55 protein-coding genes and 1 pseudogene (2 of these 56 cut by a window edge) are annotated in these 56,856 nt (G+C 67.3%); 42 read left to right on the top strand and 14 right to left on the bottom strand.

Features of this window, described 5'->3' with window-relative positions; genetic code table 11:
- The 10 genes from AWC25_RS11940 to AWC25_RS11895 form a co-directional block, all read left to right on the top strand.
- Positions 1-969, top strand: partial view of a CaiB/BaiF CoA transferase family protein gene (locus tag AWC25_RS11940; protein WP_085166828.1) — the 3' portion only. 201 nt of this gene lie to the left of the window's left edge; 969 of the gene's 1,170 nt are visible here — the last part of the coding sequence; its start codon lies beyond the left edge, outside the window; its stop codon occupies positions 967-969.
- 164 nt (positions 970-1,133) lie between these two features.
- Positions 1,134-1,703: a hypothetical protein gene (locus tag AWC25_RS11935; RefSeq protein WP_085166827.1), complete on the top strand. Its 570-nt coding sequence runs from the start codon at positions 1,134-1,136 to the stop codon at positions 1,701-1,703.
- On the top strand, positions 1,703-2,407 hold the full coding sequence (locus AWC25_RS11930; RefSeq protein ID WP_085166826.1) for an NIPSNAP family protein: 705 nt from the start codon (positions 1,703-1,705) through the stop codon (positions 2,405-2,407). The genes AWC25_RS11935 and AWC25_RS11930 overlap by 1 nt, the downstream gene beginning before the upstream one ends.
- Positions 2,408-2,463: 56 nt before the next feature.
- Complete coding sequence (locus AWC25_RS11925; protein WP_085166843.1) at positions 2,464-3,639, top strand: cytochrome P450; 1,176 nt, start codon at positions 2,464-2,466, stop codon at positions 3,637-3,639.
- 1 nt (position 3,640) lies between these two features.
- Positions 3,641-4,609, top strand: a complete 969-nt coding sequence (locus AWC25_RS11920; RefSeq protein ID WP_069401685.1) for a zinc-binding dehydrogenase — start codon at positions 3,641-3,643, stop codon at positions 4,607-4,609.
- The gene (locus AWC25_RS11915) at positions 4,606-5,352 is read left to right on the top strand and encodes an HpcH/HpaI aldolase family protein (RefSeq protein ID WP_085166825.1); all 747 of its coding nucleotides are present in this window, start codon (positions 4,606-4,608) and stop codon (positions 5,350-5,352) included. The genes AWC25_RS11920 and AWC25_RS11915 overlap by 4 nt, the downstream gene beginning before the upstream one ends.
- 114 nt (positions 5,353-5,466) lie before the next feature.
- Positions 5,467-6,195, top strand: coding sequence for an SDR family NAD(P)-dependent oxidoreductase (locus tag AWC25_RS11910; protein ID WP_069401683.1), 729 nt, complete (start codon positions 5,467-5,469; stop codon positions 6,193-6,195).
- Between the two features lie 52 nt (positions 6,196-6,247).
- Positions 6,248-7,165 carry an alpha/beta hydrolase gene (locus tag AWC25_RS11905; RefSeq protein ID WP_085166824.1) on the top strand — a complete coding sequence of 306 codons (918 nt, stop codon included), beginning with the start codon at positions 6,248-6,250 and terminating at the stop codon, positions 7,163-7,165.
- A 47-nt stretch (positions 7,166-7,212) separates the two neighbouring features.
- Positions 7,213-7,713 carry an acyl-CoA thioesterase gene (locus tag AWC25_RS11900; protein WP_085166823.1) on the top strand — a complete coding sequence of 167 codons (501 nt, stop codon included), beginning with the start codon at positions 7,213-7,215 and terminating at the stop codon, positions 7,711-7,713.
- Positions 7,714-7,756: 43 nt separating this feature from the next.
- On the top strand, positions 7,757-8,197 hold the full coding sequence (locus tag AWC25_RS11895; protein ID WP_069401680.1) for an SRPBCC family protein: 441 nt from the start codon (positions 7,757-7,759) through the stop codon (positions 8,195-8,197).
- 7 nt (positions 8,198-8,204) lie between these two features.
- Here AWC25_RS11895 and AWC25_RS11890 read toward each other — a convergent pair whose 3' ends face one another.
- Positions 8,205-8,900, bottom strand: a complete 696-nt coding sequence (locus AWC25_RS11890; protein WP_069401679.1) for a GntR family transcriptional regulator — start codon at positions 8,898-8,900, stop codon at positions 8,205-8,207.
- A 170-nt stretch (positions 8,901-9,070) separates the two neighbouring features.
- Here AWC25_RS11890 and fadD5 point away from each other — a divergent pair, with 170 nt between their 5' ends.
- The 14 genes from fadD5 to AWC25_RS11820 all read left to right on the top strand — a co-directional run bounded on the left by fadD5 (position 9,071) and on the right by AWC25_RS11820 (position 24,769).
- Positions 9,071-10,729 (top strand): fatty-acid--CoA ligase FadD5, encoded by a 1,659-nt coding sequence (fadD5, locus tag AWC25_RS11885; protein ID WP_069401678.1) that lies wholly within the window; start codon positions 9,071-9,073, stop codon positions 10,727-10,729.
- Positions 10,730-10,974: 245 nt separating this feature from the next.
- Complete coding sequence (locus tag AWC25_RS11880) at positions 10,975-11,790, top strand: MlaE family ABC transporter permease (RefSeq protein ID WP_069401707.1); 816 nt, start codon at positions 10,975-10,977, stop codon at positions 11,788-11,790.
- A gap of 1 nt (position 11,791) precedes the next feature.
- A complete protein-coding gene (locus tag AWC25_RS11875) occupies positions 11,792-12,661 on the top strand; it encodes an MlaE family ABC transporter permease (RefSeq protein ID WP_069401677.1) in 870 nt (289 codons plus the stop codon).
- 4 nt (positions 12,662-12,665) lie between these two features.
- On the top strand, positions 12,666-13,967 hold the full coding sequence (locus tag AWC25_RS11870) for an MCE family protein (protein ID WP_085166822.1): 1,302 nt from the start codon (positions 12,666-12,668) through the stop codon (positions 13,965-13,967).
- A complete protein-coding gene (locus tag AWC25_RS11865; protein WP_069401675.1) occupies positions 13,964-15,004 on the top strand; it encodes a virulence factor Mce family protein in 1,041 nt (346 codons plus the stop codon). Before AWC25_RS11870 ends, AWC25_RS11865 begins: the two co-directional genes overlap by 4 nt.
- Positions 15,001-16,590: a virulence factor Mce family protein gene (locus AWC25_RS11860; RefSeq protein WP_069401674.1), complete on the top strand. Its 1,590-nt coding sequence runs from the start codon at positions 15,001-15,003 to the stop codon at positions 16,588-16,590. Before AWC25_RS11865 ends, AWC25_RS11860 begins: the two co-directional genes overlap by 4 nt.
- Positions 16,587-18,200 (top strand): virulence factor Mce family protein, encoded by a 1,614-nt coding sequence (locus AWC25_RS11855; protein ID WP_069401673.1) that lies wholly within the window; start codon positions 16,587-16,589, stop codon positions 18,198-18,200. Before AWC25_RS11860 ends, AWC25_RS11855 begins: the two co-directional genes overlap by 4 nt.
- A 116-nt stretch (positions 18,201-18,316) precedes the next feature.
- Positions 18,317-19,480 (top strand): virulence factor Mce family protein, encoded by a 1,164-nt coding sequence (locus tag AWC25_RS11850; RefSeq protein ID WP_069401672.1) that lies wholly within the window; start codon positions 18,317-18,319, stop codon positions 19,478-19,480.
- Complete coding sequence (locus tag AWC25_RS11845) at positions 19,474-21,024, top strand: MlaD family protein (protein WP_069401671.1); 1,551 nt, start codon at positions 19,474-19,476, stop codon at positions 21,022-21,024. Before AWC25_RS11850 ends, AWC25_RS11845 begins: the two co-directional genes overlap by 7 nt.
- Complete coding sequence (locus AWC25_RS11840) at positions 20,994-21,812, top strand: Mce protein (protein WP_069401670.1); 819 nt, start codon at positions 20,994-20,996, stop codon at positions 21,810-21,812. The genes AWC25_RS11845 and AWC25_RS11840 overlap by 31 nt, the downstream gene beginning before the upstream one ends.
- Entirely contained in the window at positions 21,809-22,771 is a 963-nt protein-coding gene (locus AWC25_RS11835) for an RDD family protein (protein ID WP_069401669.1), read from the top strand. Before AWC25_RS11840 ends, AWC25_RS11835 begins: the two co-directional genes overlap by 4 nt.
- On the top strand, positions 22,768-23,325 hold the full coding sequence (locus AWC25_RS11830) for a mammalian cell entry protein (protein ID WP_069401668.1): 558 nt from the start codon (positions 22,768-22,770) through the stop codon (positions 23,323-23,325). Before AWC25_RS11835 ends, AWC25_RS11830 begins: the two co-directional genes overlap by 4 nt.
- Positions 23,292-24,041 carry a mammalian cell entry protein gene (locus AWC25_RS11825; protein WP_069401667.1) on the top strand — a complete coding sequence of 250 codons (750 nt, stop codon included), beginning with the start codon at positions 23,292-23,294 and terminating at the stop codon, positions 24,039-24,041. Before AWC25_RS11830 ends, AWC25_RS11825 begins: the two co-directional genes overlap by 34 nt.
- A 29-nt stretch (positions 24,042-24,070) precedes the next feature.
- The gene (locus tag AWC25_RS11820) at positions 24,071-24,769 is read left to right on the top strand and encodes a YoaK family protein (protein ID WP_069401666.1); all 699 of its coding nucleotides are present in this window, start codon (positions 24,071-24,073) and stop codon (positions 24,767-24,769) included.
- On the opposite strand, the gene AWC25_RS11815 is transcribed toward AWC25_RS11820, so the two are convergent.
- The 4 genes from AWC25_RS11815 to AWC25_RS11800 all read right to left on the bottom strand — a co-directional run bounded on the left by AWC25_RS11815 (position 24,766) and on the right by AWC25_RS11800 (position 29,013).
- Positions 24,766-25,848, bottom strand: coding sequence for a phosphodiester glycosidase family protein (locus AWC25_RS11815; RefSeq protein ID WP_069401665.1), 1,083 nt, complete (start codon positions 25,846-25,848; stop codon positions 24,766-24,768). The two genes, AWC25_RS11820 and AWC25_RS11815, sit on opposite strands and share 4 nt — an antisense overlap.
- Before the next feature lie 105 nt (positions 25,849-25,953).
- Complete coding sequence (locus tag AWC25_RS11810; RefSeq protein WP_069401664.1) at positions 25,954-27,372, bottom strand: YhgE/Pip domain-containing protein; 1,419 nt, start codon at positions 27,370-27,372, stop codon at positions 25,954-25,956.
- A gap of 35 nt (positions 27,373-27,407) precedes the next feature.
- Entirely contained in the window at positions 27,408-28,127 is a 720-nt protein-coding gene (locus tag AWC25_RS11805) for a pirin family protein (RefSeq protein ID WP_069401706.1), read from the bottom strand.
- A gap of 19 nt (positions 28,128-28,146) precedes the next feature.
- A complete protein-coding gene (locus AWC25_RS11800; RefSeq protein WP_085166821.1) occupies positions 28,147-29,013 on the bottom strand; it encodes a MarR family transcriptional regulator in 867 nt (288 codons plus the stop codon).
- 62 nt (positions 29,014-29,075) lie between these two features.
- On the opposite strand from AWC25_RS11800, the gene AWC25_RS11795 reads away from it, so the two are divergent.
- Positions 29,076-30,224 (top strand): NAD(P)H-dependent amine dehydrogenase family protein, encoded by a 1,149-nt coding sequence (locus AWC25_RS11795; protein ID WP_142278795.1) that lies wholly within the window; start codon positions 29,076-29,078, stop codon positions 30,222-30,224.
- On the opposite strand, the gene AWC25_RS11790 is transcribed toward AWC25_RS11795, so the two are convergent.
- Positions 30,210-31,160 carry a DMT family transporter gene (locus tag AWC25_RS11790; protein WP_085166842.1) on the bottom strand — a complete coding sequence of 317 codons (951 nt, stop codon included), beginning with the start codon at positions 31,158-31,160 and terminating at the stop codon, positions 30,210-30,212. The two genes, AWC25_RS11795 and AWC25_RS11790, sit on opposite strands and share 15 nt — an antisense overlap.
- Positions 31,161-31,333: 173 nt before the next feature.
- On the opposite strand from AWC25_RS11790, the gene AWC25_RS11785 reads away from it, so the two are divergent.
- On the top strand, positions 31,334-32,185 hold the full coding sequence (locus tag AWC25_RS11785; protein ID WP_085166820.1) for a LysR family transcriptional regulator: 852 nt from the start codon (positions 31,334-31,336) through the stop codon (positions 32,183-32,185).
- 16 nt (positions 32,186-32,201) lie between these two features.
- Here AWC25_RS11785 and AWC25_RS11780 read toward each other — a convergent pair whose 3' ends face one another.
- Both AWC25_RS11780 and AWC25_RS11775 read right to left on the bottom strand, forming a co-directional pair.
- Positions 32,202-33,611, bottom strand: a complete 1,410-nt coding sequence (locus AWC25_RS11780; protein WP_085166819.1) for an alpha/beta hydrolase domain-containing protein — start codon at positions 33,609-33,611, stop codon at positions 32,202-32,204.
- A gap of 33 nt (positions 33,612-33,644) precedes the next feature.
- Positions 33,645-34,764, bottom strand: a pseudogene (locus AWC25_RS11775) (sigma-70 family RNA polymerase sigma factor).
- Between AWC25_RS11775 and AWC25_RS11770 the strand changes: the two are divergent.
- The 4 genes from AWC25_RS11770 (at position 34,757) to AWC25_RS11755 (ending at position 39,130) form a co-directional block, all read left to right on the top strand.
- Positions 34,757-35,551, top strand: a complete 795-nt coding sequence (locus AWC25_RS11770; protein WP_244899502.1) for an alpha/beta hydrolase — start codon at positions 34,757-34,759, stop codon at positions 35,549-35,551. The pseudogene AWC25_RS11775 and the gene AWC25_RS11770 overlap by 8 nt on opposite strands.
- A gap of 170 nt (positions 35,552-35,721) precedes the next feature.
- Positions 35,722-36,471: a DUF2786 domain-containing protein gene (locus AWC25_RS11765; protein WP_085166817.1), complete on the top strand. Its 750-nt coding sequence runs from the start codon at positions 35,722-35,724 to the stop codon at positions 36,469-36,471.
- Positions 36,438-36,965 (top strand): TIGR04338 family metallohydrolase, encoded by a 528-nt coding sequence (locus tag AWC25_RS11760; RefSeq protein ID WP_372513407.1) that lies wholly within the window; start codon positions 36,438-36,440, stop codon positions 36,963-36,965. The genes AWC25_RS11765 and AWC25_RS11760 overlap by 34 nt, the downstream gene beginning before the upstream one ends.
- A complete protein-coding gene (locus AWC25_RS11755; protein ID WP_211281041.1) occupies positions 36,962-39,130 on the top strand; it encodes a glycoside hydrolase family 3 protein in 2,169 nt (722 codons plus the stop codon). The genes AWC25_RS11760 and AWC25_RS11755 overlap by 4 nt, the downstream gene beginning before the upstream one ends.
- Before the next feature lie 47 nt (positions 39,131-39,177).
- Here the strand turns inward: AWC25_RS11755 and mymT are convergent, their stop codons facing one another.
- A complete protein-coding gene (gene mymT / locus AWC25_RS11750) occupies positions 39,178-39,324 on the bottom strand; it encodes a copper-binding metallothionein MymT (protein ID WP_044512704.1) in 147 nt (48 codons plus the stop codon).
- A 202-nt stretch (positions 39,325-39,526) separates the two neighbouring features.
- On the opposite strand from mymT, the gene AWC25_RS11745 reads away from it, so the two are divergent.
- Both AWC25_RS11745 and AWC25_RS11740 read left to right on the top strand, forming a co-directional pair.
- Entirely contained in the window at positions 39,527-40,186 is a 660-nt protein-coding gene (locus tag AWC25_RS11745; RefSeq protein ID WP_069401654.1) for an O-methyltransferase, read from the top strand.
- Positions 40,187-40,299: 113 nt separating this feature from the next.
- Positions 40,300-40,740 carry an SPW repeat protein gene (locus AWC25_RS11740; RefSeq protein WP_069401653.1) on the top strand — a complete coding sequence of 147 codons (441 nt, stop codon included), beginning with the start codon at positions 40,300-40,302 and terminating at the stop codon, positions 40,738-40,740.
- 92 nt (positions 40,741-40,832) lie between these two features.
- Here AWC25_RS11740 and ilvD read toward each other — a convergent pair whose 3' ends face one another.
- A complete protein-coding gene (gene ilvD, locus AWC25_RS11735; protein WP_085166815.1) occupies positions 40,833-42,545 on the bottom strand; it encodes a dihydroxy-acid dehydratase in 1,713 nt (570 codons plus the stop codon).
- Between the two features lie 124 nt (positions 42,546-42,669).
- Here ilvD and ricR point away from each other — a divergent pair, with 124 nt between their 5' ends.
- From ricR to AWC25_RS11720, 3 genes are all read left to right on the top strand, one after another.
- The gene (gene ricR, locus AWC25_RS11730) at positions 42,670-42,960 is read left to right on the top strand and encodes a copper-sensing transcriptional repressor RicR (RefSeq protein WP_085166840.1); all 291 of its coding nucleotides are present in this window, start codon (positions 42,670-42,672) and stop codon (positions 42,958-42,960) included.
- Positions 42,961-43,093: 133 nt separating this feature from the next.
- Positions 43,094-44,335 carry an MFS transporter gene (locus AWC25_RS11725; protein ID WP_085166839.1) on the top strand — a complete coding sequence of 414 codons (1,242 nt, stop codon included), beginning with the start codon at positions 43,094-43,096 and terminating at the stop codon, positions 44,333-44,335.
- A 117-nt stretch (positions 44,336-44,452) separates the two neighbouring features.
- Positions 44,453-45,490 (top strand): L,D-transpeptidase, encoded by a 1,038-nt coding sequence (locus tag AWC25_RS11720; RefSeq protein ID WP_069401651.1) that lies wholly within the window; start codon positions 44,453-44,455, stop codon positions 45,488-45,490.
- Between the two features lie 7 nt (positions 45,491-45,497).
- On the opposite strand, the gene AWC25_RS11715 is transcribed toward AWC25_RS11720, so the two are convergent.
- Positions 45,498-46,601 (bottom strand): carbon-nitrogen hydrolase family protein, encoded by a 1,104-nt coding sequence (locus AWC25_RS11715; protein WP_069401650.1) that lies wholly within the window; start codon positions 46,599-46,601, stop codon positions 45,498-45,500.
- 513 nt (positions 46,602-47,114) lie between these two features.
- Here AWC25_RS11715 and AWC25_RS11710 point away from each other — a divergent pair.
- The 5 genes from AWC25_RS11710 (at position 47,115) to AWC25_RS11690 (ending at position 52,773) form a co-directional block, all read left to right on the top strand.
- The gene (locus tag AWC25_RS11710; protein WP_084229461.1) at positions 47,115-47,405 is read left to right on the top strand and encodes a DUF485 domain-containing protein; all 291 of its coding nucleotides are present in this window, start codon (positions 47,115-47,117) and stop codon (positions 47,403-47,405) included.
- Positions 47,402-49,036 carry a solute symporter family protein gene (locus AWC25_RS11705; RefSeq protein ID WP_085166814.1) on the top strand — a complete coding sequence of 545 codons (1,635 nt, stop codon included), beginning with the start codon at positions 47,402-47,404 and terminating at the stop codon, positions 49,034-49,036. Before AWC25_RS11710 ends, AWC25_RS11705 begins: the two co-directional genes overlap by 4 nt.
- Positions 49,037-49,054: 18 nt before the next feature.
- Positions 49,055-49,840, top strand: coding sequence for a TrmB family transcriptional regulator (locus AWC25_RS11700; protein ID WP_085166813.1), 786 nt, complete (start codon positions 49,055-49,057; stop codon positions 49,838-49,840).
- 82 nt (positions 49,841-49,922) lie between these two features.
- Positions 49,923-50,528 (top strand): TetR/AcrR family transcriptional regulator, encoded by a 606-nt coding sequence (locus AWC25_RS11695; protein ID WP_085166812.1) that lies wholly within the window; start codon positions 49,923-49,925, stop codon positions 50,526-50,528.
- Positions 50,518-52,773: a molybdopterin-dependent oxidoreductase gene (locus AWC25_RS11690; protein ID WP_085166811.1), complete on the top strand. Its 2,256-nt coding sequence runs from the start codon at positions 50,518-50,520 to the stop codon at positions 52,771-52,773. The genes AWC25_RS11695 and AWC25_RS11690 overlap by 11 nt, the downstream gene beginning before the upstream one ends.
- Here the strand turns inward: AWC25_RS11690 and AWC25_RS11685 are convergent.
- Positions 52,757-54,742, bottom strand: coding sequence for a M13 family metallopeptidase (locus tag AWC25_RS11685; protein WP_069399880.1), 1,986 nt, complete (start codon positions 54,740-54,742; stop codon positions 52,757-52,759). The genes AWC25_RS11690 and AWC25_RS11685 overlap by 17 nt on opposite strands.
- Before the next feature lie 99 nt (positions 54,743-54,841).
- Here AWC25_RS11685 and AWC25_RS11680 point away from each other — a divergent pair, with 99 nt between their 5' ends.
- Both AWC25_RS11680 and AWC25_RS11675 read left to right on the top strand, forming a co-directional pair.
- On the top strand, positions 54,842-55,534 hold the full coding sequence (locus AWC25_RS11680; protein ID WP_069399881.1) for a hypothetical protein: 693 nt from the start codon (positions 54,842-54,844) through the stop codon (positions 55,532-55,534).
- Entirely contained in the window at positions 55,531-56,220 is a 690-nt protein-coding gene (locus AWC25_RS11675) for a hypothetical protein (protein ID WP_069399882.1), read from the top strand. The genes AWC25_RS11680 and AWC25_RS11675 overlap by 4 nt, the downstream gene beginning before the upstream one ends.
- Before the next feature lie 12 nt (positions 56,221-56,232).
- On the opposite strand, the gene AWC25_RS11670 is transcribed toward AWC25_RS11675, so the two are convergent.
- Together AWC25_RS11670 and AWC25_RS11665 are read right to left on the bottom strand one after the other, a co-directional pair.
- Positions 56,233-56,748, bottom strand: coding sequence for a hypothetical protein (locus tag AWC25_RS11670; protein ID WP_069399883.1), 516 nt, complete (start codon positions 56,746-56,748; stop codon positions 56,233-56,235).
- A protein-coding gene (locus tag AWC25_RS11665) for an MMPL family transporter (protein WP_069399884.1) crosses the window boundary here: on the bottom strand, positions 56,745-56,856 show its 3' end. 2,915 nt of this gene lie beyond the right edge of the window; only the last 112 of its 3,027 coding nucleotides appear in the window; its start codon lies off the right edge, out of view — the gene reads right to left on this strand; it ends in the stop codon at positions 56,745-56,747. The genes AWC25_RS11670 and AWC25_RS11665 overlap by 4 nt, the downstream gene beginning before the upstream one ends.

The following is a 56,856-nucleotide window of genomic DNA, read 5'->3' as shown; positions in this document are numbered from 1 at the left end:
AAGCGCAGCATCGTGCTGGACCTCACCAGCGACGAGGGCCGAGGCATCGCTTTCGAATTGCTGGCCGAGGCAGACGTTTTCGTGACCAACGTCCGTCCCGGCGCCTTGCACCGTCTCGGCCTGGACTACGAATCGCTATCCGCGCACCACCCCCGCCTGGTCTACGGCCTGATCACCGGGTACGGGGAGACCGGTCCCGACGCCGAGCGCGCCGCCTACGACGTCGCCGCATTCTGGTCGCGGGCCGGGCTGGCACACCTGCTCACCCGGCCCGGCCAGACGCCGCCGTTCCAGCGTGGCGGCATGGGCGATCACTCGGCCGGAATGACGCTGGCCGCGGCGATCTGCGCGGCGCTGCTCGCCCGCGAACGCACCGGAACGGGGCAGCTGGTCACCACCTCCCTGTACCGCCAGGGCGCCTACACGGTGAGCTTCGACCTGAACACCTATCTGCTGACCGGTCAACCCATCGCAGTCGGAGAGCGCGAAACGATGGGCAATCCGTGCATGAACAACTACGCGGCGGGCGACGGTCGGCGGTTCTGGATCGTCGGCCTGGAAGGCGACCGGCACTGGCCGCCGCTGTGCCGTGTGGTCAACCGGCCCGACTGGATCGACGATCCGAGATTCAGCGACGCGCAGGCCCGGTTCGCCAACGGTCCCGAGCTGATCGCCGAGTTGGACGCGATCTTTGCGACCCGCGCCCTGGACGAATGGGCCGAGACGTTCGCGACGGAACCGGATTTCTTCTGGTCACCGATTAATTCGCTAGAAGACGTGGTGGCCGACGAGCAGTTTCACGCCGCTGGCGGCATCGTCGACGTGCCCGACGGCGAAGCCGGTGTCGCCATGGTCGCGACCCCGGCGGACTTCCACGGCACGCCGTGGGCACCCCGCGCCGTGGCCCCGCAGTTGGGCCAGCACACCGAGGAAATCCTGGCTGAACTCAAGGCCCGACGCGACTGCTGACTGCTCCGCAGAACCTTTACAAAATCCGACCGAAGTGTCACGCTGTGCGGTGAGCCGCGTCACCGGGTGTGAGGCGGCGCCAGCCCTTTTCAGAGCCCATGACAAGCGCTGCAGCTGCCTTGGAGCCCACGCACTCCTCGGTGTGGCGGTGAGGAACGGATTCGATGGTCACTCCGACGTTCGACATCAGCCCGAGCAGGCACGCCGGTGCCGTGCCGGCCAGCCGAGGTGAATGCCTGCGCTACCGCCTGGACGTGGTCGCGGCGAGCGCCGTCGACGTCGTGCACGCGGCCGGCGGATGGCTCTACGACCGGAGCATGGCGGGCTGGGAGGTGACCGTGCTGTTGCCCGGCAGCTGCGATACTCGGCCGCTGCGCATCCTCGGCCTCCGGGTGGCCGATTCCGTTTCCGACGACGAGGTGACCGAGTCCCCGAGCCAGACCCTGGCCGTCAGCGCCGAGGCGTTCGCCGCGGATCCACGGGTACGTGACCGAGTGTTCGCCTCGCTGGACGACCGCCTGACCGAGGTCGCCCTGTGGGGCCAGGGGTGGCCATTGGGTGTCAACCGCAGCATGACACGGGCCCAGCACGTGCTCAGCGCGGCGGCACAACGATTCAAGAGCTACGCCCTGGCCGCGGCCGGGATCCCTTGCGCCCTGGTCGAACCCACCGAGACGCTGCTGTGCGAAGCGAGTAGCGCGGGTCCCGGGTCAGATCCGGTCCGGCTGGACTGATGAAGAAGTACTATCGCCACACCCTGCTCTACCTGCACGAGACGATTTCGCTGGGCTGCGGATCCGGCGACCGATTCACTGAGGTCTTCGCCGATACCTATCGACCGATGATGGATCAGCTCGGGGCGCGGCTGTTTGCGATCTGGGAAACCACGCCGTACAACGGGCACTGGCCGCAGGTGACGATCATCTGGGAGATCGACGGGTTCGCCGACTACGCGCGGATCGGCGCGGCCCAGTCCCGAGGCGGAAGTCACGAGTCCGCGGCGGGCAACTGGTCGGCCTATCTGACCGAGATTGGCGCCTCCGGTGAGGGACGGATCATGTATCCCGGCCCCAGCAACAAGACCCTGACACAGCTGCGCGAGGCCAATTTCACTGCGCCACTGGTGATTCAAGAGATCATGCAGACCAAGCCGGGCCGCCAAGACGACTACATCCGCGAGCTGGAGCGCCTCTACGTACCGTGGTCGGAGCGCACCGGCAAACGCTGGCTGGGCTCGTTCACCACCACGTTTCGCTACAACGAGGTCATCCACTACTGGGCGTTGGACGGCGGCTGGGAGTGCTTCGCCAACCACTACCCGTCGTGGCAGGAAAGCCCGCCGGCCGAGATCGTCACCTGGATGAGCGTGGCGCCGGCCCTGCGCGACGGCTGGGAAGATTCGATCCTGCAAGCCCTACCGCCCTCACCCCTGCAGTGACCGCACCGACATCGGCGGACCCGGCCTTCGCCTACGATCCGTTCGACGCGGACGTGATGGCAAACCCGTTGCCGTACTACCGAATTCTGCGCGACCGGTATCCCGTCTACTACATGCCGCAATGGGACACCTTCGCGCTGTCCCGGTTCGAGGACATCTGGCAGGTGCTCGAGCTCAACGACGGAACCTTCGTGGCGTCGGAGGGAACGCTGCCCTCCGCGGCGGTGCTGGCCAAGCACAACAGCGGGCCGGTAGAGGATCCGCCGTTGCACCCCTTGCCCTTTCACGCGGTGTTCGACACCGACCTGTACAGCGAGATCCGGCGAGCGCACTCGGCGCCGCTGCGGCCCCGCTCGGTCGCCGGGTTGGCGGCCCGGATCCGGGAGTTGGCCAACGAGCGTCTCGACGAGTTGCTACCGCAAGGGTCGTTCGACCTGACCCAGGACTACGGCCGCATCGTGGCGGCCTCAATGGTCTGCGACTTATTGGGCATCGCAACCGAACTCGCGCCGCAGGTGCTGGCCGCCGTCAATGCCGGGAGCCTGACCGCGCCCGGTGAGGGCGTCGACACCGCGCAGGCCCGTCCCAATTACCTGGAATACCTGATCCCGGTGGTACGGCGGCGCCGAGCCGACCAGTCCGGGCGCCCGTTGCCGGTGGTGGACGGTCTGCTCGGGTACCGACTGCCCGACGGCAGCGCCCTGTCCGACGTGGAAGCCGCAACGCAAATGCTGTGCATCTTCATCGGCGGCACCGAAACCGTGCCGAAGATCGTCTCCCACGGGCTGTGGGAGCTCAGTCTGCGGCCCGAGCAGTGCGCCGCCGTGCGCGCCGACCCCGCCGCCACCGTGCCGGTGGCCAGGGAGGAGATGCTGCGGTACTGCGCGCCCGCGCAATGGTTCGCCCGAACTGCGCGGCGGCCCTTCACCATCCACGGCCAGACCATCCACCACGGCCAACGGGTGATCACCCTGCTGGCCTCGGCCAACCGCGACGAGCGGGAGTACGTAAACCCCGACGAGTTCGTCTGGAATCGGCCCATCACCCGCTCACTGGTCTTCGGCCGCGGCCAGCATTTCTGCATCGGCTTTCATTTGGCTCGACTGGAAGTGACTGTGCTGGTGCAGGAATGGCTCAGACGAGTCTCCGATTTCGCGATCAACGGCCGGGCTGCCACCCGGCCGCCGTCCAGTTTCCAGTGGGGATGGAACAGCATCCCGGTGGAGGTCTGAGGTGTGGTCCTACCGGATCGTCGCGCCGTATCAGTTCGAGAGGACCGCCATCGCCGAGAAGACCGCCGAGCAGCTCACCGACGGTCAGGTCCTGCTGCGGTTCTTGGCCGCCGGGGTGTGCGGCAGCGATCTGCCGGCCTTTCGCGGCGCCAAGGGCAGGCTGCCTGGTGATGACGGCGTCAGCGCGGCGGAGAAGGACGGGTTCCCGATTCACGAGGTGGCCGGCGAGGTGATCGCCAGCCGGCATCCCGACCACCGGCCCGGCGATCGCGTGGTGGGCTGGGCCTCCGGTTTCGACGGCCTGATGGAGCGGGTGATCAGCCATGGCGACGGCCTGGCGCCCTACGATCCGGCGCTGTTGCCCGCGCAGGCGGTCGGGCTGCAGCCGCTGGCATGCGTGCTCTACGCGTGTGAGCAACTGCCCGACCTGGCCGGCCGGCACGTCGCGGTCATCGGTCAGGGCTCGATCGGTCTGCTGTTCTCCTATCTCGCCAAGGCGGCCGGCGCCCGCCGCGTCACCGGCGTGGATCCTGTCGACCGGCGAAGTCTGGCAACAACTTTCGGCGTCGACGACATGGTACGGGCCACCAGCGACCGGTGGGTCGATCAGCTTTCGCCCAGCGACCGCGCCGATGTCGTGATCGAGGCCGTCGGACATCAAGTCGCCACGCTGGGTCATGCTATTGCGGCCGCCGCTCCCGGCGGCACCGTGTTCTACTTCGGGGTCGCCGACGACGAGGCGTATCCGGTTAACATGCGTCTCATGCTGCGCAACAACCTGACGCTGAAATCCGGTGTGACGCTTGACCGGCGACGGATGCTCGAGGACGCCGGCAAGTTCGCCGCCGACCATCCCGAGTTGCTCGGCCGCTACCTCACGCACACCTTCGGCGTTCACGACGTCCAGGGCGCCTTCGAGCTGGCCTGCCGGCCGGTCGCCGAGCGGGTGAAGATCGCGATCGCGTCGTGAGCGCGTTCGGCGCGGTGCGCAGCGCGACCACCCCGATCTGGGGTGGTTGGATCACCGGGCCGACGCTGATCGGGCCGCAGGAATTCGCGCGTGCCGGGTACGATTACGTGGGCTTCGATGCCCAGCACGGCTACCTCGACGACGCCGACATCGCCGGCTTGCTGCGCTGTCTCGAGCACGTCCGAATCACCACCGTGGTGCGCCTACCCAACGCCGACGCGGCCCCGATCGGCCGGGTGCTTGACGCCGGCGCCGACGCCGTCCTCATCGCGATGATCGAGTCGGCCGAGCAGGCCGCGGCGGCCGTGGCCGCCACCCGTTACCCGCCGCGCGGCGTCCGCAGTTTCGGTCCCCTGCGCGCCGCCCTCGGCCCGGACCCGGCCGCGCACGAAGCCAGGGTGAGTGTGTTCGCGATGATCGAGACCGCGGCGGCCGTCGACCGGCTCGCCGAGATCTGCGCGGTCGGCGGTCTGACCGGAATCTACGTCGGGCCCGCCGATCTGGCGATCTCGATGGGCCACCCGCCCGTCGGGACCGCCCGCCACCCCGACGTGCTGAACGCGATCGTGCGCATCCATCGGGTCGCCGCACAGGCCGGCCTGGTCACCGGCATACATGCCAATGACGGTGAAACCGGGCACGCTATGGCGCAGCTGGGCTTCCAGATGATCACCCTGGCCGCCGAGTCGCAGGCGCTGCGCCGCGGCGCGATCGAGCACCTACGCGAGGCAACCGGCCAATGAGCGACGACAACCCGATTCGCGAATTGATCGCCGGCTACGCGCTCGCCCTTGACCGTGGCACATCGAGGACTGCGTGCGTGACGGCCCGTCCGATGGCCCCGAGGTGGCATCGTCATGAGCCGGCGCATCGCACTCGTCACCGGCGCCGCGGGCGGCCAAGGCTGGGCCATCGCCAGACGCCTTCGCGCCGAGGGCTATTCGGTGACCGTCGGTGACGTCCGAGCCGACAAGGTGGCGGCCAAGGTCGGCGAGCTGGGCGACAGCGAGCTGCTCGCGGTAGAACTCGACGTGACCAGTCCCGGGCAATGGCAGATCGCCGTCGAGAAAACCGTGAACCGATTCGGTGGGCTGAGCGTGCTGATCAACAACGCCGGCGTCTTGCACCGCGCCACGCTGGCCGACGAGACGCCGGAGGATTTCGAAAGCGCTTGGCGGGTCAATTGTCTGGGAGCGTTCCTGGGTATGCGCGCCGCGCTCGCCGCACTGCGAGTGGCCGAGAATCCCGCCATCGTCAACATCTGCAGCACCGGGGCGATCCGTCCCTTCCCCACGCACTGTGCCTACGGCTCCTCGAAGTGGGCGCTGCGCGGGCTGACCCAAACGGCGGCGGCCGAGCTCGGCCCGTCCGGGATCCGGGTCAACGCGGTGTTCCCAGGGCCGATCGCGACCTCGATGCTCGACGCGGCCACACAGCAGCGCCTGACCGCGACGGCGATGTTCGGGCGACTCGGGCGGCCAACCGAAATCGCGGATGCGGTCGCATTCTTGGTGTCCGACGCGGCCTCGTTCATCACCGGGTCGGAACTGGTTGTCGACGGTGGGCAATGCCTGCAGATTCGATGAAACCGGACTTGGCGGTCGGCATCGTCGGAGCCGGGCCGGGCGGGCCGGTCCGATGAGCGAACTCGACGGCGCCGACCGTCTCGATCCGGCGCTGCGCGCCATCGCGACCACCCGCACCGCGTTCACCCGGGAAGCCATCGCGGCGCTGCGCGGGCCGTTCGACCAGCGCCGCCGCCACGCCGCCGGTCGGCTGCCCGGCGTGGCGATCGGCAACGACGACCTTGGCGGGGTGCCGGTCCGCAGCTATCGGGGCGGGCCATCGCCGGCGCCGGTGGTGATCTATTGCCACGCAGGCGGATTCGCGTTGGGCAACCTCGACACCGACCACCGCCAGTGCGCCGAACTTGCGCGCCGCGGCCGCTGCACCGTGATATCGGTCGACTACCGACTGGCGCCCGAGCATCCGTATCCGGCCGCGCTGGACGACGCGATCGCGGTGCTGAGGTGGGTGGCCGACCATGCCGGCGCGCTCGACGTCGATGCGACGCGGCTGGCCGTGGCGGGCAGCAGCGCGGGCGCCACGCTGGCCGCGTGCCTGGCACAGCGCGCCACCGACGGATCGGTGCCGCCCGTGATGTTCCAGCTGCTGCACCAACCGGTGCTCGACGATCGCGCCACCGCCTCGAAGGCCGAATTTCGCACCAGCCCGGCCTTCGACGGTGAGGCCGCCGAACTGATGTGGCACCACTATTTGGGCGATACGCCCGCGACCCCGGCCGCCGTGCCGGCGCGCCGCAGCGAATTAAGCGGCCTGCCAACCGCTTTCATCACCTGCGCGGAGATCGACCCGTTCCGCGACGAAGCCGTCAACTATGCGCTGCGGCTGCTGCACGCCGGGGTCGCCACCGAACTGCACGTCTTTGCCCGCACCTGTCACGGCTTCGATTCGCTGCTACCGGAGTGGTCGACCACCGAGCAACTGTTCACGATGCAGGGCCGCGCCCTGACGAGCGCCTTCTACGGTCACTAGGCCGTGGCGCCCCGTGGCGGCCCGGCGAGCCGTGCTGGAATACCAGCATGGCTTCCGGCCCGTCGATCCCGCCCGCGCCCGACCAGCTCACCAGCGGCGACTTCCCGGTGCTGTGGCCGGTCGGCACTCGGTGGGCCGACAACGACATGTTCGGCCACCTCAACAACGCGGTGTACTACCAGCTGTTCGACACCGCCATCAACGCCTGGATCACGCTGGGCACGGGGCTCGACCCGACCACGATGCCCGCGCTGGGGGTGGTCGCCGAGTCGGGCTGCCGCTACTTCACCGAACTGCAGTTTCCGCAGCGACTCGAGATCGGTCTGGCCGTGACGCGGCTGGGCCGCAGCAGCGTCACCTATCGCCTCGGTGTGTTCGCGGCCCCGGCGGACTCCGGCGTCGGCGCGGCACGGCCGGTCACCGCGCTGGGGCACTGGGTGCACGTCTACGTCGACCGGAGCAGCCGCAAATCGGTACCGATCCCGGTCCCCATCCGGTCGGTGCTGGCGACGGCCACCGTCGACGAGTCGGCCGAACGCCCCAGTTAGCGCCCCGCGCTGCGGGTTTCGCGTCCCCCGTTATGCTTCGCGCATGCCCGTTTTGAGTAAGACCGTCGAGGTCGACGCCGACGCCGGCGCGGTCATGGCGATCGTCGCGGATTTCGAGCGGTACCCGGAGTGGAGTGACGGCGTCACGGGCTGCTGGGTGCTTGCTCGGTACGACGACGGCCGCCCCAGCCAGCTGCGCCTGGACGCCGCCTACCAAGGATTCGAGGGCGTCTACATCCAGGCCGTCTACTACCCGGGGCCGAACCAGATTCAGACGGTGATGCAGCAAGGCGAGCTCTTCAAGAAGCAGGAGCAGCTGTTCAGCGTCGTCGAACTCGGCGCCGCGAGCCTGCTGACCGTCGACATCGACGTCGAGCCGTCGATGCCCGTACCCGCACCGCTGGTCAAACAGATGCTCAACAACGTCCTGGACCACTTGGCCGACAACCTCAAACAACGCGCCGAGCAGCTGGCCGCGAGCTGAGGCCCGGTCAGCCGAAAATCCCGGCGCCGTCCAGCATTTCGGTCAGCCGCCGGGCCGCGTCGGTGAACTGCCAGACCGTGTGCTCGATCACCGCCGGCGTGTCCCGCCGGCGCAGCGCGCCGATCAGCTGTCGGTGGTTGTCGACCGCGGCCACGCCCCACTGCGGATCGCCGGCGTACACCAGCACCGGCATGTACCGCGCGGCGTTCAGCAGGAACCAGGCCAGCTTGATCCGTCCGCTGGCCTGATTGAAGACCCGGTGGAAGGAGAACTCGAGGCCCGCGATCGTCTCCGGGTCGCCGGAGCCGACGGCCGCCGCCAGCGACTCGTTGATCCGTTCCAGCTCGTCGATCTCGGCCTCGGTGATGTGGTCGGTGGCCGCCTCGGCGAGTTCTCGCGCGATGGTCGCCTGCAGCCAGAAAATGTCCTCGATGTCTTGCCGGGTCAATGGCAGCACCACGTGGCCGCGGTGCGGCTCCAGCTGCACCATGCCCTCGCCGCGCAGCTTGAGCAGCGCCTCCCGCACCGGCGTCACGCTGACCCCGAGCTCGGCCGCGGTCTCGTCGAGCCGGATGAAGGTGCCCGGCCGCAACCTCCCCGACATGATCGCCGCCCGCAGGTGGCCCGCGACCTCGTCGGACAGCTGCGCCCGGCGCAGCTGTCGCCGGCGTCCCGGCGGTCGCGTAGGTAGCGGTACGTTCACGTGGGTGGCCAGGGCTTTCGCAAGAGTGGGCGGGGCGGTTTCAGGGCGTTTTCAGGTTTTTCCGGGTCTTGTCATCAGGGCGGCAAAGCCATAGTGTGACCCACACAACACGATGTTTTATCAAATATCAAGCTGTCGCAAGCGGTGCGCGAGTGAAGGGAAGGTATTAGTTGACCGCGCAACTTGCTAGCCACGAGACTCACGCAGCACAGGCGTCACAGCCCACCGGGCAGCCGTATCTGGCCCGCCGGCAGAACTGGGTCAACCAGCTCGAGCGGCACGCGCTGATGCAGCCGCAGGGCGTGGCGCTGCGATTCACGGGACGCACGTTGGCGTGGGCCGACCTGCAGCGCCGGGTCAGTGCGCTGGCCGGTGCCCTGAGCAGACGAGGGGTCGGCTTCGGAGACCGGGTGATGGTCCTGATGCTCAACCGCCCCGAGTTCGTCGAGGCCGTGCTTGCGACCAACATGCTCGGCGCCATCGCGGTGCCGCTGAACTTCCGGCTCACCCCGTCCGAGATCGGCTTCCTGGTCGAAGACTGCGAAGCACGGGTCGTGGTCACCGAGGAGGTGCTGGCCCCGGTAGCCACCGCGGTCCGCGAGATCCAGCCGCTGCTCGAGACGATCGTCGTCGCCGGCGGCGCCACCGACGACCACGTCGTGGGCTATGAAGACTTGATCGACGAGCCCGGCGGCGCGGGTGAGCCCGCGGACGTGCCGAACGACTCGCCGGCCCTGATCATGTACACCTCCGGCACCACCGGGCGCCCCAAGGGTGCGGTGCTGACCCACACCAACCTGACCGGGCAGACGATGACCGGGCTGTACACCAACGGCGCGGACATCAACAACGACGTCGGTTTCATCGGCGTCCCGCTGTTCCACATCGCCGGCGTCGGAAACCTGCTGGGCGGTCTGCTACTCGGCCTGCCCACGGTGATCTATCCCCTGGGCGCATTCGAACCCGGGCAGCTGCTGGACGTGCTGGCGGCCGAAAAGGTCACCGGGATCTTTTTGGTGCCCGCCCAATGGCAGGCCGTCTGCGCCGAGCAGCGAGCCCGGCCCCGGGACCTGAAGTTGCGCATCATGTCCTGGGGCGCCGCGCCTGCGCCGGATGCGTTGCTGCGGGAGATGTCGGCGACCTTTCCAGGAACCCAGATTTTGGCGGCATTCGGGCAGACCGAGATGTCGCCGGTGACCTGCATGCTGCTCGGCGAGGACGCGATCCGGAAGAGGGGCTCGGTCGGTAAGGTGATCCCGACGGTCTCTGCCCGCGTGGTCGACGAAAACATGAACGACGTGCCGATCGGTGAGGTCGGCGAAATCGTCTATCGCGCACCGACTTTGATGGCCGGCTATTGGAACAACCCGGAGGCCACCGCGGCGGCGTTCGCCGGCGGCTGGTTCCATTCGGGCGATCTCGTTCGCATGGACGAGGACGGCTACGTCTGGGTTGTGGACCGCAAGAAGGACATGATCATCTCCGGCGGCGAGAACATCTACTGCGCGGAAGTGGAGAACGTGCTCGCCAGCCATCCCGGCATTGTCGAAGTCGCGGTCATCGGTCGCGCGCACGAAAAGTGGGGCGAAGTCCCGATCGCGGTCGCCGCCGTCAGCACCGACGGACTGCGCCTGGACGACCTGTCCGAGTTCCTCAACGAACGCCTCGCGCGATACAAGCACCCCAAGGCGCTCGAGGTCGTCGACGCGTTGCCCCGCAACCCCGCCGGCAAGGTCCTCAAAACCGAGCTGCGGATTCGCTACGGTAACGCGAGCGGATCTCAAAGCGCGGGTACTGCAAGGGATTTCACGACGGGAGAGGGGAGCTGATCGATACTGTAACGTTTGCCCGTTGTTGACGAAGGGTTAATTGTGCGGATGCGGTTCACACCTGCTTGGCCATCGGGTACATTCCTGTGGTCTCCGTTACTACTTGCCAGTAGGGAGTCGGAGGTCACACAGGTGAATCGGGGGCAAGGCGGGGCTTTTCCCGGCCGCCTGACGGCGAGGGGGCGAGGCGTGCGACACGATCCGCGCAGTCGCATGGCGCGCGGCTCCGGCGTGAGGGGGCAGTGGTGACGTCGACCTCGACGAACTCGCGTGGGCCCTACCTCGTCGGCTATCTGCGCGATCAACTGGAGTCGCCGCTGACATTGATCGGCGGCTTTTTCCGGATGTGTGTGCTCACCGGCAAGGCGTTGTTCCGTCGACCCTTCCAGTGGCGCGAATTCATCTTGCAGTGCTGGTTCATCATGCGGGTGGCGTTCCTACCGACCGTCTTCGTCTCCATCCCACTGACGGTGCTGCTGATCTTCACCCTCAACGTGTTGCTGGCCCAGTTCGGTGCCGCCGACCTGTCCGGGGCGGGCGCGGCAATCGGTGCCGTCACCCAGCTCGGCCCGCTGACCACGGTGCTGGTGGTCGCCGGCGCCGGATCGACGGCGATCTGCGCCGACCTCGGCGCGCGCACCATCCGTGAGGAGATCGACGCGATGGAGGTGCTCGGCATCGACCCCATCCACCGGCTGGTGGTGCCCCGGGTGATCGCCGCGACCTTGGTCGCCACTTTGCTCAACGGTCTGGTCATCACGGTCGGGCTGGTCGGCGGCTACCTATTCGGTGTGTATCTGCAGAACGTGTCGGGCGGCGCCTACCTGGCGACCCTGACCACCATCACCGGCCTGCCGGAGGTGGTCATCGCGACCGTCAAGGCCGCGACCTTCGGCCTGATCGCCGGCCTGGTCGGCTGCTTCCGCGGCCTGACCGTGCGCGGCGGTTCCAAGGGCCTGGGCACCGCCGTCAACGAAACCGTCGTGCTCTGCGTCGTCGCGCTGTACGCGGTGAACGTGGTGCTGACCACCATCGGCGTGCGATTCGGGACGGGACGCTGACATGTCGACTGCCGCAGTGTTGCGTGCCCGCTTCCCCCGGGCCGCCGAGAACCTCAACCGCTACGGCGGTGCCGCCGGCCGGGGACTCGACGACCTCGGCCAGATGGCCTGGTTCGGGCTGCTGTGCATCGGGCAGGTGCCGCACGCGCTGCGCAACTACCGCAAGGAGACGCTGCGGCTGATCGCGCAGATCGGCATGGGCACCGGCGCCATGGCCGTCGTCGGCGGCACCGTCGCAATCGTCGGCTTCGTGACGCTGTCCGGCAGTTCGCTGGTCGCGATCCAGGGCTTCGCGTCCCTGGGCAACATCGGCGTCGAGGCGTTCACCGGCTTCTTCGCCGCTCTGATCAACGTGCGCATCGCCGCTCCCGTCGTCACCGGCATCGCAATGGCCGCGACGGTCGGGGCGGGCGCCACCGCCGAACTCGGTGCCATGCGCATCAGCGAGGAGATCGACGCGCTGGAAGTCATGGGCATCAAGTCCATCTCGTTCCTGGCGACCACCCGGTTCATGGCGGGCCTGGTCGTCATCATCCCAATCTACGCGCTGGCCATGATCATGTGCTTCCTGTCGCCGCAGATCACCACGACCGTCCTGTACGGCCAGTCCAACGGCACCTACGACCATTACTTCCGAACGTTCCTGCGCCCCGACGACGTGTTCTGGTCGTTCGTGGAGGCCATCCTGATCACGGCGGTAGTGATGATCACCCACTGCTTCTACGGGTACAACGCGGGCGGCGGACCCGTCGGCGTCGGCGAGGCGGTGGGACGGTCGATGCGCTTCTCGCTGGTTTCGGTGCAGGTGGTCGTGTTGTCCGCCGCGTTGGCGCTCTACGGCGTCAACCCCAACTTCGCTTTGACGGTGTAGCGCCATGGCCAGACCCGGAAAAGTCAACGCCTCGCGGACCCCGCCCTACAAGTTGGCGGGCATCGGCATGCTGGTCATCGCCGCGATCGCCTTCGTGCTGATCTACGGACAGTTCCGTGGTGACTTCACCCCCAAGACCAAGCTGACCATGCTGGCCGCGCGGGCCGGCCTGGTCATGGACCCGGGTTCCAAGGTCACCTACAACGGGGTCGAGATCGGCCGGGTGGATACCATCACCGAGATCGTGCGGGACGGCAAGCCGGCCGCCAAGTTCACCCTGGACGTCTACCCGCGTTACCTCGCGCTGATCCCGGCCAACGTCAACGCCGACATCAAGGCCACCACCGTGTTCGGTGGCAAGTACGTGTCGCTGACGACACCGCAGAACCCGTCGCAGCAGAAGCTGTCCGCGCACTCGGTGATCGACGCGCGGTCGGTGACGACGGAGATCAACACGCTGTTCCAGACCATCACCTCGATTTCGGAGAAGGTGGATCCGGTCAAGCTGAACTTGACGCTGAGCGCGGCCGCGCAATCGCTGGCCGGCCTGGGTGACAAGTTCGGCCAGTCGATCGTCAACGGCAACGCCGTCCTCGACGACGTCAACCCGCAGATGCCGCAGATCCGCCACGACATCCAGCAGCTGGCCGGGCTCGGCGACACCTACGCCAACGCCTCGCCTGACCTGTTCGACTTCCTCAACCACGCCGTCGTCACCTCCCGCACCATCAATCAGCAGCAAAAGGACCTGGACTCCGCGCTGTTGGCGGCGGCCGGGTTCGGCAACACCGGCGCGGAGATCTTCGAGAAGGGCGGGCCATACCTGGCCCGCGGCGCGGCCGACCTGGTGCCGTCGGCGCAGTTGCTGGACACCTACAGCCCGGCCATCTACTGCACGCTGCGCAACTACCACGACATCGAGCCCAAGGCGGCCTCGTTCCTGGCCGGCAACGGTTACTCGCTGAACGCCCACACCGAGGCGCTGTCCGGTCTGGGACTGCTGGCCAACCCCGTCTCGGCGGTCGCCACCATCGCCAGCCTGGTCGGCGGGCTGGCCGGGGTGGTCGGCGGCGCGCCCAACCCTTACATCTACCCGGAGAACCTGCCGCGCGTGAACGCCCGCGGTGGCCCGGGCGGTGCGCCAGGTTGCTGGCAGCACATCACGCGTGACCTGTGGCCCGCACCCGAGTTGGTGATGGACACCGGCAACAGCATTGCGCCGTATAACCACCTCGACACCGGTTCGCCCTACGCCATCGAGTACGTCTGGGGCCGTCAGGTAGGGGATAACACGATCAACCCATGAAAATCACCGGCACGCTCATTCGACTCAGCATCTTCTCGCTGGTGCTGTTGCTGTTCACTGCGATGATCGTCGTGGTGTTCGGTCAGATGCGGTTCGACCGCACCTACGCGTACACGGCCGAGTTCAGCAACATCAGTGGGTTACGTCAGGGCCAGTTTGTCCGCGCCTCCGGTGTGGAGATCGGCAAGGTCGATTCGGTGCAGCTGGTCGACGGCGGCAAGCGGGCCCGGGTGAAGTTCAACGTCGACCGCTCGGTCCCGCTGTACCAGTCGACGACGGCGCAGATCCGCTACCTCGACCTGATCGGAAACCGGTACCTCGAGCTCAAGCGCGGCGAGGGTGAAGGCGCCGACAAGATCCTGGCCCCCGGCGGTTTCATCCCGCTGTCGCGCACCTCGCCGGCGCTCGACCTCGACGCATTGATCGGCGGGTTCAAGCCGCTGTTCCGGGCGTTGGACCCGGAGAAGGTCAACACCATCGCCACCGCGCTGGTCACCGTGTTCCAGGGGCAGGGCGGGACCATCAACGACATCCTTGACAACACCGCGCAGCTGACCTCCCAGATCGGGGAGCGCGACCAGGCGATCGGCGAGGTGATCAAGAACCTGAACATCGTGCTGGACACCACCGTCCGGCATCGCCAGCAGTTCGACCAGACCGTCAACAACCTCGAGGTGCTGATCACCGGGCTCAAGGACCACAAGGACCAGCTGGCCGGTGGGACCGCGCACATCAGTAACGCCGCCGGGACCGTGGCCGATCTGCTGGCCGAGGACCGCGCACTGCTGCACAAGACGATCAACTATTTGGACGGGATTCAGCAGCCGCTGATCGATCAGCAGGACCAACTGCAGGACTACCTGAAGAAGGTGCCGACCGCGCTGAACATGATCGGGCGGGCCATCGGGTCCTACGGAGACTTCGTCAACTTCTACGCCTGCGACATCACGCTGAAGATCAACGGTCTGCAGGGCGGTGGCCCGGTGCGCACGGTCCGGCTCTTCCAGCAGCCGACGGGTAGGTGCACCCCGCAATGAGAACGCTGGAACCTCCGAACCGACTCCGGCTCGGCCTGATGGGCATCGTGGTCACGCTGCTGGTGATCGGCGTCGGGCAAAGCTTCACCAGTGTCCCGATCCTGATGGCACGGCCGGCCTACTACGGGCAGTTCACCGACTCCGGCGGCATCAATACCGGCGACAAGGTGCGCATCGCCGGTATGGACGTGGGCAAGGTCGAGGGCCTCAAGATCGACGGCGACCACGTCGTGATGAAGTTCTCGATCGGCACCAACACGATCGGCACCGAGAGCCGGCTGGCCATCCGCACCGACACCATTCTCGGTAAGAAGGTTATGGAGATCGAGGCGCGGGGTTCCCAACCGCTGCGCCCCGGGGCCACCTTGCCGATCGGCCAGAGCACGACGCCCTACCAGATCTACGACGCCTTCTTCGACGTCACCAAGGCTGCGTCGGGCTGGGACATCGACACGGTCAAAGAGTCGCTGCACGTGCTGTCGCAGACCATCGACCAGACCTACCCGCACCTGAGCGCCGCCCTGGACGGCGTCGCGAAGTTCTCCGACACGGTCGGCAAGCGGGACGCGGAGGTCAAGCATCTGCTCGCCCAGGCCAACCAGGTGGCCAGCATCCTCGGCGACCGCAGCGAGCAGGTGGACCGGCTGCTGGTCAACGCCAAGACGCTGCTGGCGGCCTTCAACGAGCGCGGTCAAGCGATCAACGCGCTGCTGAGCAACGTGGCCGCGTTCTCCGAACAGGTCAAGGGCCTGATCAACGACAACCCGAACCTGAACCACGTGCTGGAGCAGCTGCGCACGATCAGTCAGATCCTGGTCGACCGCCGACAGGACGTGGCCGACGGTCTGACCGAGGTCGGCCGGTTCCTGCCGTCCCTGAACGAGGCCATCGCGTCGGGACCGTTCTTCAAGGTGGTGCTGCACAACCTGGCGCTGTACCAAATCATCCAGCCCTGGGTGGACGCGGCGTTCAAGAAGCGCGGCATCGATCCGGAGAACTTCTGGCGCAGCGCCGGCCTGCCGGAATACCGCTGGCCCGACCCGAACGGCACCCGATTCCCCAACGGCGCGCCGCCGCCGGCACCGCCGGTACTGGAGGGCACGCCCGACCATCCCGGGCCGGCCATCCCGCCGGGCTCGCCGTGCTCGTACACGCCGGCGAACCCTGGCGGCAACATCACCGTCGGCGACGAGGGTCTGCCGCGGCCGTGGAACCCGCTGCCATGCGCGGGTGCCACCGTCGGACCATTCGGCGGGCCCGGATTCCCGGCGCCCATCGACGTCGCGACGTCGCCGCCGAACCCCGACGGACTGCCGCCCACGCCGGGCATGCCGATCGCCGGGCGTCCGGGCGACCCGCCGCCGAACGTTCCCGGAACCCCGGTGCCGTTGCCGGCGCAGGCACCGCCGGGTGCGCGCACCGAGAACCTGGCCCCGGCCGGACCCACGCCGCCGCCGTCGACGTTCGCGCCGGGCTTGCCGCCGGGTCCGCCGGCCCCGCCCGGGCCGGGGAACCAGTTGCCGGCGCCGTTCATCAACCCGGGCGGATCGGGTGGTAGTGGTGTCACGGGAGGTAGCCAGAATTGAGCACCATCTTTGACATCCGCAACGTGCGGCTCCCCAAGTTCTCCCGGACGACGGCGATTGTCGGATCGCTGATCGTGGTGGTGGCCCTGGTGGTCGGCTATGTCGGCTACCGGCTGTTCGAGAAGCTGACGAACAACACCGTGATCGCCTATTTCCCCGCCGCCAACGCCCTCTACAAGGGGGACAAGGTTCAGATCATGGGTCTGCGGGTCGGATCGATCGACAGCATCGAGCCGGTCGGCGACAAGATGAAGGTGACGTTCCATTACGAGAACAAATACAAGGTGCCGGCCAACGCGTCGGCGGTGATTCTCAACCCGACGCTGGTGGCGTCGCGCGCAATTCAGCTGGAACCGCCCTACAAGGGCGGGCCGGTGCTCGGCGACAACGCGGTGATCCCCGAAGAGCGCACCCAGGTGCCGGTGGAATGGGACGAGCTGCGCAATAGCATCACCAACATCATCTCCAAGCTCGGCCCGACCAAGGAGCAGCCGACGGGCCCGTTCGGTGAGGTCATCACGTCCTTCGCTGACGGCCTGGCCGGGAAGAGCAAGCAGATCAACACCGCGCTGAACAGCCTGTCGTCGGCGTTGACCGCGCTCAACGAGGGCCGCGGCGACTTCTTCGCGGTGGTGCGCAGCCTGGCGTTGTTCGTCAACGCGCTGCACCAAGACGACGCGCAGTTCGTCGCGCTCAATCAGAACCTGGCCGACGTCACCGGCCGGCTCGCCTCGTCCGACGGCGACCTGTCGAACGCCCTGCAGCAGTTCGACAGCCTGCTGACGACCGTGCGTCCGTGGCTGGACAAGAACCACGAGGTGCTGGCCACCGACGTGAACAACCTGGCCACGGCCACCAACACGCTGCTGCAGCCCGACTCGCTGAACGGGTTGGAAACCGCGCTGCACGTCTTGCCGACCGCGGCGTCGAACATCAACCAGATCTATCACCCGACGCACGGGTCGGTGGTGGCCATTCCGGCGATCACGAACTTCGCCAACCCCATGCAGTTCATCTGCAGCTCGATCCAGGCGGGCAGCCGGCTCGGGTATCAGGAGTCGGCGGAGCTGTGCGCGCAGTACCTCGCGCCGATCCTCGATGCGATCAAGTTCAACTACCTGCCGTTCGGCCTGAACCTGTTCAGCACGGCCGAGACGCTGCCCAAACACATCGCCTACTCCGAGCCGCGGCTGCAGCCGCCGAACGGTTATAAGGACACGACGGTCCCGGGCATCTGGGTGCCGGACACCCCGTTGTCGCACCGCAACACCCAGCACGGCTGGATCGTGGCGCCCGGTATGCAGGGCCAGCAGGTGGGGCCGATCACCGCGGGCCTGATGACGCCGGACTCGCTGGCCGAGCTGATGGGCGGTCCCAACATCGAGCCCGTCCAATCGAACCTGCAGACCCCGCCGGGTCCGCCGAACGCGTACGACGAGAACCCGATCCTGCCGCCCATCGGGTTGCGGGCCCCGACGCCGGTCCAACCGCCGGCACCGGGACCGGGGGTGCTCCCCGGTCCGGTCGCTCCGACACCCGCGCCGGTTGCGGCCCCGGCGCCCAACGCCGGGGGACCGCCGGCGCCGGTTGATGCGGGGCTGGGGCAGTGAGGCGCGCGATGAGCGGCGTAGCCGCGAGGAGCAAGCCGAACCGACAGGTACAGCGGCGCGCGATGAGCGGCGTAGCCGCGAGGAGCAAGCCGAACCGACAGGTACAGCGGCGCGCGATGAGCGGCGTGACGCGCTTCCTCCGGCATCGGGCCTGGCAGGGGTTGGTGCTGCTGGTGATCGCCATGGTGCTCAGCTCCTGTGGGTGGCGAGGCATCTCCAACGTGGCGATCCCCGGCGGTCCGGGCAGCGGACCGGATTCCATGACGATCTACGTCCAGGTGCCCGACACCCTGGCCATCAACGGCAACAGCAAGGTGATGGTCGCCGACGTCTTCGTCGGCTCGATCAAGGCCATCAACCTGAAAAACTGGGTGGCGACCCTGACGCTGGGTGTGAAGAAGAGCGTCAAGTTACCGAAGAACGCCATCGCCCGGATCGGCCAGACGTCGCTGCTGGGTTCGCAGCACGTGGAACTCGCCGCACCGCCGAACCCGTCGCAGGATTTGCTGCGGAACGGCGACACCATTCCGCTGAAGAATGCGACGTCGTACCCCACCACCGAGCAGACGTTGGCCAGCCTGTCGTTGATCCTGCGCGGCGGCGGCATCCCCAACCTGGAGGTGCTGCAGAACGAGGTCTACAACATCTTCAACGGCCGCGGCGAGCAGATCCGGTCCTTCCTCGGCAAGCTAGACACCTTCACCACCCAGCTCAACCAGCAGCGCGACGACATCACGCACGCGATCGACTCCACCAACCGGCTGCTGACCTATGTGGGTGGCCGGGCCGACGTCCTGGACCGGGTGCTGACCGACATCCCGCCGCTGATCAAGCACTTCGCCGACACCAAGAACCTGCTGATCAACGCCGCCGATTCGGTGGGCCGGCTCAGCCAGGCCGCCGACCAGTATCTGTCGGAGGCGCGGGCGCCGCTGCACACCGATCTGCAGGCATTGCAATGCCCGTTGAAGGAGCTCGGCCGGGCCTCGCCGTACCTGATCGGCGCGCTGAAGCTGATCCTGACGCAGCCGTTCGACATCGACACCGTGCCGAAGATGTTCCGCGGGGACTACGTCAACATCTCGCTGACGCTGGACGTGACCTACAGCGCCGTCGACAACGCGTTCCTGACGGGCACCGGATTGTCGGGCGCGCTGCGGGCTCTTGAGCAGTCGTTCGGCCGCGACCCGGAGACGATGATCCCCGACGTCCGCTACACGTCGAACCCCAATGACGCGCCCGGCGGGCCGCTGGTGGAAAGGGGGGACCGGAATTGCTGACTCCGTTCATCCGACGCCAGCTGTGGCTGTTCCTGGTCCTGACGGTGGTCTCGCTGCTGGTGCTGGGCGTCTACTACCTGCAGGTGCCCAGCCTGATGGGGATCGGCCGGTACACGCTCAAGGCCGATCTGCCGGCCTCGGGCGGGCTGTATCCGACCGCCAACGTGACCTATCGGGGCATCACAATCGGTAAGGTCACCGCCGTCGAGCCGACCACGCACGGCGCCGAGGCGACGATGAGTATCGACAGCCAGTACAAGATCCCGGTCGACGCGGTCGCCAACGTGCACTCGGTGTCGGCCGTCGGTGAACAGTATCTCGACCTCGTCTCGACGGGGAACCCCGGCAAGTACCTCGCCGACGGGCAGACCATCACCAAGGGCACGGTGCCCGCGGAGATCGGGCCGGCACTCGACACCGCGAACCGCGGGCTGGCGGTGTTGCCCAAGGACAAGATCGCCACGCTGCTCGACGAGACCGCCGAGTCCGTGGGTGGGTTGGGGCCCGCGCTGCAGCGCCTGGTCGACTCCACTCAGGCGATCGTCGGTGATTTCCGCACCAACATCACCAACGTCAACGACATCATCCAGAACTCCGGCCCGGTCCTGGACAGCCAGGTCAATTCGAGCAGCAACATCGAACGCTGGGCCCGCAACCTGAACACGCTGGCGGCGCAGGCCGCGGCGCGGGACCAAAACGTCCGGAGCATCCTGTCCCAGGCGGCGCCGACCGCCGACCAGGTCAGCGCGGTGTTCAGCGACGTGCGCGAATCGCTGCCGCAGACATTGGCGAACCTCGAGGTGGTGTTCGACCTGCTCAAGCGGTACCACAGCGGCCTCGAGCAGGTGCTGGTGTTCCTGCCGCAGGGAGCCTCGATCGCGCAGACGGTGGCCGCGCCGTTCCCCAACCAGGCCGCCCTGGACTTGGCGCTGTCGATCAACCAGCCGCCGCCGTGTCTGACCGGCTTCATCCCCGCTCCGGAGTGGCGGTCGCCGGCCGACACCAGCCTGCAGCCGTTGCCGACGGGAACGTACTGCAAGATCCCGATGGATACGCCGGCCAACAGCGTGCGTGGTTCGCGGAACATCCCGTGCGCCGATGTCCCGGGCAAGCGGGCGGCGACACCGCGCGAGTGCCGCGACCCCAGGCCTTACGTGCCCGCCGGGACGAACCCGTGGTACGGCGACCCGAACCAGATCCTGACCTGCCCCGCACCGTCTGCGCGCTGTGATCAGTCGGTGCGTCCCGGGATGGTAATCCCGGCGCCGTCGATCAACAGCGGCATGAACCCGGCTCCGTCGGACCGCGTGGCGGGGACACCGCCGCCGACCAGCGACCCGTTGACCCGGCCGGGCTCGGGTAGCGTGCAGTGCAACGGGCAGCAGCCCAACCCGTGTGTCTACACCCCCGCCGGGCCTCCCTCGGCGGTATACAGTCCCCAGAGCGGTGAACTGGTAGGGCCCGACGGGGTCAAATACTCCGTCGAAAACTCGACCAAAACAGGAGACGACGGATGGAAGGAGATGCTGGCGCCCGCCGGCTGAACCCCCCACCGATGTCGATGCTTAGTCGTCTGCGTCGGAGACGGCCGAAGATCCGCGAGGAATCGGAGAACGTCGCCGACGAAACCAACTCCCCGGTGACGTCCGAGGATTCGCCGGAATCGGTCGATACCGCGTCCGCCGAAGACGCCGCCGGGGCCGCCGATGAAACCGCCGACGCGCAGCCCGCACCGCTCGACGACGCAGCCGAGCCCGACGCGGATGTTGAGACCGAAATCGCGGCCCTCGCCGACGAAGCGACCCCGGCCGACGACGACGCAACCGGGCGCCGCCCGTCGCGGCTGTCCCGCGGCTGGCTGGCCGGCATCGCCGCGGTCCTGGTCCTGCTTGCCGCCGCCGTCGGCACGGGTGGCTACTTCGCGTTGCGCTACCACCACCAAACCCAGGAGATCGCCCGCAACAACGCCGCGGCGCTCAGGGCCGCGATCGACTGCGTTGCTGCCACCCAGGCGCCCGACACCAACGCGATGATCGCGGCCGAACAGAAGATCATCGACTGCGGCACCGACGCGTTCCGCGCCCAGGCGCTGCTGTACACCGGCATGCTGGTGCAGGCATACAAGGAGTCGAACGTCCACGTTCAGGTGTCGGACGTGCGGGCGGCGGTCGAGCGCACCAACAGCGACGGCTCGGTCGACGTGCTGGTGGCGATGCGTGTCAAGGTGGCCAGCGATCAATCGCAGAACGAAACGGGCTACCGGCTCCGGGTGAAGATGGCGCTCGACGAAGGCCAGTACCGGATCGCCAAGCTCGACCAGGTGACGAAGTGACGGTGGTGGTCGAGGAAACTTCGATCACGGCCAACCAAGTGTCATCACCGAATGCCTTGGCGCCCTGGCATATTCGTCTGTGCGCCTGCGCTGTCGACGTGCTGCCGGCCGTTGCCGTGGCCACCACGATGGCCTTGGTGTCGTTTACGGTGCCGGCCGGCGGCGTGTGGTGGTGGGTGTCCATCTGCGTGTTGGGCCTGTCCGTCCTGGTGCTGTTGGTCAACCGCTTGCTGTTGCCGCCGACCGTCGGCTGGAGCCTGGGCCGCGCCCTGTGCGGCATCGCGGTGACTCGGCGCGACGGCGGCGGCGTCGGCGCCTGGAGTCTGCTGCTGCGCGACCTGGCCCACCTGCTCGATACCCTATCGGTGATGGGATGGCTTTGGCCGCTATGGGATTCGAGCCGCCGCACCTTCGCCGACATGCTATTGCGTACCGAGGTACGGTCCTCCGCAGCCCCACGGCCCGACATCCGGCGGTGGACGACCATCGCGGTGCTCGGCGCCGCTGCGCTGTGCCTGGCCGGCGTCGTCATGAGCTACGCGGTGGTGTACTCCCGCGACCGGGCGACCGATCAGACCAGGGCGCAGATCGGGATTCAGGGACCCAAGATCGTCGCGCAGATGCTGACCTACGACCCGAAGACGTTGCGCGACGACTTCACCCGGGCGCAGTCGCTGGCCACCGACAAGTACCGCGGGCAGCTCAAGGCGCAGCAGGACATCGTGGAAAAGGGCAACCCGGTTATCAATGAATACTGGGTGACCGACAGCTCGATCGAAGCGGCGTCGCCGGACCGGGCGACGATGCTGTTGTTCATGCAGGGGCGCCGGGGCGCGGCGCCCGACGAACGCTACATCACCGCGACCGTGCGGGTGAACTTCGCCAAGGACGACGGCCGCTGGCGCGTCGACGATCTCGCGGTGCTGACCAAACCGAAACCGCCGGGGAACGGAAAATGAGTCCCCGCCGCAAGTTCGCGCCCGGTGAACGGTCGCTGCTGGTCGCGACCGAGCCGGAGACGCCGCAGCGGCGGTGGGGTCTGCCGGTGGCGGGCGCCGCCGCGGGGGTGCTGATGGTCGTGGCGATCACGCTGACCACCCTGATGTTGGTCTCTCACGAACTGCGGGTCCGAGACGCTTCGAAGAATCGCGAAGTGCTCAACTACGTGACGGGTTTCATGACGCAATTCACCTCCATCGACCCCTACCACGCCAACGACTACGTGATGCGGGTAATGGACCAGGCGACAGGCGAATTCGCCAAGGAGTACCACGACAAGGCCAACGAGATCCTGCTGCAAGTCGCCCGGGCGGAACCGGCCAAAGGCACCATTCTCGGTGCGGCCGTGGAGCGGTGGAATGACGACGGCAGCGCGATCGTGATGGTGGCGACCGAAGTGACGTCCAAGTCGCCCGACCAGAAACAGGTCGTCGAGAACACCAACCGTTGGACGGCAACTGCGACGCGGGAAGGGAATCAGTGGAAGATAAGCAGCCTGCAGCAGGTGATCTGACCATCGACAAATCGGCGGAGCGTAGCGACGTCGCCACCGATGCCGCTGCGCAGGGCGAAACCACCTCGGCGGCAACCGAAATCGACACCGAAATCGACACTGAAGCCGATTCTGACGCGGCCGAACACCCGGGCACCGACGGCGAAACCGCGGAGGAATCCGCGGCGAAGACCGAAAAGAACGGCCGTCGGCGGCGGTTGCTGGGCGGGAAGTGGGCGGCAGTGGCCGTCGTGGTGGCCGCGGTGCTGTTCGTCGGCTCGGCCGCGTTCGCGGGTGCGACCATGCAGCCCTACCTGTCTGACCGCGCCGCCGCGGCGACCAAGCTGAAAGTGGCGCGCACGGCCGCCAACGCGATCACCACGCTGTGGACCTATACGCCGGAGAACATGGACAGCCTCGCCGACCGGGCGGCGAACTACCTCAGCGGCGATTTCGAGGCGCAGTACCGCAAATTCGTCGACGCCATCGTCGCCCCCAACAAGCAGGCCAAGATCACCAACACCACCCAGGTCACCGGCGCCGCGGTCGAGTCGCTGGACGATCAGAACGCGATCGTGATCGTCTACACCAACACCACCTCCACCAGCCCCCTGACCAAGAACATCCCGGCGCTGAAGTATCTGTCGTATCGGTTGTTCATGAAGCGCGTGCACGGGCGCTGGCTGGTGACCCGGATGACCACAGTCACCTCGCTGGATCTGACACCGCATCCGTAGTCGGGGCGGCGCCGAAATATACTGCCCCGGTGGCTACGTCGCCGGTGTCGGAACGGTTGACGGTTGCGGCGTTGCTGTTGTTGACTTTCGCCACCGGTCTGGCCGATTCGATCAGCATCTTGGTCCTCGGCCACGTGTTCGTCGCGAACATGACGGGCAACGTGATCTTTCTCGGCTTCTGGCTGGCCCCACGCACCAACATCGACCTGACGGCGGTCTCGGTGGCGCTACCCACCTTCGTCGTCACCACCATCCTCAGCGGCCGCCTGTCGAGGTTTTTCGGTGCGCGGGCCCGCGCCTGGATCACCACCGTGCTGGCCACCGAAATCGTGTTGCTGCTTACCTTGTCGGTCCTGGCCGGCACGGGCGTGCTGCACTATCACGACAACTCCAAACTGATCATGATCGGATTCCTCGCGGTGACGTTCGGCCTGCAGCATTCGAGCGCGCGCCAGTTCGGAATTTCGGAACTGTCGACCACGGTGTTGACGTCGACCATCGTCAGCCTCGGTCTGGACAGCCGGCTCGCCGGCGGCACGGGCGAGCGTCAAATGCTGCGTTTGGCCGTCGTAGTGACGATGTGCGCCGGTGCGTTTCTCGGCGCGACCCTGTCCAGGTTCTTCATCGCTCCGGTCTTCGTTCTGGTGGCGGGCGTGGTGGCGGTCAGCCTGGTGATCTTCCGGTGCGGCGCGCCCGACGTGAAAGTCGCTGTGCCAGAAGAAGTTTAGTTGAAGGCCAGCCAGCTGGGCAGGGCTCGTTCGTGGGAGTCGCACAGCACCTGACGGGTATCGCAGGAGCCGCGCGGCGAACCGGCGCCGGCCCACATGCCGCCGGTGTCGCGGCGCAGCACGATCGCCGACGACCCGCCGCCGTCCAGTAGCACCGCGGTGTCGCTGCCCAGACCGCGGAACAAATCCTGCATGTTGTCCGGCGTGTAGCTGCCGCCCTCGAAGACGTACATCTCGTCGCGCTGCTTGACGTAGCCCAGCGCCGTCCGCGCCGCGCTGGGGCCGCCGTCGCGCAGCTGTTGGGTCTGTCCGGGGCCGAGCAGCCCGATGCCGGATACCGCGACGAACTTCTCGTTTTTGTTCAGCAGGTCGGCCACCACCGGGGTGGCGGCGTCATAATCGTTCTTGCTGCGTGGCCACACCACGTACGGGGCGCTGCCGGTGGGCAGGATCATCGTCGTCAACGAGGACCAGCTCTCGCCGCCACCGGAGAGTCCTTGCTTGCCGGGGTAGGCCACGGTGCCGGTGACGGCCTGATTGGCGCGGCCCTGTCCGTTGGTGTTGTCCACGAATGCGCCCAACGGAGAGCTGCAGCCGGTCTGGCGCCACGAGCCGGCCTTCTGCCCGCGCACGTCGAAGAAGTTGGCGTTGATCGCGATGGTCGGCTGCCCCATCCGTTGCCAGGCCTGCAGCGGCGTGTAGAGCTCGGACGCTTGCCACAGGCCCTCCCCGGTGCGGGCTCCGGGGTTGTGTTCGCAGCGCGCTTGGTCACCTCGATGGGTGTCGACCAGCAGGTGCGGGGCCAGGCGTGTCGATGCGTTCTTGATGATCATCAGGTGGCCGCCGTTGTTCATCTCGTACCAGCGACCGCCGGCATCCAGCAACGGTGTGGGGTGGCCGGGCCCGAAGTTGTACACCAAATACGAGCCCTTGGTGGCACCGATCGCGTTCGCGAGCATCTCGCGGCCGTCCGCGGCGTGGGCGACGGGAGGCGCGACGGTGTTCGTCAAGACGGCGCAGGCGAGCATGGCCGTCAGACTGGCCGCCAAGCGGCGCAAGCTGGCGCGTCGTGTCAGCACGGCAGCCCTTTCGGCCCTGATGAATTACAACATCCACATCATCAGTCACGCAGGTCACACTGTCAACATAAATAACGGACGGGTGACGCTTTGGCCGCGCGCGAATTACGTTTGCTCGCTTAAACTTTCGGGATCCTCGTCGGCCGGCTCGCCGTCCGCCGGGGCACCGGTGGCCGCGTGTTTGCCGGCGCGGGCCTTCTGTTGAGCCTGATGCTGAGCCTGGTGGGCTTCGGCGATCGCCAGCTCGACGGCGCCCGGGATCCGGTGGAACCCGCTGTGGTCGTAGATGCGTGTGACGATGCCACCCACCAACAGCCCGATCACCAATCCGATGGCGGTCATCCACAACGCCTGCGACAGTCCCGCCGGTCCGGCGCCGTTGAGATAGACCAACGACCGCACCCCCAAGAACACCTGATGCATGGGCTCGAATTTGGCCAGCCAGCGGAAGAACGGCGGGACCGCCTCCAGCGGAACGGTGGCGCCGGCCGACGGCAACCCGAAGATCACGAACACCAGCATGCTGAACAGCAAGCCCATCGAACCCAGCACGGCGATAAGCGAACTGGAGGTGACGCCGACGGCCACGATGGCGAACACGCCAAACGCCCATAGCTGCCAGGGGTGTTGGATCGGCATGCCGAGGCCGTGGGCGATGGCCAGGTAGACCCCCGACGTCAGCAGCGCCAAAATCACCATGATCAACCACTTGACCAACAACGTACGGAAGCGAGATATGTTGGCCTGCTCGGCAAATCGGTACACCGGGCCCCACTCCGCCGGTACGTACCCAAGCAGCGAGTCCACCAGCGTGGACACCACGATGCTGCCGGTGAATCCGGCCAGCAACAACAGCAGAGCGTAATAAAACGCCGACAGTCCATTGCCGGTGCCGTTGGGAAGCGCGTTATACACCGACGACTTGATGTCGATCGGGCTGGCCAATCCCAACTGTGCCGCTCCGGTCAGCGGCGCCCCGCCCGTCTGCTGGGCAACTTCAGACGAAAGGTACTGTCCCACTTTGGTGTTGGCGGACGCCATGGCTTGGCTCAGGGTTTGTCCGGCGATGCTGGCGCCCAGCGTGCCGGCTCGTGGATTGGTGAAGATGCTCACCGAGGGGCGCTGTGCCTTCGCGGGTGTGACGGCGCTCGCGCCGAATTCGCGCAGATTCGACGAGAACGTGGGCGGGATCACCAGTTCGCCGTAGACCTGCGCGCGGTCCAGCTGCTGCCTGGCCTCGTCGTGCGACACCACCCGCACGTCGAACTTGTTCTTGTCCAAGGCCGAGACCAGTCCGTCGACGATCTTGGCGCCGGCGGTCCCCGCGTCCTCGTTGACCACCGCGATCGGGAAATGACGCAGATTCGTGGCCGGATTCAGGATGCCCCCGAGATACAGCGCACACAGCGCCGACATCAGGGCCAACGTGGCGCCGATCGGTAACGCCCAGAACTTGACCGTCCGCAGTGCTTTCACGTTCCGATCCGGGTTCGGCACCGCGTGCCGCGGCTGCGCTTTCGACATGCCAACTCCTGTCTGTCATGCCCACTCTATTTGCTCTAGCCACCCAGTTTTGCGTGCATCTCCCAGACCAACAGGTCCGTCGGTTCGCGGGCGGTTAACCGCGGGCCGTCGGTATCGGTGAGCCGGACCGCGTCGCCGTCGGAGATCTCACCCGCGCCCTCCACGGTGATCCGACCCCGTGGCACGTAGACGTGCAGGAACGGCGCGGCGGGCGCGGTGACGCCCTCGCCGGGGCGCAGTCGCGCGCCGTGCAGCGCCGCGTCGCGGTTGTGCACGAAGATGGCAGCGTCGCGTCCCGGCCGGCCCGAGGCGATGGTCACAAGTTCGGCCCCCATGTGGCCGATTTCATGTTGCTGGTAGCCGGGCGAGAGGGCGGTTTGGTCGGGCACGACCCACATCTGCACGAAATGCACCGGCCGCGTTGCGGAGTCGTTCTTCTCCGAGTGCGAGATCCCGCTGCCCGCCGACATGCGTTGGGCCAGGCCGGGATAGATCACGCCGCGATTGCCGGCCGAATCCTGGTGTGCCAGTTCCCCGTCCAGCACCCAGGTGAGGATTTCCATGTCGCGGTGCGAGTGGGTATCAAACCCCGACGCCGGTGCCACCCAGTCGTCGTTGTTCACCACCAGCAGCCCGAAATGGGTGTTCTGCGGGTCGTAGTGGTCGCCGAAGGAAAACGAATGCTTGGACTGTAGCCACGCCGTGGTGGTGACGGCCCGGTCGGCCGCACGCCGAATCTCGCAGTGGGCAGGCATGACCTCAGCGTAGTCAGCGTCAACCCACCCCGGCGCCGAGTAGCCGTTGCGCATGCGCGAGCGCCGCGTCCAGTTCGGCCAGCGTCAATGCGGCGGGCCCGCCGAGATGGATCTCGATCTGGTATTCCGGCTGGCGGTCGCGGCCAAAGATCGGCAGGACAACGAATTCCGTTGATGCCAAATCGGTTTCGAGGGTGGCGGTGATCGATTGCAGGGTGACCATGGTCATCAGCGTGGTGAGCCGGCGGGCGACCTGTGCGGTCGGTTCCAGGGACGCGAGTAGCCCGGCCAGCCGATGGTGCAGCGACTGGTGTGTGTCGTCGAACCGCCACGCGCCGTAGCCGCGGGTCCGGATGTCGGCGAGCACCCGTTGCTGCTGCGCGATCTCCGGCCTACTCAGCCGCGGCGTCACGCCCTGCAGCCAGGCCGCGACGAAATCGTCGTCGCGCCAGGCCATTGCGACCAGGCCGAACGGGGGGTCGATCGGGAAACGCTGGCCGACGGCGTGCTGGCCGTCGCTGCCGTGGCCTACCACGTCGAAGGTGGTCAAGTGGCGGTTGCCGATCTTCGACATCGAACAACCCGCGCCCAGGGTCTCGTGCAGAAAGGTGAGGGCCTCGCGGCCGCGGTCCAACAGGGGGAACTGCACCCGCAGCCCGTGCACCAGGCCGAACAAGCCGCTGCCCAGGCAGAACCGTCGATCTTCGCGCCGGGCCACCCACGACCGGCGTTCCAACTCGGTCAGCACCAGCGCGCAGGTCGAGGTGCTGATGCCGCAACTTTTGGCCAGTTCCGCCGAGGTCCGGCCGTCGGGTGCCTGCGCCAGAGCGGCCAGCACGTCCATCACCCGAGCCGTGGGCGGCGACTTGGCGGTTGACGCGCCCATGCCGAACTCCCTAGCATCCGTCCCAAATATCAGTAGAAGCATCCTAATATTAGGAGACTATTGTGTTGAAGGTCGGTGTCTGGGGGCCGGGCTCGATGGGTGTGATCGCCCTGCGCGGCGTGATCGACCACCCCGAGCTGCAATTGACCGATCTCGTTGTCCACAGCGACACCAAGGCGGGCCGCGACGCCGGGGAGCTGTGCGGCATCGCGCCGGTCGGCGTGGTGGCGACCCAGGACCCGGGGCCGATGCTGGCCGGGGATGCCGACGCGGTGGTGTACGCCGCCGCCGCGAATTTGCGCCCGCTGGAAGCGGTGGCCGACATGGTGTCGATCCTGCGGGCCGGAAAGAACGTGGTGTCATGTTCGGTGGTGCCGCTGGTCTATCCCGACGCGCCCGGGCTGGATCCCGGCGCGTTCACCGACCCCCTGCGCCGCGCCGCGCTGGACGGCGGGGTGTCGTTCTTCACCACCGGCATCGACTCCGGGTTCGCCAATGATGTGCTGCCCCTGGCGCTCAGCGGCGTCTCCCGGGTGATCGACGCGGTACGGGTGACGGAGATGTTCAACTACGCCACCTACCCCGACCGGGCGGCGGTCTACGAGATCCTCGGATTCGGCAAGCCGCCGGAGTATGCGGCGTTCGCCGCCCAACCCGGCATATTCACCTTCGGCTGGGGACCGGTTCTGCATCAACTCGCCGCGGGGCTGGGCGTCAAGATCGACAACATCGAGGAGAGCAACGAACGCATCCCCACCACCGAGTCGTTCGACACGCCCACCGGCCACGTCGCAGCCGGGACGATCGCGGCCATGCGATCGACACTGACCGGCTACGTTGCAGGCAAACCGACGTTCGTCGTCGACCACGTCACCCGGATGCGCGACGACATCGCGCCGGACTGGCCGCAACCGCAGGTCAGCATCCCGCCGAAAGACCTCGGGTACGGGCCGGCGACCGGGCGCGGGGTCTACCGGGTCGAGATCGACGGCTCCCCGACCATGCGCTGCGAATTCGAGATGGCCGAGGACCACGACCACGACCTGGGGGCGCGCATTGCGGGCGCGTCGCGGATGGTCAACGCCATCCCGGCGGTCTGCGCGGCCGCCCCCGGCCTGCTGTCAGCGCTCGACCTGCCCCTGATCACCGGCGCCGGCCTGGTGCGGCCGGTCGACGGGCCGACACCGGACAGCCGCCTAGTCGGACGCTGAGCACGACGCCAGGCGAGCCGGGGCCGTCGACCCGGCCGGCGACCCGGCCGCCGCCGGCTCGGGCCGATCCCGGGTGGCCCGCTGCCGGGCGGACGCCCTGCTGTTCAGCCAGCACGCGAAGGCGCCGACGACCAGGCCGATGCCGACGCCGACGTCCGGGCGCTCGCCCAGGATGAGCCACGACAGCACGGCCGCGCCCGCCGGGATGATGGCGAACAACATCGCCACCGCCGCCGCGCCGTGCAGCGTGACCGCGCGCAGATAGATGCTGACCGCAACCGAGGCATTGAGCAGCACCATCGCGGCGATCGCGATGATGGCCCGGCGCGCGTCATGCACGGCGAACGGGGTGACGAGGGCAAAAGCCGCCGCTGGTATGAACGCCACGCCGTTCTGCACCGCGCTCATGGTGCGAAAGTCGATGCCCGTGCAGTATCGCTGCTGGTACACGCCGCCGGCCGAAAGGCCAAGCAGCCCAAGCACAAGCAGCAGCAGGACCGGGTCCAGGCCGTGCGTGCCGAGCAAGCGCCGGGCGCAGGCCGCGAGCACCGCGACGACCCCCAGGACTAGCGCGCCGACCCGCAGCCAGCCGAGCGGCTCACGCAGGAACACCGCGGCCAGAATTGCCGTGGTCACCGGATTCATCGCGACGACTACCGCGCACAGCACCGCGGACGCACCCAACAGCACCGCCTCGTAGAGGCAGCAGAACTGGACCGCCTGGATCAGCAGGCCGGCGACGAGGACGTGACCGAACTGCGCACCGCGTGGCCATGGCGCCCTGGCCAGCAGTGCCCACAGCGCCAGAACCAAGGCCGCCAAACTGAATCGCAACACCAACACCGCCATCGGGGTCATCCCCGCCACCGCGAGGACACCAATCGGATATCCGAGTGCATAGGTGAACGTCACCGCCGAAGCGGTGCTCAGCGGCATGCGACGCAGTGGCATGGCTTCCATAGTTCGCGAGATGACGGCACGGCGTCCAACGATTTTTGACGATCGCAATCAATCACGATTTGTAATCGCATACCCGGCGTTGCAAGAACTCCCAGCTCATAGGCCCCACCAATTGATCATGGATGCTGATCGAACTAGGGTTGTGAGCTATGCCTCAGGTGCTCGATATCGCCCCGCTGCGCAGCCTGGTCGCGGTGGCCGACTGTGGTGGGTTCCACCGCGCCGCGGCCGCGCTGCACCTGAGTCAATCCGCGGTCAGCCAGCACCTGCGCAAGGTCGAAAGTGTGGTCGGCGCACCGGTAGTCGAGCGGTCCGGACGTGGCGTGCTGTTCACCGACATGGGCCAGAAGGTGTTGCGGCATGCGCGCACGATCTTGGCGGCCCACGACGCTGCGCTTGACGATCTCGGCGCGACCGAGCACCGGGTGCTGACCGTCGGCGCCACCGAGCATGGCGCGGATGTGATGCTGCCCGCGTTGACCAGCGTGCTGCGCGACCGGCTGCCCGACCGGCGGCTACGCTTCCGGCTCGACCGCAATGTGTCCCTGGCGGATGCGATCGACCGGGGACTGGTGGATTTGGCGATCATGCTGGACGGGTCGGGCCTGGATCGCGCCAACGCCTCGGGAATTGTTCAACTGCAGTGGGTTTCGGCCCGGACGTTCAACATCCGCCAAGACGAGCCGCTGCCGTTGGTCATCTACGCCGAGCCGTGCACGTTGCGTGAGCCCGCGTTCGCGATCTTGGAGAAGCATGCGATCGGCTACGAGGTAGTCGCAGAGTCCGCCGATCTCGCCGGGCTGTTTGCGGCGGTGCGGACCGGGCTCGGGTTGGCTTTGCTGCCCAAGATCGGGAAGTTGCCCGATGGGCTGTGCGCGGCGGAGGGGTTGCCCACGCCCAACTGCGCGTCGATATTGGTTCGCGGCCGCTCCGGGATGGATCCGGACGTGCTGAGCACCGTCGATGCCGCGGTACGCGAGGTGTTGTCACTCGAAAACTGAACGCGCCGTTGAAGGCTCAGTTCAGCGGGAACATCGCGGCGGCCAGTGCGAGTATCTCGGCACGGTCCGCGGACAGGATGAAGCCGGCGACGATGGCCGCGTCAAGTGCGGCGGTGAAGCGGTCCAGGTATTCCGTTGCGCCGCCCGGGTAGAGCCGGCGCAACGTCGCCTCGTCGAAGGGTTCACCGCTGCCGAAGATCGCCGCCATCACGTTCTCTGTGGTCTCGTGCCAGGCGCCGGCGCCGGAGGTCCGGGCGATGGGCACATCTACCCAGGGGGTCCGGACACCGCCGCAGGCCAGACCGTTCGAGTCCAGAACTGGCTGTGGCGCTTCGGTTTTGCGCATCTGAATGGGTGGGGAGGCGGGCGCGGGCGTCCCGCCACGAACCCAGGTGTGCAGTGCCGCGATCGCTGCCTGCACCACGTAGTGGTGTTGCGGTGCGAAGTTGATGAAATGCCCCAGCTGCTGGCCCATCAGCATCGTGGTGGGCGCGTAGGCGGCCACGATGTCGGCGAGCGGCGCGGCGCCGGAGTCGATGGCGGCCATCTGGATCGTGTAGTTGTCGGCGTGCGCGGCCCCGGGAATCTCCCAGACCCGTAACCGATCGCTGTCGGGCTGACGCGCAAAGTAGTAGCCGTGTCGCACGGCGCCGAAAAGATCCGTTTCGGTGATGATCGCGACCAGCGGGACGCGCAGGTCGGGCCGGAACCTGACCGCTTGCGGGGTGCCGGACTGCAGGTCGTCGAAGACGGAACCGCCGTCCAGCGGTGCGGCCGAGGCGAATCGGGAGTGCACCAGAAAACCGTCGTAGCTGCGGGCATGGTGGTCGACGGCATTGACGTAGCTGGTGAGGAACATCGCCGACTGCGATTCACCCAGGGCGACAACGTGTTCGGCACGCAGCCCGCCCAGCACATCGGCGGTCCGAACCAACTGTGCGGTCTGGGAGAAGATGTCGTAGCAAAACGCGTCGCCCGGGTGCTGCAGCGCCGCATACCGGGCCGGGTCTTGGCTTTTCAGCGACATGTCCATGCCGAGCAGGCTGGCGCCGCCCTGGATGCCGACCTGCTGGGCGGAGACCGCGACGTAGCCGTAGCCCGCGCGGACGATCTCGCGATGCGCCATCATCCACACCGCCGGAGCGTCTATGCCGCCACTGACATTGAGCCATTCGACCAGTACCGTCCCGTTGAACCTGGCCGGGTCGGCCGGGGTCAGCACCACGATGCGGGTGGTGTAGTCGGCGGTGCCGGACGGGGTTGTGTCCCACCGACCGTCGGCCGTCAGCTCCGAGACGGGACGGTACGAGGTCGCGGTACCGGAGACGAAGAATTCCTCGGCGACATAGCCCACCTCGCGAATGTCGAACGCGCCCAACAACAACGGTTTACCGGCGATCGGCGTGATGCTGGCGGACTCCGTCATGGGCAACACCCTTCCGGGATCGGCAGCTCCCCGTCACAGCGAGCGGGGCAGCCCAAACTTCGCGAACAACGTGTCGTCCAGGAATGCAACCACACGCGAGACGCCGTCGGGGCCGACATCCAGCACATGCAACTGAAATGCCACGTGCCGGGGTCCGGTTCGCATGTACATCGCCGCGGCCGGTTGTCCGTTGGCGACCAGCGGGAGCATCCGCATATCGCCCGCGGCTTCGGCGGGGCATTGCTGGTGGATCAGGGCGATGATGTTCTGCGGACCCCGATACCAGCCGGTGTACGGCGGCATTTCCCAGATCGCCTCGGCGGTGAACAGTTCCACCAGCCGGTCGATGTCGTAGGTCTCGAACGCCGCGATGTAACGCGTCAGCAGGTCCTGCGCTTCGGCCGAATCTGGGGCTAGCAGGCGCTCATTCGGACTGGGCCGCACGTTTTCCAGTTGCGACCGAGCTCGCTGCAACAGGCTGTTGACGGCGGTGGTGGTGGTGCCGATCGCGTCGGCCACTTCTGCCGCGCGCCACTGCAGTACGTCACGCAACAGCAGCACCGCCCGCTGTCGGGGTGAGAGATGCTGCAGCGCGGCGACGAAGGCCAGGCGCACCGACTCCCGGGAGCCCACGATGACCGACGGATCGGCCGGGTCGTCGGTCAGATCGGGCAGCGGCTGCAGCCACGGCACCTCCCGGCGTTCCACCAGTTCGTCCGTCGGATCCGAACCGGGAGCACCCAGGCCGGTCGGCAGCGGGCGACGCTGTCGACCCTCCAGCGCACTCAGGCAGGTGTTGGTGGCGATGCGATGCAGCCAGGTGCGCAGCGACGATTTGCCTTCGAACTTGTCGTAAGACTTCCAGGCCCGCAGCAACGTCTCTTGCACCAGGTCTTCCGCGTCGTGCAGGGACCCGGTCATCCGGTAGCAGTGCGCGAGCAGTTCGCGACGATAGGGCTCGGCATGGGCCGAAAAATCACCCGTGCCGCGGCTTTGTGCGTCGCCGGAGTTCTCCGCGAGCAAGCTCACCCGGCTGAGCCTACGCAGAGTCTCGGACACCGGCGTCCGGGGAGCCATTACGCTGCCCCTAATGATGAGGACGTCCCATGACCCGCACTGAACGGAACTTCGACGGCCTGGGCGGCGTGCGCATCGTGTACGACGTCTGGACCGCGGACACTCCGGCGCGCGCCGTCGTGGTGCTTTCCCACGGTCTCGGGGAGTACGCCCGGCGCTACGACCACGTGGCCCAGCGCTTCGCGGCGGCCGGGCTGGTCACCTACGCGCTGGACCACCGCGGGCACGGACGCTCCGGTGGCAAACGCATGCTGGTCCGCGACATCTCCGAATACACGGCCGACTTCGACACCCTGGTCGGCATCGCGACCAAGGAGCATCCCGGCCTCAAAACCGTCGTGGTCGGGCACAGCATGGGCGGCGCCATCGTGTTCGCCTATGGCGTCGAACGCCCGGACAACTACGACCTGATGGTGCTGTCCGGGCCCGCGGTGGCGGCCCAGGACCAGGTATCGCCGTTGCTGGCCGCCGCGGGCCGGGTGTTGGGTGTGGTGCTGCCCGGGCTGCCGGTGCAGGACCTGGACGTCCGGGCGATCTCCCGCGACCCCGAGGTGGTGGCGGCGTACCAGGCCGACCCGCTAGTCTATCACGGCAAGGTCCCCGCGGGTGTGGGACGGGCGATGCTGCAGGTCGGCGAGACCATGGCGCAGCGGGCGCCGGCGCTGACCGCGCCGCTGCTGGTGGTGCACGGCGAGCAGGACCGGTTGGTGTCCGTCGCCGGCAGTCGGCGCTTGGTCGAGTGCGTGGGGTCCACCGACGTCACCCTGAAGGTCTACCCGGGGCTCTACCACGAGGTCTTCAACGAGCCGGAGCGCGACCAAGTCCTCGGCGACGTCGTCACCTGGATCACCGACCGGCTGTAGGGCACCCGTTGTCGGACCGCTCCCGTACTTTGGCGCTTAAATGACGCGCCGGCGACGATGCAGAGCGCAGCGATGAGGTGGGGGTACCGCCCGCTTGCGGGGGAGAGTGGCGCTTAAATGACGCGCCGGCGACGATGCAGAGCGCAGCGATGAGGAGGAGTGGCGCTTATATGACTGACGAGAAGATGTTGGCGCGCATCGCCGCGCTGCTGCGTCAGGCGGAAGGCACGGACAACGCCCACGAGGCCGACGCTTTCATGAGCGCGGCGCAGCGGCTAGCCACGGCGGCATCGATCGACCTGGCCGTGGCGCGGTCGCATTCGTCCAACCGTTCTGCGGCGCAGACGCCGACGCAGCGGACCATCACGATCGGCGAGGCCGGCACCAAGGGCCTGCGCACCTATGTCCAGCTGTTCGTGCTGATTGCCGCGGCCAACGACGTCAAATGTGACGTCGCGTCGAATTCGACGTTCTGTTATGCCTACGGGTTTCCCGAGGACATCGACGCCAGCCACGCCCTGTATGCGAGCCTGGTGGTTCAGATGGTCCGGGCATCCGACGCCTATCTCGCATCCGGGGCACACCGGCCGACACCCACGATCACCGCTCGGCTCAACTTTCAGCTCGCCTTCGGTGCCCGCGTCGGTCAGCGGCTGAGCGAGGCGCGCGAGCAGGCCCGGCGGGAGGCCACCGAGGACCACAGCCGTCGTCCAGGAACCGCTATCGCCTTGCGGGACAAGGATATCGAGCTGCACGATTACTACCGCAAGGCATCCAAGGCGCGGGGCACCTGGCAGGCCAGCCGGGCCTCGGCCGGGTATTCGTCGGCGGCGCGACGCGCCGGCGATCGGGCCGGTCGGCGCGCCCGGTTGGGCAACAGCCCCGAATTGCCGGGAGCGCGGAGCGCGCTGGGCCGGTGACCCCGCGGGATTCCCAACGCGCCAAGGTGTACGCGGCCGAGGAGTTCGTCCGCACAATGCTGGACCGGGCCGCCGAACGTGGTTCGCCGACCGTGGAGTTCTTCGGTACTCCATTGACGCTGCCGCCGGAGGCGCGATTCGGCTCCGTCGCGTCGGTGCAGCGCTATGTTGACCAGGTGCTTGCGCTACCGGCAGTGCGGCAACGGTGGCCCGACGTCGCGCCGCTGAACGTACGTCCCCGTCGGGCGGCCACCGCGGCCCATTACGAAAATCGCGATGGCACGGGCGTTATCGCCGTCCCGGACCGTGATACCGCGGACTGGGCGCTGCGCGAGCTGGTGGTGTTACACGAAGTGGCGCATCATCTGTGCCAGGCGCAACCCCCGCACGGCCCGCGGTTCGTCGAAACCATCACCGCGCTGGCCGAACTGGTGATGGCACCCGAGGTCGGCTACGTGCTGCGCGTCGTCTGCGCCAAAGAGGGTGTGCGGTGACAGATCCCGACGTCCGGGCCCGCGACGTCGAGAGCCGAATGACCGACGACGAACGATTCACGCTGTTGGTATCGGTGATGGGGCAATCCGACCTGTGGCCGCTGCGCGATGACCGCATCCCGCCGGACACCCCGATGAGCGCCGGATACGTACCGGGCGTTCCGCGGCTGGGTGTGCCGGCGCTGCGGATGAGCGACGCCGGCCTCGGGGTGACCAACCCCGGCTACCGGCCGGGGGACACCGCCACCGCGCTACCGGCCGGACTGGCGCTGGCCGCCGGATTCGACCCGGCGCTCGCGCGCGCGGCGGGCCAACTGATCGGGCGCGAGGCACGCAGCCGCGGGTTCAACGTGCTACTGGCCGGTGCGATGAACCTTGTGCGCGACCCGCGCAACGGTCGCAACTTCGAATACCTCTCCGAGGACCCGCTTTTGACGGCAACGATCGCCGCCGAGTCGGTCAGCGGGATACAGCAACAAGGCGTGATCTCGACCGTCAAGCACTATTCGCTGAACTGCAACGAAAACAACCGGCACTGGCTGAACGCGGTCATCGATCCCGACGCCCATCGCGAATCCGACCTGCTGGCCTTCGAGATCGCCATCGAGCGCTGCCAACCAGGCGCCGTGATGACGGCCTACAACAAAGTCAACGGCCACTACGCCTCATCCAACAGCGTGTTGATCAATGAGGTGTTGAAAGACGCGTGGGCATACCGCGGTTGGGTCATGTCCGACTGGGGTGCCACGCCAAGCTGGGAGTGCGCGCTGCACGGTCTGGACCAGGAATGCGGCGCCCAGATCGACACGGTGTTCTGGCAGGCCGAGGCATTCTGCGAGCCGTTGCGCGCCGCGTATGCCGACGGCCGATTGCCCAAAGAGCGGCTCTCGGACATGGTTCGACGAATCCTGCGCTCGATGTTCGCGATCGGAATCGACGATGACCCCGATGGCCGCACCGCGGCCAGACCCGTCGACGCACCGGATATGGTCGCCCACAACGACATTGCGGACATTGCGGACATTGCGGACATTGCGGACATTGCGCTGCAAATCGCGCGGCAGGGCGTGGTACTGCTGCAAAACCGCGGGGCGCTGCCACTGGCCGCCCCTGCCCGGATCGCCGTCATTGGGGGTTACGCGCAACTGGGTGTGCCGATCGGGTGCGGGTCGAGTGCCGTGGTGCCGCCGGGCGGTTATGCGGCGACGATCCCGATCGGCGGGCCCGGCCTCACCGGCGGCACCCGCAACCTGTATCTCCTTCCGTCGAGCCCGCTGGAGGAACTGCGAAAACTCTTCCCGCAGGCGCAGCTCGACTTCGACCCCGGTCTCAGCCCAGCGGAGGCCGCACAGGTTGCCCGCCGATCCGAGGTCGCGGTCGTCTTCGGAATCCGGGTCGAGGGCGAAGGCTTCGACGGCGCCGACCTGTCACTGCCCTGGGGACAGGACGCGGTCATCGCGGCCGTCGCGGCGGTCAATCCGAACACCATAGTGGTGCTGGAAGCCGGCAACCCGGTGGCCATGCCGTGGCGGACGGCCGCGAACGCGATTCTTCAGGCCTGGTACCCGGGCCAGGCGGGGGGCCGGGCGATCGCGGAAATCCTTGCCGGTCAAGTGAACCCGTCCGGGCGACTGCCGATCACCTTCCCGGCCGATCTCGACCAGACGCCCCGGCCACAGGTGCCCGGTGCGGGTGCCCCGGTGGGCGTACCGATCACCATCGACTACACCGAGGGGGCCGAGGTCGGGTATCGTTGGTTCGCCGGCCACGGCCACGCGCCGCTGTTCGCATTCGGACATGGCCTGTCCTACACCAGCTTTGACTATCACAACCTGGCCGTCGCCGGCGGCGACACCATCACGGCGAGCCTCGACGTCACCAATACCGGCGAGGTTCGTGGGGCCGATGTCCCGCAGCTGTATCTGACCGACGCGGCCGGCGTGCCCCGCGTGCGGCTGCTGGGATTTGAACGCACAGAACTGAACCCGGGCCAGACACACCGAGTGAGCATTGTTGCGGATCCGCGATTGCTGGCTCGCCATGACGGGACGACCGGCAGCTGGTGCATCGCGCCGGGCCGCTACCGGGTGGCGGTCGGTGCCTCGGCGGTCGCATTACGGCTGACCGCCGAGGTCGAGTTGACCGGCCGCGCCTTTGGACGCTGATGGGCGAGTAGATGGTGTAGTTCGCGCGCGCGACCGGTCGTCAGTATTTACTTGACCGGCACCAGCGGTGAGCCGCAGGTGCAGCGATAATCTTCGCCCGACCCCGAGCAGTGGCATCCGACTTCGATACGGACGCGACATCCGCAGCCTTCGTGACCGCAAGTCAGCAGGGTTCCCTCTTCGTAGTTCGCCATGTGAATCACCTTTGATTACTTCGGGATTCCGCGATCCACCGGAATCCGTGCGATTAACTGAAACAGCGACCCGGGGAAAGGCCACGGTCTCAATATACCCCATATGGGTATCCGGTGAAGGGGCTCCGGGGATGCTCGCTTTCCCTAGCCACTTGACCTGCGGCTCCGGCGCGGCGCATCGAGGCCGGGTTAGCGTTGATGGATGACCGAAAAAATCACTCCCAAAGACGTCGACGCCTTCCTGGACAGCACCGTCATCGGTGAGGACGCGGCATTGTCGGCAGCCCTGGCGGCCAGCGACGCGGCGGGGCTACCGCCGATTGCCGTGTCGTCACAGCAGGGCAAACTCTTGTCTCTGCTGGCAGGTGCCGTCGGCGCCCGCCGCATCCTCGAGATCGGGACCCTCGGCGGATTCAGCACCATCTGGCTGGCGCGCGGTGTCGGGCCGCAGGGGCAGGTGGTGACACTCGAGTACGAACCCCGGCATGCCGAGGTCGCTCGCGCGAACCTGCAGCGCGCCGGCGTCGCCGAGCGGGTGCAGGTGGTGGTCGGGCCGGCGCTGGAAACCTTGCCGACCGTGTCGGGTGAACCGTTCGACATGGTGTTCATCGACGCGGACAAGGAAAACTACGTCGACTACCTGGAGTGGGGCGTCAAGCTGGCCCGGCCCGGCGCAATCATCGTGGTAGACAACGTCATTCGCGAGGGCGCGGTTGTTGCGCCGGAGGCCACGGACGCCGGGGGGCAGGCTACGCGGCGCACCCTACAACTGATGGGCGAGCATCCCAGGCTGGACACCGCGGTGCTGCAAACCGTCGGGGCCAAGCGGTGGGACGGGTTCGCGATCGCGCTGGTGAAGTAGCTGCGCGACGGCAATTTTCGTTGCTGGTGCCGTGTGACCAGGCGTAACCTTGGAAAAGATGGATGGTTTGCAGACGGTCCAAAAGACTTGCTGCATAACAGAAAGGTCACAAAATGAGTACAGTCCATTCATCAATCGAACACCACCCCGATCTGATGGCGCTGCGCGCCAACTATGAGCGGGTTGCCGAGTCGATGACTGCACATGTCACGTTCGGACTGACTTTGCTGGCGGGACTGTATGTCGCGGCCTCGCCGTGGATCGTCGGTTTCAGTGGCATGGGCGCCCTTGCCACCTGCGACCTGATCGTCGGGATCGCGGTGGCGTTCTTGGCGTATGGGTTCGCCACGGCATTGGATCGGGCACACGGTATGACCTGGACCATCCCGGTCCTGGGCCTGTGGGTGATCGTCTCGCCGTGGGTCCTGCCAGGCCTGACGCTGACCGGTGGCGTGATCTGGTCGCACGTCGTCGCGGGTGCGTTGCTGACGTTCTTGGGTCTCAACGCCACCTACTTCGGCATGCGTACGCGGGATGCGGTCACCCACGCATAGCACACCCCTAGGCACGCATAGGTTCGCAGTCCCTGTCGGGCGGGGTTGGGGCTGGCCCGACGGGCCCGTGCGCTTGCTGTCTCCTAGACCGGTTACCCGCAGACCGCGCCGCCGGCGGCCGAGCCGACCAGCTTGACGTACTTGGCCAGCACGCCGGTCTTGTATCGGGGCGGCGGCGGCGTGAAACCATCACGGCGCGAAGTGAATTCGTCCTCGTCGACCAGCACGTCGAGGGTACCGGCGGCGACGTCGAGCCGGATCCGGTCGCCATCGCGCACGAATGCGATCGGTCCCCCGTCGACCGCCTCCGGCGCGATGTGTCCGACGCACAGGCCGGTCGTTCCGCCGGAGAACCGGCCGTCGGTGAGCAGCAGCACGTCCTTGCCGAGGCCGGCACCCTTGATCGCACCGGTGATGGCGAGCATTTCGCGCATGCCGGGCCCGCCCTTGGGGCCCTCGTAGCGAATCACCACCGCGTCGCCGTTGGTGATGGTGCCGTCCTCGAGCGCATCCAACGCGGCTCGCTCGCCGTCGAAAACCCTTGCGGTGCCTTCTATCACCTCGGAATCGAATCCGGCCGACTTGACCACCGCGCCCTCCGGGGCCAAGCTGCCCCGCAGGATGGTGATCCCGCCCGTCGGGTGGATCGGATCGTTCAGGGCGCGCAACACCTTGCCGTCGGGGTCGGGCGGGTCGATGGCGGCCAGGTTCTCGGCCACCGTTTTGCCGGTCACCGTCAGGCAATCTCCGTGCAGCAGACCGGCATCCAGCAACGCCCGCATCATCACCGGGACACCGCCAATGTGGTCGACGTGCGTCATCACATGCCGGCCAAACGGTTTGACGTCCGCCAGGTGCGGCACCTTCGAGCCGATCCGACTGAAATCTTCCAGCGAGAGCTCGACTTCCGCCTCGCGAGCGATGGCCAGCAAGTGCAGCACCGCGTTGGTCGAACCGCCGAAGGCCATCACCACCGCGATCGCGTTTTCGAACGCCTCCTTGGTGAGGATGTCGCGCGCCGTGATGCCCCGGCGCAGCAGTTCGACGACCGCCTCGCCGCTGCGGCGGGCGAAGCCGTCCCGGCGGCGGTCGGTGGCCGGGGGAGCGGCCGAGCCAGGCAGCGACATGCCTATCGCCTCGGCGGCGCTGGCCATCGTGTTGGCGGTGTACATGCCGCCGCATGCACCCTCGCCGGGGCAGATGGCGCGCTCGATGGCGTCGACGTCGTCGCGCGACATCAAACCGCGCGCACACGCGCCCACCGCCTCGAACGCGTCGATGATCGTCACCTCGCGCTCGCTGCCGTCGGACAGCTTGGCCACCCCCGGCAGGATCGAGCCGGCGTAGAGAAACACCGAGGCCAGGTTCAGGCGGGCGGCCGCCATCAGCATGCCCGGCAGCGACTTGTCGCACCCGGCCAGCAGCACCGAACCGTCGAGTCGCTCGGCCTGCATCACGGTCTCGACGCTGTCCGCGATCACCTCGCGCGACACCAGCGAGAAGTGCATCCCCTCGTGGCCCATCGAGATGCCGTCGGACACCGAGATGGTGCCGAACTCCAGCGGGTAGCCGCCGGCGGCAAACACGCCCTCCTTGACCGCCTTGGCCAGCCGGTCCAGGGACAGGTTGCAGGGCGTGATCTCGTTCCACGACGAGCCGACACCGATCTGCGGCTTGGCGAAGTCGTCGTCGTCCATGCCTATTGCACGCAACATGCCGCGCGCGGCGGTCTTTTCCAGACCGTCGGTGACGTCACGACTACGGGGTTTGATATCGGCGGCTGCCGCGCCGGTGTCCAGGGCCATGGGTCAAGTATGCGCGGCCTGGACAAGCCATTTTCACCGCCCATACCCCGGCGGGGTATGGGGTATCGTGGCCGGTGACACGCCACCTGACGTCGTGTATCAACCGGGAAAGTTTGAGGCCCAGATGACCAGTCCGTACGGCTATTCGCAACAAAAGGACAACTACGCCAAGCGGCTGCGGCGCATCGAGGGGCAGGTGCGCGGCATCGCCCGCATGATCGACGAGGACAAGTACTGCATCGACATCCTCACCCAGATCAGCGCCGTCAACAGCGCGCTGCGATCCGTGGCGCTCAATTTGCTGGACGAGCATCTGGGCCACTGCGTCACCCACGCGGTCGCCGAGGGTGGCAGCGACGCCGGCGAAAAGCTGGCCGAAGCCTCGGCAGCAATCGCGCGGCTGGTTCGTTCCTGATCGGTGACCCAGTTGAGACGGTGTTGCTGGGCCAGGTTGAGCGAATCCGTTGTTGCGGTGCGTACGGTAAGGCAGTGTGATCGCATTAGGCACGACAACCCAGGAAATTGGGTACCCGGCCGACACCGACGCCATGACAGCCGAAACCGGATCTACCGCCGTGACCGCGCGAACGTGGACGCCACGGATCGCTGCGCAGCTGGCGGTGCTTGCGGCGGCGGCGTTCATCTATGTCACGGCCGAGATCTTGCCGGTGGGGGCGCTGTCGGCGATCTCTCGTGACCTGCACGTCAGCGTCGTGTTTGTTGGCACGCTGCTGACCTGGTATGCCCTGGTCGCGGCGCTGACGACGGTGCCGCTGGTGCGCTGGACCGCGCACTGGCCGCGGCGTCGCGCCTTGATGTTGAGCCTGACGTGTCTGACCGCTTCGCAGGTGATCTCGGCGCTGGCGCCCAGCTTCGCGGTGCTGGCCGCGGGCCGGGTGCTGTGCGCGATCACTCACGGGTTGCTGTGGGCGGTGATCGCGCCGATCGCCACTCGCCTGGTGCCGCCCAGCCATGCCGGGCGCGCGACCATGTCGATCTATGTCGGCACCAGCCTGGCGCTGGTGATCGGCAGCCCGCTGACGGCGGCGCTGAGCCTGATGTGGGGCTGGCGGCTGGCGGTGGTGTGTGTGACCGCCGCGGCGGCGATCGTCACGGTCGCCGCGCGGGCGATGCTGCCGGCGATGGTGCTCACCGAGGACCAGTTGGCCTGCGTGGGGCCGCGATCGCGCCACCACCGCAACCCACGGTTGATCACCGTGAGCCTGTTGGCGATGGTCGCGGTGACCGGCCATTTCGTGTCCTACACCTACATCTCGGTCATCATCCGCGACGTCGTAGGCGTGCGCGGGCCCAACCAGGCCTGGCTGCTGGCCGCCTACGGGCTGGCCGGGCTGCTGTCGGTGCCGCTGGTGGCGCGCCCGCTGGACCGCCGGCCCCGTAGCGCCGTCATCGTGTGCATGGCCGGATTGACCGCAGCCTTCGTGGTGCTGACCGCCCTGGCTTTCGGCGACCGCACCACCGCGGCCACCGCACTGATCGGCACCGCCGCGATCGTGCTGTGGGGCGCGATGGCCACCGCGGTGTCGCCGATGATGCAATCCGCGGCGATGCGCAACGGCGCCGACGACCCCGACGGCGCCTCCGGGCTCTACGTCACCGCGTTCCAGGTCGGCATCATGGCCGGCTCGCTGTGCGGCGGTCTGCTCTACGAACACAGCGTCGCGCTGATGCTGACCGCCTCGGCCGCCCTGATGGGCGTCGCGCTGATCGGCGTCGCCGCCAACCACCGCATGCTCGACGTTGCTCCACCAACCTCACTGGATTCATAATTCGCCAGCTCACCGCCACGAGCAGCGGGTCTGACGGGCGCGATGCCGCGCGCGAATTAGGTAGCTGGTAATGCCGCTATGCCACACTGGGGCCAGCAACTGACTGGAGGTATGCATATGTCGGGCTGGACGAGGGCAAGCCTCTTCGCGGCTCTGAACGCGGCCGCGACAGGTGCGGCGCTGGTGCTCGGCGCCGGCCCCGCCGCGGCGGATCCGGACCCCGGTGACCCGGGTGTGGTCGCCGCACCGCCTGCGCCAGCTCCACCGCCCTTCCAGTTGCCCCCGCTGCCGGGCCTACCGCCCGCACCGGGTGACCCGTTGGCCCCGCCGCCGCCCGGTGACCCGGCGGCGCCGCCGCCCGCGCCGTGGGCGCCGCCGGGCGTGGTGCCGGCCGCCGCGGGTACCGCCGAGGGACAAGACCCCATCCCGTTCACCGGCACGGCGCCGTTCGGCACGCCGACGTTCGTGCCGAAGACCGGCTCGATGGTCGGGGTCGGGCAGCCGATCATCATCAACTTCCCGGGGCGCGTCGATGACGCCGGCGCCGCGCAGGCCGCCGTGCACGTGTCGTCCATCCCGCCGGTGCCCGGCAAGTTCTACTGGATGACACCGACGCAGTTGCGGTGGCGCCCGCTCAACTTCTGGCCCGCCAACACCGCGGTGAACATCGACGCGGGCGGCACCAAGTCCAGCTTCCGGACCGGCGACCAACTGATCGCGACGGCCGACGATGCCACGCATCAGCTCACGGTCACCCGTAACGGCGTGGTGGAGAAGACCATCCCGATGTCGATGGGCATGACCGCCGGTAACCACCAAACCCCCAACGGCACCTACTACGTGCAGGAGAAGATGCCGTCGGTGGTGATGGACTCCTCGACCTACGGGGTGCCGGTCAACTCCACCTACGGCTACAAGGTGACCGTGACCGACGCCGTCCGGTTCGACAACGTCGGCGACTTCGTGCACAGCGCCCCGTGGTCGGTCGATGACCAGGGCAAGCGTGACGTCAGCCACGGCTGCATCAACATCAGCCCCAGCAACGCACGGTGGTTCTTCGACAACTTCGGGCCGGGTGACCCGATCATCGTGAAGAACTCGAGCGGCGGTTCCTACAAGAAGAACGACGGCTCCAGCGACTGGATCACCAACTAGCCGGCAGTCAGGCCGTCGGTGAGCCGACGTGGTTGGTCACCACGACACGGTCTTCGGCGGTCGGTGCCGGCGCGTCGGCGTGGCCCGTAGACCGCTGGCCGTCGATCGAGCTCTGATTCGGTGCGCTCCCATCGTGATTCGCGCGCAGGATTGCGGGCCGGCTCATGTCGACGGACAGGCTGAAGATGTCCGCGCGGTTGTAGGTGCCGACGATGTCGTGAGCCTGCTTGGCGACCACTTCGGTCTGCAGATCGACCTCGGCGTGCAGGATTGCGTCCGGCCGGGTCAGCGGCCCGGCGACGACCTGGCCGTTGGGGCCGATCACCATCGCCGCCGGAGGCGTTGCGGTCAAAGCCTTTTCGATGCGTGCGTCGCCGCGAGAGACTGCTTGCAGCGCCGTCTCGTCCAGGGCCGTCGCCGCGACCACGACGAACACCTTGCCCTCGAACGCGTGGCTGGCACTGCGTAACCGGATCAGCTCGGCGAGGTCGTAGTCGAAGTTCTCCGACCGGCCGTCGAAAGGCCACGCCGGTGGGTAGGTCGCGATGTGCAGCCGCTCGCCCTGCGCGAGCAAGGTGAACCGTGCGAGCGTGTTGGTGTTCTCGCCACAGATCAGCGCGCCCAGCCGCCAGCCGCCGAGATCGACCGGCCGCAGGTCGTGCGCGTCGCCATGCGACCAGGTCAGCCGCTCGTAGTAGGTCGCCACCAGCTTGCGGCGGTGATTCACCAATCGCCCGCTCGGGTCGAAGATCAGGTTCGAGTTCCAAAGCTGCCCAAGGCTGTTCGGGTTGCGCTCGTTGATGCCCACGGACAGGGTCACACCATGGGCCCGGGCGATCCGGGCAAGCCGCTCCGTGGGTGGGCTCGGCACGACGATCGACTGGGCGATCAGGCGCTCGTGCCATTCGTGCTGGTCGATCGGCGGCAGTACGGCGGTCCAAATCGGGAATCCGGCGAGAAACGCCTCACCGAATACGACCAACTGCGCGCCGTCTCGAGCGGCGGACGCGACGAGGTCTTCCACCTTGTCGAGGGTTGCCTGCAAATCGAGAAAGACGGGCGCCGCGTTAACTGCGGCAACGGCCACCTTCGGAAGGTCGAGTGCTGACATGGTGTGGCCCTTTCTCGAGAATGTTCTGATCCTTCGACACTGCTTGGGATTTCCTTCGATCCGCGAAGCCCACTTTATCCGCAGGCGAAGTCATGTCAAATGAATTGTGCGGCTGCATATTCCGGCAGAATGTCGACAGATTTCGACAATCATGGCAGGAGTGGAAACGCTGTGCTGATCCACCGATCAGGTAATAGGCAAAAGCTTTCACCGGAAAGTTGCCGATGGTGCGGCGCCGCTTATAGTGATGCACAACACGATTCAGAGCAGAGCACAGCTCGTTTACCACGTCTCTACTACGTCGACGTCGTTCGGCATCCCTACACTTCGTTGAATTCGGAGGTTCACGTGTCACAGCCAACAACGAGTGGCGCACCCCAGCCGGGCGCCGGTGCGCCCGCTACGTCGCTGCTGACACCGAATAATGGCCATTCAGTGAACAATTCGACAACAATCGGGGTCGACACCGATTCCGGGGTGCGCGCGACGCCGACCATCGACGACTTCGTGCGGATGCAGTCCGACCCGGCGTTTCAGGACCTGCGCCACCGGATGCGCCGGTTCGTGTTTCCGATGGCGGCGTTCTTCCTCGTCTGGTACCTGATCTACATGCTGCTCGCCACCTACGCGCATGCTTTCATGTCGACCGGGGTGGTCGGCGACGTCAATCTCGGTGTGGTGCTTGGCTTCGGCCAATTCGTGAGCACCTTCGTGATCACGCTGTGCTACGTGAAATTTGCCGGCCGCACGCTCGATCCGCGGGCCGCTGCCATCCGCGCCGAACTCGAAGGTGCCGACGCGTGACGACCACCCTGGCGGCTGCCGCCAACGTGGGAAACCCACTGGTCAACATTGCTGTCTTCGCGGTGTTTGTCGCCGGGTCGATGGCTCTGGTGATCCGCGCTGGCCGAACCACCAAGCGGGCCACCGACTTCTACACCGGCGGCGGTGAATTCTCCGGCGCGCAAAACGGATTCGCTATCGCCGGCGACTACTTGTCGGCGGCGTCCTTCCTCGGGGTGTCCGGAGCCATCGCGATCTACGGGTACGACGGATTCCTTTACTCGATCGGGTTTTTGGTGGCGTGGCTGCTGGCGCTGCTGCTGGTCGCGGAGTTGCTGCGCAACACCGGGCGCTTCACGATGGCCGACGTGCTGAGCTTCCGGCTGAGGCAACGTCCGGTCCGGATGGCCGCCGCGCTGTCGACGCTGATGGTGTCGCTGTTCTACCTGCTGGCCCAGATGGCCGGTGCGGGTGGGCTGGTCGCGCTGCTGCTCGACGTCCGGGGCCGCACCGGCCAGTCGGTCGTGGTCGCCTTGGTCGGCGTCTTGATGATCGCCTACGTGCTCATCGGCGGGATGAAGGGCACCACCTATGTCCAGATGGTGAAGGCCGTTCTGCTGGTCACCGGGGCGGCGATCATGTTCCTGCTGGTCGTGCTCGCGGTGCGCGGCAATTTCTCCCAGTTGTTGGCCAATGCCCAAGCGGTGGTTGACCATTCGACCAACGAGGCCGTCGCGGGTCGCGACGTGCTGGCGCCGGGCGCCAAATACGGGGCCAGCCACATCACCAAGCTGGACTTCCTGTCACTGGGTATCGCGCTGGTGCTGGGAACGGCCGGCCTGCCGCACGTGCTGATGCGCTTCTACACCGTTCCCACCGCCAAGGAGGCCCGCCGCTCGGTCACCTGGGCGATCACGTTGATCGGCGTCTTCTATCTGTTCTCGTTGGCCATCGGCTACGGTGCGGCCTGGCTGGTCGGCCCGGACGTGATCCTGGCGACCGCCGGCAAGGAGAACTCCGCCGCGCCGCTACTGGCGTTCAAGCTGGGGGGCACGATCTTCCTCGGCGTGATCTCCGCCGTCGCGTTCGCGACGATCCTGGCGGTGGTGGCCGGCCTGGCGATTACCGCGGCCACCTCGTTCGCTCACGACATCTACGCCGGCGTGATCAAACGCGGGGTAGCGTCCGAGGAGCAACAGGTGCGCGTCTCGCGGATGATGGTCGTCGTGATCGGCGTCATGGCCATCGTGCTCGGAATCCTCGCGCTCGGCCAGAATGTGGCATTCCTGGTGGCTTTGGCGTTCGCCGTCGCCGCCTCGGCGAACCTGCCCACCCTGCTGTATTCGCTGTTCTGGAAGAAGTTCAACACCGTCGGCGCCCTGTTCAGCATCTACGGTGGGCTGATCAGTTGCCTGGTGCTCATCGTCTTCTCGCCGGCCGTCTCCGGCAATCGTTCGGCCATGTTCCCGCACGCCGACTTCGCCTGGTTCCCGCTGGCGAACCCGGGCATCGTCAGCATTCCGCTGGCGTTCCTGCTCGGCATCATCGGGACCTACGTCGGGCGGGGCCTGCCGGAAGACCCCGCCAAGCAGGCCGAGATGGAGGTTCGTTCCCTCACCGGCGTCGGTGTGGAAAAGGCGCTCGTTCATTGATTCAAGGACCGACCCGCGATGTGGGCCGAACTCGTTGAGGCCGGGCTGGAACCGAAGGAGGCTCGGTTCTACCTGGCCGCGCTCAACATGGATTCGGCCACCATTGCCCAACTCGCCGAGGCATCGCGGATCAGCCGTACCAATGCCTACGACATCGCCAAGCGGCTGGCGCAGCGTGGCCTTATCTCGCTGATCGAGGGCGGCAGCCACCGCGACGACCCGAACGCCAGTGGACGCCCCAGAACCATTGTGCGGGCCGAGGATCCGCAACGGCTGCTGGACGAGTGGAGTCAACGGCGGCGGGTGCTGGAATCGGTGGTGCCCCAGCTGCGGGCCTTTCACGCCAAGGCCGGCACCGCCCCGCGGGTGCGGTACCTGGAGGGCGCCAGTGGTATCAGGACGGCGCTGTTCGAGACGCTGGACTGGCCGTCGCCGCTGCGCGGCGTGCTGTCGATGCGCGACCTGTTGAGCGTGCCGGGAGTCGAGGCGATGGAGGAGTACATCGCCGGGCGCCGCGAGCGGCAGCTGTGGTTGCACGTGCTGCGCTCGCCCGAAAAGGATCTGCCGGGCGGGTGGCCGACCAGCATCGAGGACTATCGCCGGACCCGATACGTGCCCGCGGAATACGTCTTCACGATGTCGACGATCATCGGCGACGTGTCGGCGGCGATGATCTCGTCGCGGCGCGAGAACTTCGCCCTGGTGGTGGAGAGCCTCGAGTATGTCGAGATGCAGCGCAACCTGCATGAGGTGTTGTGGGCGGTGGCGGCCCACGATACGGCCCCGAGCGGCCGCAGCGCCTGAATGTCCCGGATTGGCCCCGGGGCTTTCGCCGACGGCGGGATTATGTATAGCATCATACATAAGGCCGGACCGAGAGGTGGCGATGAAAAGTCCACGCGAGCGGATGGTGATCTCCGCTGCGTTGTTGATCCGGGAGCGCGGCGCCCACGCCACTGCGATCTCCGACGTCCTGCAGCACAGCGGTGCGCCGCGCGGGTCGGCCTATCACTACTTTCCCGGCGGGCGCACTCAACTGCTCTGCGAGGCAGTCGAATACGCCAGCGATCACGTCGGTGCCATCATCGCCGCGGCCGACAACGGAACCGACCTGCTGGACACCCTGATCGATAAATATCGCCGCCAACTCCTCGACTCCGATTTCCGCGCGGGCTGCCCGGTCGTGGCGGTTTCGGTCGAATCCGGCTCCGAGCCCGGCGGTGCGGCGGACCGCGAGCGGATGGCTCCGGTGATCGAGCGGGCGGCCGCGGCGTTCGAGCGCTGGACCGACCAGATCACCCAGCGCCTCATCGCCGACGGCATACCCGCCGCGGCGGCGGCCGACCTGTCGGTGTTGACGACCTCTGCGCTCGAGGGCGCCATCGTGCTGGCCCGGGTGCGCCGCGACGTGACGCCCCTGGACGTCATCCATCGTCAGCTGCGCGCCGCGCTGCTGACAGCTCTGGGAAGGAAACCCTTCGATGGTTGCTGAGTGGCAGTCCACCGCATGCGTTCTCTGCGAATGCAACTGCGGCATCGTGGTGCAAGTCGAGGACCGCGCGCTGGCGCGCATCCGCGGTGACAAGAACCACCCCGCGTCGCAGGGCTACACCTGCAACAAGGCGCTGCGGCTGGATCACTACCAGAACAATCGGGCCAGGCTGACCTCCCCGATGCGACGTCGCGCCGACGGCAGCTACGAAGAGATCGATTGGGACACCGCGATTGTCGAGATCGCCGAGGGCTTCAAACACATCCGCGACAGCTACGGCGGCGACAAGATCTTCTACTACGGCGGCGGTGGTCAGGGCAATCATCTTGGCGGGGCGTACGGCGGCGCCTTCCTCAAGGCGCTGGGCGCGAAGTACCGGTCAAATGCGTTGGCGCAGGAGAAGACCGGCGAAGCATGGGTGGACGCGCAGCTCTACGGCGGACATACCCGCGGCGAGTTCGAACACGCCGAGGTGTCGGTGTTCATCGGGAAGAACCCGTGGATGTCGCAGAGCTTTCCGCGGGCCAGGGTGGTGCTCAACGAGATTGCCAAGGATCCGCTGCGGTCGATGATCGTCATCGACCCCGTGGTCACCGACACCGCGAAGATGTCCGACTTCCACCTGCGGGTGCGGCCGGGCACCGACGCATGGTGCCTGGCGGCCATGGCCGCCGTACTAGTCCAGGAAAACCTCTGCAACGAAGCATTTCTCGCCGAACACGTGCACGGCACCGAAGTGGTGCGCGACGCGCTGCGCGAGGTCTCGGTGCGTGACTACGCGCTGCACTGCGGGGTCGACGAGGAGCTGCTGCGGTCCGCGGCCCGGCGCATCGGCACCGCGGACAGCGTCGCGGTGTTTGAGGACCTCGGCGTTCAGCAGGCGCCGAACAGCACGCTCTGCTCCTACTTGAACAAACTGCTGTGGATCTTCACCGGAAACTTCGGGAAAAAGGGTGGGCAGCACCTGCATTCGTCGGTGGCGCCACTGTTCAGCACCGTGTCCGGGCGCAGCCCGGTCACGGGAGCCCCGATCATCGCCGGCTTGGTGCCGTCCAATGTGGTGCCCGAGGAGATCCTCACCGACCACCCGGACCGCTTCCGCGCGATGATCGTCGAAAGCGCTAACCCGGCGCATTCGGTAGCCGATTCCGCCGCGTGCGCCGAGGCGTTCCGGTCGCTGGAGTTGCTGGTGGTCGTCGATGTCGCGATGACCGAGACCGCCCGACTGGCCCACTACGTGCTGCCTGCGGCATCGCAATACGAGAAGGTTGAGGCGACCTTCTTCAATTTCGAGTTCCCGCACAACGGTTTTCACCTGCGCCGTCCGTTGCTCGATCCATTGCCGGGCACGCTGCCCGAACCGGAGATCTGGGCCCGACTGGTGCATGCGCTCGGCGTCATCGATGACGCGGACCTGCGTCCGCTGCACGAGGCGGCCGCACAGGGCCGCGACGCGTTCGCCGAGGCGTTCCTCAACGCGGTATCCGCGAATCCGGCGATGGCACGCGTGGTTCCGTACGTGCTCTACAGGACGCTGGGGCCGACCCTGCCCGACGGTCTGGCCGGCGCGGCCGCGGTGTGGGGGTTGGCCCAGAAGGTTGCGATGACCTACCCGGACGCCGTGCGGAGGGCCGGCCATGCCGACGGCAACGCACTGTTCGACGCCATCCTGAACAGCCCGTCGGGCGTCACGTTCACCGCGCACAACTACGAGGACGACTTCGCGTTGATCACCCATGCCGACCACAAGATCGCGCTCGAGATCCCGGAGATGCTCGCCGATTTGCGCGCGCTCGCCGCAGGGCCGCACCAACTGACCACGTCCGAGTTTCCCATCGTCTTGTCGGTGGGGGAGCGGCGCGCCTACACCGCGAACGACATCTTCCGCGATCCGTCCTGGCGTAAGCGCGACACCGACGGCGCGCTGCGGGTCAGCGTCGAGGACGCCCAGCATCTTGGGCTCGCCGACGGCGGTCGGGCACGGGTCACCACCGCCGCCGGCAGCGCCGAGGCGACCATCGAGATCACCGAGACGATGCTGCCCGGACATGCCGCCCTGCCCAATGGTTTTGGGCTCGACTACGTCGACGCCGACGGACGGACCATCGTGCCGGGCGTCGCGCCGAACATGCTGACATCGACGGACTGGCGCGACTCCTACGCCGGAACGCCGTGGCACAAGCACGTGCCGGCGCGCATCGAAGCCTGCGTTGGGTCCGAGGTCGGGGTCAGTTCCAGATCCTGACCCGGCGCTGCGGCGCCAGGAACAACGCGTCGTCCTCGACGACCTCGAAGGCCTCGTAGAAGGCGTCGATGTTGCGGACCACACCGTTGCAACGGAACTCCGGCGGCGAATGTGGATCCACGGCAAGGCGTCGGATCGATTCCGCGGTACGGGATTTGGTGCGCCAGACCTGTGCCCAGCCGTAAAAGACGCGTTGCACGCCGCTCAGCCCGTCGATGACCGGAGCCGGCTCACCGTGCAGCGACAGCTGGTAGGCCAGCAGGGCGATGGACAGCCCGCCCAGATCGCCGATGTTCTCACCGACGGTGAAGGCGCCGTTGACGTGGTGAGCGCCGTCCAGTTCGCGCGGGACGTAGGCCTCGTACTGCTCGATGAGCGCCGTGGTGCGGGCGCCGAACTCGCGGCGGTCGTCGTCGGTCCACCAGTCGACCAGGTTGCCGTCACCGTCGTATTTGGCGCCTTGGTCGTCAAACCCATGCCCGATCTCGTGTCCGATCACCGCACCGATGCCGCCGTAATTGGCCGCGTCGTCGGCCTGCGGGTCGAAGAACGGCGGCTGCAAAATAGCTGCGGGAAAGACGATTTCGTTCATCCCGGGGTTGTAGTACGCGTTGACGGTCTGCGGTGTCATGAACCATTCGTCACGGTCCACCGGCTGCCCGAGTTTGGCCAGCTCGCGGTCGTGGTTGACCGCGTACCCGCGCCGGTAGTTGCCGTACAGGTCGTCGCGATCGATCACCAGGGCGGAGTAGTCACGCCACTTCGCCGGGTAGCCGACCTTCGCGGTGAACTTATCCAATTTGGTCAGAGCGCGTTCCCTGGTCTGGGGCGTCATCCAGTCCAGGTTGCTGATGCTGATCCGGTACGCCTCCCGCAGGTTCGCCACCAGCTCGTCGATGCGGGCCTTGGCGTCCGGCGGGAAATGCCGTTCCACATAAAGCTTTCCGACCGCGTCGCCCATCAGGCTCTCCACCAGGGAGACGCCGCGCTTCCAGCGATCCCGGATCTGTTCGGTGCCGGTCAGCAGCCGGCCGTAGAAGTCGAAGTCGGCCGCAACCAGCGCGTCGGTAAGCCACCCGGCACGAGCGCGGATCAGCCGCCAGCGTGCCCAGCGCTGCCAATCCTGCAGGTCCTCGCTTCGCCACAGCGCACCGAAAGCGGTGAGGAAATCAGGTTGGCGCACAACGACTTCCGCGACCGCCTGGACAGAACCGCCCAGCGCGGCGACCCAGCCGACCCAGTCGAAGCCGGCGCCCTCGGCCTGCAACTCGGCGAAGGTGCGCAGGTTGTAGCTCAAATCGGCGTCGCGGCGTTTGACCACATCCCAATGCGCGGTGGCCAGTTTGGTCTCCAGCGCCACGATGCGGGCCGCGGTGTCGGCATGATCCGCCTCCGCACCGCCGTACACCAGGCTGAACATGCGCGCGATGTGCTGCGGATACGCCGCCAGAATCTGGGCGTGCTGCTCGTCGCGGTAGTACGACTCGTCGGGCAACCCAAGGCCGGACTGGTTGACGTGCACCAGGTATCGGGTCGAGTTCTTGGCGTCGGTGTCCACGTAGACGGCAACGGCACCGCCCACCCCAGTGCGTTGCAACGCGCCGACCACCGCGGCCAACGCCGCCGGATCGGCCGCCCCGTCGATGGTTGCCAGCTCGTCATGCAGCGGTTGCAGGCCACGCCGCTCGACGGCGTCTTCGTCCAAGAAGCTGGCGTACAGGTCGCCGATGCGCTGCTCGTCGCTGCCCGGCGCCGCGCTGCGCTGGCTCGCCTCGACGATCAGGTCGCGCACCTGCTCCTCGGCCTGGTCGTACAGGGTGCGGAAGGCGCCGTCGGTGGCACGGTCGGGAGGGATCTCGTAGTCGGCCAGCCAGCGCCCGTTCACATGACCGAACAGGTCGTCTTGGGGACGGGCATTCTCGTCGAGGTAGCTCAGGTCAAGACCCGAGCGGGTAGCCGCATACGTCACCCCGCCATCTTTACCATCTTCCGCACACTGCCCGCCCCCTGCGGAGTAACCGACCGGCTCCGCGCAGCAACCGGCCGGGCCCGGGGTACCCTCGCGCCCATGCCGGAGGGCGACACGACCCAATCAGCAGACCGGGACGACCAGGACGTTCAGGACGACCAGGACGTTCAGGACGACCGGGACGTCCGGGACGTCCGGGACGAGCCCGACGCCGCGGCCACGACCGACGGGGAAGGCGAGCCGTGGTTCACGCCGTACGGCATCGCCTCGACGGTGCTGGCCGTGCTGTGCGTCGCCGCGGTCGTGTTGATCGCGATGATCTGGTCGAGCCACCGCGACGAGGTGGCCGAACGCGGCTACCTCAGCCGGGTCATGCAGACCGCCGCCGACTGGACCGGCGTGCTGATCAACATGAACAGCACCAACGTCGACGCCAGCCTGCAGCGGCTGCACGAGGGGACGGTCGGCGAACTCAACACCGACTTCGATGCGACCGTGCAGCCCTACCGGCAGGTGGTGGAGAAGTTGCAGTCGCAGAGCAGCGGGCGGATCGAGTCGGTCGCAATCGAGACCGTGCACCGTGACCTGGACACGCAACCCGGGGTGTCGCGGCCGGTCGTGACCACCAAGCTGCCGCCGTTCGCCACCCGTGCGGATTCGGTGATGGTGGTGGCCACGTCGGTCAGCGAGAACGTCGGCGGCAAGCCCCAGACCGTGCACTGGAATCTGCGGCTCGACGTCTCCAGCGTCGACGGCAAGCTGCTGATCTCTCATCTGGAGTCGATCCGATGAGAAACCTCTGGCGGTTGCTGGCGTTCGACATTGCGGCCCCGCTGGCCGCGATCGGCGCGCTGTTGACGATTGGGGTCATTCTCGACTGGCCGCGGTGGTGGGTGGCGGCATGCACGGTGCTGCTGGTGCTGATCGCCGAGGGCGTGGCGGTCAATTTCTGGCTGCTTCGCCGCGATTCGGTGGCCGTGGGCACCGACGACGACGCGCCGGGGCTGCGGCTGGCCGTGGTGTCGCTGTGCACGATCGCGCTGGTGGCCGCAGTGCTGACCGGATACACGCATTGGACCCTCGCGGACCGCGCCTTCCGAGACGACTCCCGCGCGGCGGTCCAGGTCGCCACCGGGATGGCCGAGGCGATGGCGTCCTTCACCCCGGCCGCGCCGACGAGCTCGATCGACCGGGCCGCGGCGATGATGGTGCCGGAGCGGGCCGAGACGTTCAAGGAGCAATACCGGAAGTCCAGCGCCGACCTGGCCCAGCGCCACGTCACGGCCGAGGCGTCGACGCTGGCGGCCGGGGTCGAGGCGATCGGTCCCGCGGCGGCCAGCGTGGCGGTCATCCTGCGGGTCACCCAAAACGTTCCGGGAAAGCCCCCCAGCCGGGCGGCGCCCGCGCTGCGGGTGACCCTGACCAAGCACGGCAGTGACTGGCTGGTGTCCGACGTGCTGCCGATCAACGCCCGGTAGCGGTCGACCGGCTCAGTCGGCGTCCGGGGACACTGGGGACTCCGTGTTGACCTTCGCGAACCGGTCCGACAGCCGTCGTATCCGAATCATCAGCGATGCCGACGGGCTGACGCTGCCGTCGAGGTAGGTCGCCAGATCCTCCGGCGCCACCCCGATGCGGGCCGCGAACTCCTGGTCGGCCAGCCCGGACCGCTCGATCAACAGCCGGACGTGGCGAGCCACCTCCGCGCGTTCGTTGGCCTCCAAGTGGGTGCGCGCCCGCTCGAGCACCTCCCACAGCGCCTTGGAGATGCCATACGGGCGGGTGCCCTCGAGAACCTCTTCGACCTGACGGGCGGTGCGGCCGAACGGATCCCGCTTGAGCGCGGCGGCGATCCGCTTCCAGGTGTCGATGTCGCCGCCTTGCAGCGCCGACCGGATGGCCGCCGTCGGCCAGACCTCCACCGGCTGGTCGAGGTCTGCAGAGCCACGTTCCGCTGCGGGCTGTTGCGGCGGCGGAACCCGGCGTCGGTCGGCTGCCAACGTCACCTCGCCTCCTCCAGCATCGCGACGGCCACGGCCAGACAGCGCTGCCGCACCTCATCCCAGTCTGCCCTGGCATCGGGCTCCGCGAGATCTTCGTGCAGATCGGCCGGA

This window comes from Mycobacterium sherrisii (assembly GCF_002102355.1).
GTDB classification, from domain to species: Bacteria; Actinomycetota; Actinomycetes; order Mycobacteriales; family Mycobacteriaceae; genus Mycobacterium; species Mycobacterium sherrisii.
Note: the sequence above shows the minus strand (reverse complement) of the source record. Positions and strands in the feature narration are given on the sequence as shown.

Bases quoted from the DNA above. Each gene is read 5' to 3' on its own strand.
- AWC25_RS11790 (WP_085166842.1), bottom strand. From the start codon at position 31,160: ATGCCGCTGAGCACCGCTTCGGCGGTGACGTTCACCTATGCACTCGGA.
- AWC25_RS11720 (WP_069401651.1), top strand. From the start codon at position 44,453: ATGTCGGGCTGGACGAGGGCAAGCCTCTTCGCGGCTCTGAACGCGGCC.
- AWC25_RS11785 (WP_085166820.1), top strand. From the start codon at position 31,334: ATGCCTCAGGTGCTCGATATCGCCCCGCTGCGCAGCCTGGTCGCGGTG.
- AWC25_RS11800 (WP_085166821.1), bottom strand. From the start codon at position 29,013: ATGGGCGCGTCAACCGCCAAGTCGCCGCCCACGGCTCGGGTGATGGAC.
- ricR (WP_085166840.1), top strand. From the start codon at position 42,670: ATGACCAGTCCGTACGGCTATTCGCAACAAAAGGACAACTACGCCAAG.
- AWC25_RS11870 (WP_085166822.1), top strand. From the start codon at position 12,666: ATGGCCAGACCCGGAAAAGTCAACGCCTCGCGGACCCCGCCCTACAAG.
- AWC25_RS11935 (WP_085166827.1), top strand. From the start codon at position 1,134: ATGGTCACTCCGACGTTCGACATCAGCCCGAGCAGGCACGCCGGTGCC.
- AWC25_RS11675 (WP_069399882.1), top strand. From the start codon at position 55,531: ATGAGAAACCTCTGGCGGTTGCTGGCGTTCGACATTGCGGCCCCGCTG.
- mymT (WP_044512704.1), bottom strand. From the start codon at position 39,324: ATGGCGAACTACGAAGAGGGAACCCTGCTGACTTGCGGTCACGAAGGC.
- AWC25_RS11805 (WP_069401706.1), bottom strand. From the start codon at position 28,127: ATGCCTGCCCACTGCGAGATTCGGCGTGCGGCCGACCGGGCCGTCACC.
- AWC25_RS11910 (WP_069401683.1), top strand. From the start codon at position 5,467: ATGAGCCGGCGCATCGCACTCGTCACCGGCGCCGCGGGCGGCCAAGGC.
- AWC25_RS11765 (WP_085166817.1), top strand. From the start codon at position 35,722: ATGACTGACGAGAAGATGTTGGCGCGCATCGCCGCGCTGCTGCGTCAG.
- AWC25_RS11850 (WP_069401672.1), top strand. From the start codon at position 18,317: ATGAGCGGCGTGACGCGCTTCCTCCGGCATCGGGCCTGGCAGGGGTTG.
- AWC25_RS11830 (WP_069401668.1), top strand. From the start codon at position 22,768: ATGAGTCCCCGCCGCAAGTTCGCGCCCGGTGAACGGTCGCTGCTGGTC.
- AWC25_RS11875 (WP_069401677.1), top strand. From the start codon at position 11,792: ATGTCGACTGCCGCAGTGTTGCGTGCCCGCTTCCCCCGGGCCGCCGAG.
- ilvD (WP_085166815.1), bottom strand. From the start codon at position 42,545: ATGGCCCTGGACACCGGCGCGGCAGCCGCCGATATCAAACCCCGTAGT.
- AWC25_RS11905 (WP_085166824.1), top strand. From the start codon at position 6,248: ATGAGCGAACTCGACGGCGCCGACCGTCTCGATCCGGCGCTGCGCGCC.
- AWC25_RS11715 (WP_069401650.1), bottom strand. From the start codon at position 46,601: ATGTCAGCACTCGACCTTCCGAAGGTGGCCGTTGCCGCAGTTAACGCG.
- AWC25_RS11725 (WP_085166839.1), top strand. From the start codon at position 43,094: ATGACAGCCGAAACCGGATCTACCGCCGTGACCGCGCGAACGTGGACG.
- AWC25_RS11860 (WP_069401674.1), top strand. From the start codon at position 15,001: ATGAGAACGCTGGAACCTCCGAACCGACTCCGGCTCGGCCTGATGGGC.
- AWC25_RS11700 (WP_085166813.1), top strand. From the start codon at position 49,055: ATGTGGGCCGAACTCGTTGAGGCCGGGCTGGAACCGAAGGAGGCTCGG.
- AWC25_RS11840 (WP_069401670.1), top strand. From the start codon at position 20,994: ATGGAAGGAGATGCTGGCGCCCGCCGGCTGAACCCCCCACCGATGTCG.
- AWC25_RS11780 (WP_085166819.1), bottom strand. From the start codon at position 33,611: ATGACGGAGTCCGCCAGCATCACGCCGATCGCCGGTAAACCGTTGTTG.
- AWC25_RS11895 (WP_069401680.1), top strand. From the start codon at position 7,757: ATGCCCGTTTTGAGTAAGACCGTCGAGGTCGACGCCGACGCCGGCGCG.
- AWC25_RS11810 (WP_069401664.1), bottom strand. From the start codon at position 27,372: ATGTCGAAAGCGCAGCCGCGGCACGCGGTGCCGAACCCGGATCGGAAC.
- AWC25_RS11900 (WP_085166823.1), top strand. From the start codon at position 7,213: ATGGCTTCCGGCCCGTCGATCCCGCCCGCGCCCGACCAGCTCACCAGC.
- AWC25_RS11740 (WP_069401653.1), top strand. From the start codon at position 40,300: ATGAGTACAGTCCATTCATCAATCGAACACCACCCCGATCTGATGGCG.
- AWC25_RS11865 (WP_069401675.1), top strand. From the start codon at position 13,964: ATGAAAATCACCGGCACGCTCATTCGACTCAGCATCTTCTCGCTGGTG.
- AWC25_RS11745 (WP_069401654.1), top strand. From the start codon at position 39,527: ATGACCGAAAAAATCACTCCCAAAGACGTCGACGCCTTCCTGGACAGC.
- AWC25_RS11710 (WP_084229461.1), top strand. From the start codon at position 47,115: ATGCAGTCCGACCCGGCGTTTCAGGACCTGCGCCACCGGATGCGCCGG.
- AWC25_RS11930 (WP_085166826.1), top strand. From the start codon at position 1,703: ATGAAGAAGTACTATCGCCACACCCTGCTCTACCTGCACGAGACGATT.
- AWC25_RS11695 (WP_085166812.1), top strand. From the start codon at position 49,923: ATGAAAAGTCCACGCGAGCGGATGGTGATCTCCGCTGCGTTGTTGATC.
- AWC25_RS11680 (WP_069399881.1), top strand. From the start codon at position 54,842: ATGCCGGAGGGCGACACGACCCAATCAGCAGACCGGGACGACCAGGAC.
- AWC25_RS11690 (WP_085166811.1), top strand. From the start codon at position 50,518: ATGGTTGCTGAGTGGCAGTCCACCGCATGCGTTCTCTGCGAATGCAAC.
- AWC25_RS11925 (WP_085166843.1), top strand. From the start codon at position 2,464: ATGGCAAACCCGTTGCCGTACTACCGAATTCTGCGCGACCGGTATCCC.